Below are 54806 nucleotides of genomic sequence, written 5' to 3' on the forward strand. Positions count from 1 at the left end.
CCTGCCGAGCGTCATCGTCCAGGAAGGCGGCTATCTCTGCGACGCACTCGGCGACAATCTCACCGCCTTCCTCACCGGTTTCGGCGGAAAGGCGCGGTGACAATTCAAACCGGCTTTAGGATCGCTGCTGCCTGAGCATGGCGACGACCCGATGCACGCTCTCCAGCGTCTCGTCGATCTCGTCGGATGTGTTGTAGTGTGCGATGCCGATGCGCACGACGCCTTGCTCGGCCGGAATGCCCAGTTGGTGGACGATCTCCCAAGCGTAGTTATGGCCGGACCACAGGAAGATGTTTTCGGCGTTCATCTGCCGGACGATGGTTTCGGGAACGATGCCGTCAACAGTGAAGGAGACTGTCGGTACGCGATCTCCGAGCCGCTTCGGGTCGGTGATCCCGTGGATAGTCAGGCCTGAAATGTCGGCCAGGCCATCGATCAGCCTCTGCGCCAGCCGGTTTTCATAGGCAATGGAGGCTTCGAACGCCCTCGCGAGCTTCTGCCTTCTGGAGCCGCCCTGCCCCGCTGCTCCCCCCAGTTCGGCAAAATAATCGACCGCCGCCGTAAGACCGGCCATCAGCTCGATCTGCGGCGTGCCGAGTTCGAACCGCTCCGGCAGGCCATTGGACGAGCAGCGGCATTTGTAGGCCTTCAGGCCATCGATGATATCTAGCCGTCCCCACAATATGCCCATATGCGGGCCGAAGAACTTGTAAGCCGAGCAGATCAGGAAATCGCAGCCGAGTTCCTGCACGTCGATCAGGCCGTGCGGCGCGAACTGGACGGCGTCGACATAGACCAGCGCGCCGGCTTGTTTTGCGATGGCAGTCAGGGATTTAACCCGGTTAATCGAACCGGTCAGGTTGCTGGCATAGTTCAATGCAAGCAGCCGCGTCTTGTCGGATAGCAGATCATTCAGCGTCGCCTCCTCGACCTGCCAACTCCTTTCGTCGAAGGGCAGCCAGCGCACCACAAGGCCAAGATCCTCGGCCAGCTGCAGCCAGGGCGAGACATTGCCCTCATGGTCCATCCGGGTGAGGATGATCTCGTCGCCGGGCTTCATGGTGCGGCCGAGCGTGCGCGACATGTGATAGGTCAGCGTCGTCATGTTGGCGCCGATGATGATTTCCTCGCGGCTCTCCGCGCCAAGGAAATCGGCCATTGCCTGATGCGCGTCATCGACGACTTGTTGAGCGGCGGTCGTCGTTTCGAAATAGCCGCCGAGATTGGCGTTGGTGGTGAGCAGGCAGCGCGACACCGCGTCGGCGACAGCCTGCGGCACCTGCGTGCCCGCAGGGTTGTCGAGATAGATGCGGCGACGCCCTTTGTCGGTCAGGGAGAGAGCCGGGAATCTTGCTCGCACCGCCTCGATCGGAAAGTCCGCCATTGTCTCCACCCTTTTGTTATTCCTGCTTAATTCCGCACCTTGAACCAATCAAGGACAAGGATTACCGACCCGCTGATGGATCGCATCCACCGCCTTCTGCATCTCTTCGGTCCAGACGACATCCACCGAGGACAGCGCCATTTCCAGCTGCGAAATGGTCGTGGCGCCGACGATGTTCGAGGTGACGAACGGCCGACTCGACACATAGGCATTGGCAAACAGCGCCGGCTCCAACCCAAACGAGCGCGCCAACTCGTTGTATTCGAGTTGCACCTCCGCGGCATTGGGCGTCTCGTAGCGCTGGCCACGATTGAACAGCTGCGAGCGCGATCCTTGCGGGCGGGCGCCATGGTCGTATTTACCGGTGAGGTAGCCCTGTGCCAGCGGCGAATAGGCGAGCAACGAAACCCCTTCGCGTTCGCAGACCTCGGCGAGGTTCACCTCGAAGCTGCGGTTGACCAGATTGTAGGCGTTCTGGATCGAAGCGACGCGCGGACCAACGCCCTTGTCGGCCTCGGCAAGGAACCGCATCACGCCCCAGGAACTCTCGTTCGACAGGCCGAAATGGCGAATTTTTCCCGCCTTTACCAGTTCCTCGAAGACGGCAAGCGTCTCTTCTATCGGCGTTTCGCCCGCCGGCGCACCGATCGCATCGGGACGACGCGCTACGGCGCCGACGCGTGTCGGGTTGGCGCCCCACGGAATGTCCCTTTCCGGCCAATGAATTTGATAAAGGTCCAGATAATCGGTGCCGAGCTTGGCCAGCGATTTGTCGATGGCGTCAAGGATATCGGCGCGCACCAATTGCGACGGCCTGTCGCCGCGAAACCAGCTGTTGGCGGTGCGGCCGACGACCTTCGAGGCAAGGATCACCTTGTCGCGGTTGCCCTTGGCCTTCATCCAGCTGCCGATGATCTTTTCGGTCCGCCCTTGCGTCTCGGCCTTCGGCGGGATCGGATAGAGTTCAGCGGTGTCGATGAAATTGACGCCGCGCGAGAAGGCGAGGTCCATCTGGGCATGCCCCTCGGCTTCCGTGTTCTGCTGACCCCAGGTCATCGAACCCAGGCAAATCTGGGTAACAAGGAGATCGGTCCGACCGAGACGGCGTTTGTGCATGGAATTTCTGCTCCGAGGGAAAGCGTGCGCGGCAGCGCGGGAATGAGGTCAGCATCTATAGGGAAAGCGGCGGCGCTCTCCAAGCCTCGGCAGGCCGACTTTTGCGTGAGTTGGGGTTGTCTAGCGGCGAGCGCCGGCCACCGCGCGGCGCTTGGCTTCGTCGATCAGCATGTTGGCCACCTGCATGCGGATCATGGCGCGCTGGCGCAGATGCGGGGCGACACGGTCCGGATGGTTGGCGAAGGCGAAGCCGCGGCGAATACGGCCGAAATCGGCGATGCTCTTTGGCTGATCCAGTCCCAGTTCGACCGCGATCGATTCAAGATCGATCGGCGGCAATTTCTCCTCGGGCTTTGGTTCTTCGCCGGCCAGAGCGAGCTTGGCGTGTTCGAGCAAGGCAGCGAATTCGCTCGCCAGGTCGGTACCCGCCTCACGATATTCGGCCGCGGATACCTTGATACGGCCGGAATGCAGTTCATCGGCAACAGACAGATAGTCGAACGGAATGGATGGACGCACACTGGCCCCGCCGCCCTCCATGCCGTCACCCCCGATGCCGTCACCCTTGTCGGACGCAACGAAGAGGTCGTCGAGCAGCGAAGCGAAATCGCGCTTGGCGCTGGTAGCGATGTCAGCCTCCCACTTGCCCGACTGTCTGGGTTACAGACCATAGAACCGGCTCGTTAAAAATACATGCCACCGATCTTAAGGAATTTAGCCGTTGCGAGGATTGCCGCCCGAGCACCCAAAGCTGCTCCAACAAAAGCCGGACTGCACTTTCGTGCAGCCCGGAAATTCGCCAGGAGTGGCGAGGAAAAACTGGCCATGTGCCTGCGTTCAAGCCTACGGGTCCTGCGGCCCAAAAGTTTCACCGGGCCCAAAAAAAATTTATGCAAATCATTCCGACATGGCAGGCATGCAAATGCTGCACTGCACAATTGTCACGATTCATCTATATTGCTGCATGTGGAGGACCAACCAGGAGCCTGAGTCATGGGTTTCTTCACTGAAATGTTCGCCCGGCCGCGCCCGCAGGAACATCTGAGATATCGCGCGGCTCTCGCGCTGCTTCATTCGATGAGCAATGCCGACCGTGCCGACATCGGCGTCAAGCCCGCCGATTTTCCGCGCATCGCCCGCGAAATGTCCATTCGCTAAATGCATATTGCGAGATGTCCCGGATCGGCACGGGACATCTCAACGTCCAATTCCTCAGCGCGATCCGAGGAATGTCGACTTGCCCAGCGGCACGCCATTGTGGCGAAGAATGTCGTAAGCGGTGGTGAGGTGGAAGTAGAAGTTGGGCATGGCAACATGCAGCAGATACTGCATGCCGCCCAATGTGGTTTCGCGCCCGCCGAGCTTCAACTCGATCATCTTGTCGTCCGAACCATCAATATCGGCAGCCGAGAACGTTGCCAGAAGCGCGAGCGTCTTGGCGATCCGCGCCTCGAGATCGGCAAAACTTGCCTCATTGTCTTCATATTTCGGCACTTCGCGGCCGGCCAGCCGCGACGGCGCGCCCTTGGCATGATCGGTGGCGATCTGCACCTGCCGGGTCAGCGCGAACATGTCGGGCGCGAGGCGCGCCGTCAAAAACACCTGCGGGTCGATCTTGCGGTCAAGCGCATTCTGTTCGGCTGATGCCAGCACATTGGAAAGTGCTTTCAGCCGGGCTGAAAACACGGGCACGGATGCCTCATACATCGATATCGTCACGTCAAATCTCCCGTCCGGCCGAACGCCGGCGGTCGGCAGGTAGCGCCTTCGCGCTCGATTCTTCAAGCGCCGGCGCCGCAGCGTCACCACGCCGCCGCAATCGGCATGGTAGAATCTTCGTTATCGAGCGGAGATTCCCGATGAGACGCGCCCTTCTCGCAGCGACTGCCCTTCTCTCCCTTGCCACGACTGGCCAAACGGCCATGGCCGCCGATGATGCCGCCGAAGCGCCCTATGTCGATGACCGTTCGAGCGCCGAGGCGGTCATCCATTCGCTTTACAGCGCCATCAACCGGCACGAATTCGCCCGCGCATGGAGTTATTTCGGCGATACAAAACCGGCAAAGGATTTTGACAGCTTCATCAAGGGCTATGACGGCACCGCCAAGGTCGAGGTCGAGACCGGCGCGATCTCGGACGAAGGTGCCGCGGGCAGCATTTTCTACAACGTTCCCGTCGCTATCCGCGCCACCGACAAGACCGGCGGCGAAAAGGTTTTCGCCGGCTGCTACACGCTGCGCCAGGTCAATGCCCAGATCCAGGCCGCGCCGCCTTTCGACCCGATCCACATCGAAAAGGGCGCGCTGAAGCCCTCCACTGCCGATTTCGAGGAGGCGGTGCCGCCTAGCTGCGGCGACGGGCCGCCGCCACCGAAAAAGGACACCGCGCTTGAGCAGGCCAAGAAGGCTTTTCTGGCGACCTATGGCGACCAGTGCGACAAGGATCTCGTGGCCAATGAGCCGGAGGTCTTTTCGATCAAGTACAAGGACAAGGATGCTCAGCCCGGAGATCCCGACAAGGAGACGCGGCTGTTCCATTTTTCCTGCTCGGCCGCCGCCTACAATGAAAGCTCGGTCTACTACATGACCGACGAACTGTCGGCCGTGCAGCAATTGCAGTTCGCCGAACCCAAGATGGACATCCGCTACGAGAACAATGACAGCGATGGCAAACTGCTGGGCATGAGCATCGTCGGCTTCCAGACGAGCGGCTGGGCGGTCAATTCCGACTATGACCCGGATGCCCATACGATCACCACGTTCAACAAGTGGCGCGGTGTCGGCGATGCGTCGGACGCCGGCACCTATCTGTTCCGCAACGGGAATTTCTCGCTGGTCCAGTACGACGTCGACGCATCCTATGACGGCGAGGAGAACCCGCAGACGGTCGTCGACTACAACACCGCGCCGTAGAGCGCCGCTCCGCTTTAAGCCCGCGTCGATCAGTGCGCCTTCGACAGCATCCAGTTGAGCGTTTCGCGCCAGTCGACCATGCGGATCGGCGTGCCATGCGTGCCGGTCTCGAAGCGGACGAACCGGGTCGGATAGGCTTTCGACTTGGCGATGATGGAACGGAAGAAGGTCTCCTGGCTTGCCACGGGAAAGACCACGTCATGGCTGCCCTGGCCGAAGAAGACCGGCACGCGGCGCTTGAATGCAGGGCTGGCAAAAAAGCTGTCGTCCCACAGCGAGCCGAGCAGCAGCAGGCCGTCGATGCGCCGGCCGGTATCGTTGCGTCCGGCGAGCTTCCAGCACAGCGCACCGCCCATCGAGCCGCAAGCGACGAAGATCTTCGCGCCCGGCGACTGTTCGGCATAGTGATCGATCAGCGCCGCCACCTGTGCCGCGCCCTTGTCGCCGAAATCGGGAAAATCAGGACTGAGATAGAGGCCGCCATTGGCGGCCATCAGGTTCTTGAGGCGGTTGAAATTGCCGCCGAAGGTGAAGTCGTCGACGCCTTGCTTGCGGCTGCCGCCCTGCCCGTGAAGGTAAAGCACGATGATGCCGGCACCCTCCGTCTTGCCGACAGCGACATGCCTGACGTCGCCGGCATCGGTCTTCAAGAGCAGATCCTGCTGCGCCTTGCGCACGCCGGTGTCGGTATACTGCGCATGCACACGCTTTTCCGGCACCTCGTCGCGCTGGTTGATGTCGCGCATTTCGCGATAGTCGATGACCGTGTAGGCACCGTTGGTGTCGGAGGAAAGCGCGGCCGGATAGGCGAAGAGATCGTCCTTGAAGGGTTTTAGGGATAACGTGTCGGCGTTGGCGGCCGAAGAAAACAAGAAAAGCAAGGCAGCTAGGACAGCGCGGCACGCCCCCCTCTGGCCTGCCGGCCATCTCCCCCTCAAGGGGGGAGATCGGATGTCATCACGGCTTTCGCCAATCACCACCGCTGGAGAAAGAGTGTCGACGCGGAAGCTGCCAATCTCCCCCCTTGAGGGGGAGATGGCCGGCAGGCCAGAGGGGGGTGCGACGGTACGAATAGCCATCCCCAAGCCATGCTTAATTCAGTTCGGGTTTGTCAATCCTGCAGCACCCCGCCGGCGCCTTCCAGCGCTTCGCGGGTGTCGACATCGACCGCTGCCCCCTCGCCGATCTCGACATCGACGACGTCGAGCCCTTCGGCTTCGACCAGATGGCGTGCGCCGGTATCGCCTTCGAGATGGGCGATGGCGGGGAATAGCGAGCGCGGCAGAACCACCGGGTTGCCGCGTTTTCCAAGATGCGAGGCACGGACCACGGAATTGCCTCCGGCCCGGCGGAACGCATCGATCAGCCGGTCGAGATCGCCGGACGCGATACCCGGCATGTCTCCGAGAACGATNCGAGAACGATCATCACGCCGGCAGTGTCCTGCGGCAGATAGGCGATCCCGGCCTTCAGCGACGTGGACAGACCATCGGCAAAATCGGGATTGTCGGCGAAGGTGACGTCGAGACCCGACAATGCCGCGCGCACCCGTTCGCGCTGATGGCCGGTGACGACAATCGTGCCTGCAGCCTTCGAGGCGAGCGCGCGCTCGGTGGTGCGGCGCACCAGCGGCTTGCCGTCGAACAGCGCCAGCAGCTTGTTCGGCCCGCCCATGCGGCTCGACCGACCTGCCGCCAGGAGCACGGTCGCGACCTTGAGCTGGCTTTTGGCCGGCACCGGTTCGCGCGGCTGCGGCCGCGTCGGGATTTCCATCAGCAGCCCGCCGACGCCCATGCCTGCGATGTCGCGCGCGGTGACGTCGAGGCCGGCAACCAACCGATCGAGCACCCAGTCGAAGCCGTTTTCCTTGGGGCTGCGGGCGCAGCCGGGCGCACCGATGACGCGCTTGCCACCAAGCATGCCGAGCACCAGCAGATTGCCGGGATCGACCGGCATGCCCGCGCGGATCACGGTACCGCCGGCCCTTTCGATCGCCGCCGGAACGACATCGGCGAAATCGCTCATCGCGGAGGCGCCGAAGATCACCACCATGTCGTTGTCGCCCGCCAGCGCGGCCGCGGCCTCCGCCACGGGCGCGATCTCATGCGGCGTGCGGCGCTCCGCCGTCAACCGGCCACCCGAGCGCGCCAACCGCGCTTCGGTGACGCGCAGCGTCTTGTCGAGCACACCAGGCTTGGTGCCCGGCAAGACCGTCTGGATGACGGCGACGCGCACCGGCTGGTAGACATTGACGGCAAAGATCTCGCCGCCGGCGCAGAGTTTGGTCACGGTGTCGACCAAAATGGAGGCGACGGCGAAGGGGATGATCTTGACAGTCGCGACCATCTGCCCTTTCTCGACCGGTGCGTGCTGGGCCAGCGTGGCAATGGTGATGGCGGGATCGACGGCGTTGATGGCATCGATCATCGAGGCATTGACCGTGAAGATGCCGGCCGCCCTGGCGTGGAGATTGACGCGGCCCGTGGCGGCGGACCTTGCCTCGATGCCGCTGAATGTCATGCACTCGGCAATTCTTTGCGCCGCAGCGTCCTCGCCCAGATCGTCCGGGGCCAGCACGGCCGCGACGACCTGCGAAATCCCGGCTCCCTTGAGTATGGAGATGTCTTCGGCGGTCAGCCTGTGCGCCTTGCGAAACCGCCGTTCGCCGGCGGTGGTGGCATGCGCCAGCACCGCGCCTTCGGCCGCGTCGATCGGAATTGGACCGAATTTCACGCTGCCGCACCTTTTACATCGAGGCCGCGCGAGCGGAAGGCAAGGATGGTCTGCGCCAGAATGGCGACGGCGATCTCGGCGGGGCTCGCGGCACCGATATCGAGGCCGATCGGCGCATGGATGCGGGCGATCTGGTCGGCGCTCGCGCCCAGCGCCAGCAGGCGTTCGACGCGCTTGGCATGGGTCTTGCGGCTGCCAAGCGCCCCGACATAGAAGCATTTGGCGTCGAGTGCGGCCTTGAGCGCGAAATCGTCGATCTTGGGGTCATGGGTGACGGCGGCGAGCGCCGTATAGCTGTCGAGCGGCTGGCGCGTCAGCACATCCTCGGGCCATTCCGCATGCAAGGCGACATCGGGAAAGCGGTCAGGCGTGGCAAAGGCGGTGCGCGGATCGATAATCTCCAGGGGATAGCCGGCAATCCGTGCCATCGGGGCGAGCGCCTGGCTGATGTGGACGGCGCCAATGACCAGCAGGCGCGGCTGCGGCAGATGCGCGTTGAGAAAGAATGTCCGCCCCTCCGCCTCGACGGAACCGGAATTGCCCGATCGAAACGCCTTGGCGATCGCCGTTCCGAGATCGCCGGCGACGTGGTCGCCCTCTCGCACGATACGATCGCGGCCGTCACCAAGATCGGTGACGAGGATCGCCGCACGGCGGGCGCGGCGCTCGGCATTCAAGGTTTTTAGAGTATATGGATCCATCTGAGATCAGCCTAACCGCTCGACATACACCTTGATGCGGCCGCCACAGGACAGGCCGACCTGCCAGGCGGCCTCGTCGGCAACGCCGAATTCCAGCATCCTGGCCTTGCCGGAGCCTATGACGTCGATCGCCTCGGTCACCACGGCGCCCTCGACGCAGCCACCGGAAACCGAACCGTGGAAATTACCTTCCGCATCGATGACAAGGTGGCTGCCGATCGGTCTCGGTGCCGACCCCCAGGTCTCGACCACCGTCGCGATAGCGACATCCTTGCCGTCTTTCATCCAACCTTCGGCGATGATCAGCGGATCGCGGGCTTCATCGAGATAAAGACTGTCGCTCATGGTTGCTTCTCTCAGGGTCTGTTTTTCCAGGGAACAGGGAAAACATATGGTTATGCGGCATGCCTCTCGCCAACATCCATCCATCGCCGCGAATCGACCGACAGCGCCGATTTCTTGTCCAGCGAGGCGCAGAGGTCGGCGAGCGCCTCAAGATTGTGCACCGAACGGAATTCGTCGACATGCGGCAGCATCGCCTTGACGCCGCGGGCGCGCGCCTGAAAACCGTCAAAGCGCAGCAACGGGTTCAGCCAGATCAGCCGCCGGCAGGATTTGTGCAGGCGCTCCATCTCCTCCGAAAGCCCGGTGACATCGTCGCGCTCCAGCCCGTCGGTGATCAAAAGCACCACCGCGCCCTGCCCCAGCACGCGCCGCGACCAAGTCAGGTTGAACTCGGCCAGCGCGTCGCCGATGCGCGTGCCGCCCGACCAGTCCTTGACCGCCGCCGAACAGTCGGCAAGTGCCGCATCGGGATCGCGGTGGCGCATCTGCCTGGTCAGATTGGTCAGCCGCGTGCCGAAAACGAAAGTGTGCACGCGCCGGCGCTTTTCGGTCAACGCATGCAGGAAATGCAGGAAGATGCGGGTGTACTGGCTCATCGAGCCCGATATGTCGGCCAGCACCACCAGCGGCGGATGGACTTCACGGGCTGAGCGGAATTTCGGCAGGATCAGTTCGCCGCCGGTGCGCGCGGCCGAACGCATCATGGCGCGCGGGTCGATACGGCGGCCATACGCATCGGCCTTGAAGCGCCTGATACGCACCATGTCGACGGGCAGACGCAGCCCGGCGATCGCCTTCCTGGCGTCGGCGATCTCGGCGGCGTTCATCTGGGCGAAATCCTTGCCCCGCAAGACCTCGTTGCCGGAAAAAGTGAAGCGGGCATCGACCTCGATCTCAGGGATTTCCCGCGGAGGCTGGTTCTTCTGGTGGCCTTCGAACATAGCCTGGCTGACGCGGTTCTCGGCCGCGCGCGGCTTCTGCTTCTCCCTGGCGTCGGGCGCCACCGGCGAAAACATCGCCAGCATCTTCTCGATCAACTCGCGCGATTTCCAGAACAGCCGGAAAGCTTCGTCGAAGATGGCGTGATCCTCGTGCCGCGAGACCAGCACGGCGTGCAGCGTCCAGTAGAAATCATCGCGCGAACCGATGCCGGCGACGAGCACCGCCTCGATGGCATCCTTGACCGAGGCTGGCCCGACGCGCATGCCGGCCTTGCGCAAGGTGCGGGCGAAATAGACGATGTTGTCGGCGATCCGGCCATCCGCTGTCGCCTCTTTCGGTTCGGAGCGCGGCATCGCCTACTCCGCCGCCGAAAGCTCGGCCTTCACCTCGTTGAGGATGCGCCGGCCTTCACCCTGTTCGATGCGGGCAATGTCGTCCTGGTATTTCAGCAGCACGCCGATCGTGTCGGATACAGTCTCCGGATCGAGCGCGACCTTGTCGAGTTCGGTCAGCGCACCGGCCCAGTCGATGGTTTCGGCGACGCCAGGCACCTTGAACAGCTCGATCTGGCGCAGTTTCTGGATGAAGGAGACCACCTCGGCCGAGAGCCGCTGGTTGGCCTGCGGCACCTTGCGGTGCACGATCTCAAGCTCACGCTCGGCATTGGGATAGTCGACCCAGTGATAGAGGCAGCGCCGCTTCAGCGCGTCGTGGATCTCACGGGTGCGGTTTGTGGTGATGATCACGATCGGCGGCTCTTCCGCCTTGATCGTGCCGAGTTCTGGCACCGTCACCTGGAAGTCGGAGAGGATTTCGAGCAGGAAGGCCTCGAAGGCTTCGTCGGTGCGGTCGAGCTCGTCGATCAGGAAGACCGGGGCCGCACCCACCTTGCCGGTCAGCGCGTCGAGCACCGGGCGGCGGATCAGGTATTTTTCCGAGAACACGTTGCGTTCCATGGCGGAGCGCTCGACCTTCCCGGCCGCCTCCTCCATGCGGATCTCGATCATCTGAGCGGCGTAATTCCACTCGTAGACCGCCGAGGAGACATCTAGCCCCTCGTAGCACTGCAGGCGGATCAGCCGGCGGCCAAGCGCCTGCGCCAACACCTTGGCGATCTCGGTCTTGCCGACGCCGGCCTCGCCCTCGAGGAACAATGGCCGGTTCATGCGCAGCGACAGGAAAAGCACGGTCGCCAGCGACCGGTCCGCCACATAGTCCGCGCCAGTCAGGAGATCGAGCGTTTCGTCGATCGTCCGCGGCACGGCGCGCGGTTTCAGTTCGTTCATTCTTTCTCCGTGAACGCCGCTGCTCCGCTTTCCAGAACATGGTAGCCGCGGGCGTGGTAGATCAGCGGCCGCAAATTATCGCCCATGCGCAGACCTGTCACCTTGCCAAAAAGCACACGATGGGTGGCCAGGTCCTTGGTGTCGATCAGCTCACAGTCGAAAACGGCGAGCGCGCCTTTCAAGGTCGGCGCTCCGGTGGAAATCACATCCCATTCGCCGAGCGCGAAACGCTCCTCGACCGGCAGGCCGGTGATGCCTGAAAACCCGACCGACAGCGGCTCCTGGTGCGAAGCCAACGTGTTCAGGGCAAACCGGCCGTTCTTCACGAACGGCTCATTCTTGGGATTTTCACGGTTGAGGCAGACCAGAATGGTCGGCGGCGTGTCCGATACCGAGCAGGCCGCGATCACCGTCGCGCCGCGTTTGCCGGCAGGCCCGTCGGTGGTAACCACATGGACGTGACCGGCAAAATGGCTCATCGCGTCGCGATAGGCCTGAGGTCCAATGTCATTCTTCTTCAGCACCAGAATTTTCCACAGCCAGAAACCTCACCGCTATATATGGCTAGACATGACATGCCACAAGCGAAGTGCTTGGCCCATCTCGCCAAATTCGCGTGTTGCACCAAGGCCGGGCAGCCTTTAGGTCTTGGCGGGAGCTGGTGCCTGCGCGATGTCGCGGGCTTGGAGGAACACTTCGGCAGGATGCGATCCCGGGCAACAATATCCGCCGCGCTGGCCTGGCTGCTGCTGGCCGGCGCCGCCAACGCCCAGACGCTCACGATCGGCGTTGCCGCACCCTTGTCGGGACCATCGGCCATTCTCGGCAAGCAGGTCGAGGCCGGTGCCGGGCTCGCGGCGGAAGCAAACGATGTCGAACTCAAGACCGTGGATGACGCCTGTACCGCCGATGGCGGCGCGGCCGCGGCCAGGGACTTCGTGGCGGCCAAGGTCAATATCGTCGTCGGCTTCCTCTGCACCGACGCGATCGAGGCGGCGATGCCGATCCTGAAGGACGCCAACATTCCCGTGATCACCGTTGGCGTGCGAACCGAAAGCCTGACCGACCGCCGCGCCAAGACCGGTTGGCCGGTCTATCGCCTGGGGCCGCGCGGCGACGATGAGCGCAACGCCGTTGCCTCCAGCCTCACCCGCCTGTGGCAGAACGAGCTGTTCGCCATTATCGACGACGGCACCATCTATGGCCGCGAGATGGCCGAGACGTTTCGCGCCGCGGCGGAGCAAGCGGCGCTGAAACCCGTCTTCGTCGACACGTTCCGGCCGCAGCTCGACAACCAGATCGGCCTGATCGGCCGGCTGAAGAAGGCCGGCGCCACGCATGTCTTTGCCGGCGGCGATGGCGACGACGTCGCCATCATGGGCCGCGATGCCGCACAGCTCCAGGCGGGCATCGTCTTTGCCGGCGGTGAAAACCTGCGCACGCCGCCCGGCGAGGTACCCTATGCGATGGGCACGCTGATGATCGCGCCGCCCGAATGGGCCGATGTCGCCGATCCCAAAGTGCTTGAAAGCTTCGCCGCGCAAAAGATCGTGCCGGACGGCTACACGCTGCCGGCCTATGCGGCGATCGAAATCGCCAAGGCGGCATCGGCATTATCCTCGGGCACGCCGCTGACCGAGGTGCTGCCCGGGCATGATTTCACCACGGCGATCGGGCCGATCCGCTTCGACGCCAAGGGCGACCTCAGTCAGAGCCCCTATCGCGTGTTCCGCTTCGACGGCACGCGCTTCGTGCCCCTGGAAGGCAACTGATGTTGGAAAGCAACTGATGTTCCGGACCGGCCCGCGCAACCTGATCACCGATGTCGCCGGCCTGCGCGTCGGCAATGCGACCGACGCCCTGTTGAAGTCCGGGGTGACGACCGTCCTTTGCGACGAGCCGACGATCGCCGGCGTGCAGATCCTGGGCGGCGCGCCGGGTACCCGCGAGACGGACTTGCTCGAACCGCATAATTCGGTCGAGGCGGTGCATGCCGTGGTGCTGTCGGGCGGTTCGGCTTTCGGCCTCGACGCGGCGTCCGGCGTGCAGGCAGCATTGCGCGAGCGCGGTATCGGCTTCGAGGTGGGCGGCTTTCGCGTGCCGATCGTGCCGGCGGCGATCCTGTTCGACCTGCGCAATGGCGGCGACAAGGACTGGGGCCGTTATCCGCCCTACCGCGACCTCGGCTATGAGGCAGCGCAAACCGCGGCAATGGATTTCCAGCTCGGTACGGCCGGCGCCGGCACCGGCGCGCTGACCGCGGGGCTGAAGGGCGGCCTGGGTTCGGCCTCGACGCTGTTGGACAATGGCGTCACCATCGGTGCGCTGGCTGCCGTTAACCCGACCGGCTCGGTGACTGTTGGCCGCACGCGCTATTTCTGGGCGGCACCTTTCGAAATCGACGACGAATTCGGCGGGCTCGGCTATCCCTCGCCAATGCCGGACGATGCAAAGAGGATTTTGCTGAAATACCGCGACCAGCATGCCGAGCGGCAGATGGAGACCGGTGGCAACACGACCATCGCCGTCATCGCCACCGACGCGGTTCTGACCAAGGCTGCTGCAAAGCGCTTGGCGATATCGGCGCATGACGGCTTCGTGCGCGCCATTTGGCCGACGCACACGCCGGCCGATGGCGACCTGGTGTTCGCGCTGGCGACCGGCAAGAGCGGCATCCGGCTCGAAGCCGACGCGGCAATCGACCTCTATGCCGCTGCCGGCGCCACCATGGCGCGCGCCATCAGCCGCGGCGTGTTCGCCGCAACGCCTGCCGAAAACGACTTTTTCCCGGTCTGGTCGTCGCGCCCGGGCTGAACCGGTCGATCACACACGATCGGATCTTTCTTCCTCGAAGGTCACCGCGACATCGGAATTCGCCGACAGCCAAACCTTCTTGCCGTCGACTTCGGCAACCAAGGCCAGAGGGACGTAATGGTGATGGCCCTTGTGAGCACCCTCGCCGCTGTCGGCCTTGGTCAGCTTGATGCGCTGGCCGTCGACCTTGTCGACGGTGCCGATATGTACGCCATCGGCGCCAACGACTTCCATATGCTCACGAATTTTGCTGGTGTCGGTCATGGTGGTTCTCCATTGGGACTGCCGACAATAACAAACGACCGACCCATTGGATGCATCGGCTTTCAGGCAGCACGACGTTTTGATTCCATCATGCTAGGGGACTAGACGATCACGAACACCGGGGGTGAAAGACGATGCGGAACCTTTTGCTGTTTGTCGTTTGCCTGTTAGCACAGGTCACGACGCCGATCCTGGCCCGTGCCGGCGATGTCGCCGAGCTCGAAATCCTGGGATTCACCAAGGACGGCGGCGTGTTCGCTTTCGAGGAATATGGCGTCCAGGATGGGTCCGGGTTCCCCTACGCCAACCGCTATTACATCGACACCAATGACGACAGCTTTCTCAAGGGAACGCCGATCCGTGTGCGGCTTGACGACGAGACCGCCACGATCGAGGCGGCGCGCCTGCAAGCCCGGCAGAAAGGCGAGGCCATTATCAGCCAGGCCGAGTTGAGCGCCAACCGCGGCATCACCGCCGGTTTCAATCCGGTGACCGATCCGCACCGCATGGTGGTCAACCCACGCCCGATCTTCTCACCGGTCAACCAGCCGCTCGAATTCCGGCTGGACGAGCTGGGCATGAACAACACCGAAGGCTGCGAGAGCCAGGGCGAGATCAACGGCTTTCGGTTGCTGCGGGTCGAGGCGCGAGACGGCGGCACCACCAAGCTGCTGCACGAGGACAAGTCAGTCCCCAAAAGCCGCGGCTGCCCGAACGGCTACAGCATCGGTGCGGTCCAGACGTTCTCGATGGACAGCCTCAGCGCCTATGCGGTGGTGATCGCGGTGCGCCAATACGGTTTCGAGGGGCCGGACTATCGCTGGATTGCCGTGACGGGCCGCCTGTGACACCGCACGCCGCCAGCCCCGGCCCGAACTATTTCCGCCGCGCCTTGCCGGGGTGGCGGACGGCGTTTCTCGGCGCCTTTTTATGGGCCGTGGTGATGGGCGGCAGCGCGCTTCTCAATCTGCTGCTGGACGATTGGGAGACGCCGGAGAAGATACGCACCGTGTCGCTGCTCTTTGCGATGGGTGGAACCCTCGCCTTTCCGTTTGGCCTGTTTGCGGCGCAGCTGCTGTCTCTCGGAAGGCGCCGGGAAGTTGCCTTCGCGGCAGCGTTCGTTTGCCTCGCCGCCGCGACGATCGGCTTGACCGGCGGGCTCTATGCCCTGCAATACCGCTCCTACTATGCCGAGTGGCATGCGCCCGCCTTCACCCACACCTGGGCGCTCCAGCTCATCTTCACGACCTTGATCGCGTTCTACCAGTTCGTGGTGCTGGGGATCAGGCTTTACTTTCCGCTCGGTTTCATCGCCTTGTTCGCAGCGAGCGTCTGGTTTGCGCGGCGGCGGCGTTGAGCATTTTGTCCGCCTCTGTTAGGACGCGGGCAAACCTCTCTATATGTCAGGACTGACCGATGATCCCACGCTATTCCCGGCCGGAAATGGTCGCCATCTGGTCGCCCGAAACCCGGTTCCGCATCTGGTTCGAAATCGAGGCCCATGCCTGCGATGCGCTGGCCGAACTCGGCGTCATTCCGAAAGAGGCCGCGAAAACCATCTGGGAAAGAGGCGGTGCCGCGAAATTCGACGTCGAGAAGATCGACGAGATCGAGCGCGTCACCAAGCATGACGTCATCGCATTCCTGACCCATCTCGCCGAATTCATCGGGCCGGACGCCCGCTTCATCCACCAGGGCATGACGTCTTCGGATGTTCTCGACACCTGTTTTGCCGTGCAGTTGACCCGCGCCAGCGACATCCTGCTCGCCGATATCGACGGGCTGCTCGCGGCGCTCAAGCGCCGTGCCTTCGAGCATAAGGACACCGTCACCATCGGCCGCAGCCACGGCATCCATGCCGAGCCGACGACCTTCGGCATCAAGCTGGCGCAGGCCTATGCCGAATTCTCGCGCTGCCGCGAGCGGCTGGTGCATGCGCGGGAGGATATCGCCACCTGCGCCATTTCGGGTGCGGTCGGCACCTTCGCCAACATCGAACCCTATGTCGAAGAGCATGTGGCGGCAAAACTCGGCCTGAAGCCGGAGCCGGTGTCGACGCAGGTGATCCCGCGTGACCGCCACGCCATGTTCTTCGCCACGCTCGGCGTCATCGCCTCGTCGATCGAGCGGCTGGCGATCGAGGTCCGGCATCTGCAGCGCACCGAAGTGCTAGAGGCTGAAGAGTTTTTCTCGCCCGGCCAGAAAGGCTCGTCGGCCATGCCGCACAAGCGCAACCCGGTGCTGACGGAAAACCTCACCGGCCTTGCTCGCATGGTGCGCTCCATGGCATTGCCGGCGATGGAGAATGTCGCGCTCTGGCACGAGCGCGATATTTCGCATTCCTCGGTCGAGCGGATGATCGGTCCGGATGCCACGGTGACGCTCGATTTCGCGCTGTCGCGGCTGACCAGCGTCGTCGACAAGCTGGTTGTCTATCCGGAGAACATGCTGAAGAACATGAACAAGTTCCGCGGTCTGGTGCATTCCCAGCGCGTCATGCTTGCGTTGACGCAGGCCGGCCTGTCGCGTGAGGATTCCTACCGGCTGGTGCAGCGAAACGCCATGAAAGTGTGGGAACAAGGCGCTGATTTTCTTGAGGAACTTTTGTCCGACAAGGAAGTGACCGCAGCGCTGCCCGAGGCGGAGATCCGCGAGAAATTCGACCTGGGCTACCACACCAAGCATGTCGACACGATTTTCAGCCGGGTGTTCGGCGAGGCTTGAGCTTTCCTTCTCCCCGTTTACGGGGAGAAGGTGCCCGAAGGGCGGATGAGGCGCGGCGCGGACTTCGGCGGCTAAAGCTACCCATCGCTTTGTGCAGAAACGATAACCTCCCAACCTCGGCGCCGCCCCTCATTGCCCTGCCGGGCATTTCTCCCCGTAAACGGGGAGAAAGAAGCTGTTCGGACGTCAAATCAAGCCTTGCCAGGCACGGTCCTGATCACCGTGCCCCACGGATCCTCACGGGTCGTTTCACTGCTCACATTGTCCGAGCGCATATCGACCCAGGCGAGACCCGATCGCGACGCGTCGCGGCGGCCCGCACCGGAGCTCTGCCAGGCATTGGCGCCGATGTGGTGGTGGTAGCCGCCGGACGACAGGAACACTGCCTGGCCACCATATTTGGCCATCGTGTCGAAGCCGAATTCCTGGTTCCACCAGGCTTCAGCTTCTTCCGGCCTGCCGACGCGCAGGTGAACGTGGCCGACAATGCTGTTTTCCGGCGCACCTTGCCAGCCGGCATCGCCAGCCGGCACTTCGGCAACGACGGAGGGAATGTTCAGGCGCTCGGTCGCCATCGCGATCTTGTCGCCGTTCCATTTCCAGTCCTGCGGACGGCGGTCGGCATAGATCTCGATGCCGTTGCCTTCGGGATCGGTCAGGTACAGCGCTTCGCTGACCAGATGGTCGGAAGCACCTTCGATGGCGATCTTGTCCGATATGGCATGGTTGATCCAGCGGCCGAGATCGGCGCGGCTGGGCAGCAGGAAAGCCGTATGGAACAGGCCGGCGCTGCGCGGATCGTCCGGCTTGGCGGAAGCATCCGCTTCGAGGACCAGCAACGGACGGCTGCCGGCGCCGAGCGTGATCGCGCCATCGGCACGGCTCAACTCCTGCAGGCCGACGACCCTGCGGTAATAGGTTGCGAGGCCTTCGGCATCGCGCGCCTTCAGCCCGACGCGGGCTACGCTCACCGGCGTGGTGGCAGCAAATGGCAGTTCGCTCATCATTGTCTCCGTTGCGGCTACGCTCCACGGAACTCCAAAAGCCAAGAGCCCTGCGCCGCCGATCATCCTACGTCGTGTCAGCGCCAAAATCCCGGAGCTTCACGGCTGTTTCTTTCCCAATTACAAATCGTCGATCGCGATCGTTCACACAAGACAGCGAAAAGCGAACATCGTGTTCACCATTACGAGGGCGTCCATCAGCGGTTGCATGAGACAAGCGCTCTCGCTATCTCAGCGCCATGAAAGTCAAAGACGCAGATATTCTGATCGTTCCGGGCTACACCAATTCCGGTCCCGAGCATTGGCAGACCCGCTGGCAATCGAAATTGTCGACGGCGCGGCGGGTCGAGCAGGCGGAATGGTCTAAGCCGGTGCGCGAGGACTGGACGGCGAGCGTGGCCAAAGCGGTCAACGAAGCCGAGAGGCCGGTTGTCATCGTCGCCCATTCGCTGGGGGTCGCCGCGGCGGTGCAAGCCATTCCGCGGTTCCAGAAGCGGGTCGCCGGGGCCTTTTTCGTGGCGCCGCCCGATGTCGCCAATCCAAAGATCAAGCCAAGGCACCTGATGACCTTCGGTCCCTACCCGCGCGAACCGCTGCCTTTTCCTTCGATCGTGATCGCCAGCCACAACGACCCGTTCTGCGCCTTCGATGTCGCCGAGGACATTGCCGGCGCCTGGGGCTCGCTGTTCATCGATGCCGGCGAGACCGGGCATCTCAGCGAGGATTCGGGCTTCGGCCCTTGGCCCGAAGGTTCCATGACCTTCGCCAAGTTCCTGACGGACCTGTAATATATACGTTCAAGGCCTGAACACGAAGCTGTTCGGCAGGCCATCGCGCAAGGATGCTTCACTCGAATTGTTGAGAGGCCGCACTCGTTGTTCTGAATGGGAATTGTTTGCGTGCTTTCGCGCCATTGCCGGAGGGCGTGGTGCTGGCCAGCGGTTCCACCGCACTCGGTGCCGCCGCCGCCATACTGGGTTCGATCCTCGCGGCGTTACCACTCATGATCTTCAACAACTGGTGGGTCCGGGTGGTCGGCGCCTTGTTCAACAGGTTCAGGCGCGGCGCACCTATCGCAGCGGGGCCAGCGGCAGCCAAGGCCTGACCACGCGACGCTTGCGGCAGCCGGGTCGGGTTCAGGATCCGATCGAATCCTTGATGCTCTTGAGCAGGGTCTTTGCGCCCAGCGAAATCAGCGCATGCTCCGAGCCCGTGGCGAGCAGGCGATAACCCATCGACACGACACGACCGGCTATTGCCGGTTCGACGACATAGATAGCCGCATGCTTGCCGGCCTTGCGGGTGCGCTCGGCAACCGACGCCACCGTCTCCATCATGCTCTCCAGCGTGGAATTGACCGTAGCGCCGTTGGTCCAGGCGATCGAGAAATCCGAAGGACCGAGGAAAATGCCATCGATGCCCGGCGTGTCGAGAATGCCGTCGAGCGCGTCGAGCGCGGCGCGCGTCTCCACCATGGCGAAGGCCATGGTGCGTTGATTGGTGTCGCGCAGCCACTCGGCTTGGTCGCCCTTGCCATGGCGTGGAAAGGCGTAGGTGGGACCCCACGAACGCTCGCCGAGCGGCGGATATTTCATCGCCGCGGCGAACAGCCTTGCGTCGGCCACCGAGTTCACCATCGGGGCGATGACCGCCTCGGCGCCGAAATCGAGCGCACGGCTCGCCATATCGAAACGGCCGACCGGTATGCGCACCAGCGCGGGTTTGTTCGCAGCAAGCACCGGCATCAGACCGCGCAGGACGCTGTCCTCGTGATGGCCGCCATGCTGCATGTCCAGCGTCACGGCATCGAAGCCCTGCTTGGCGAGGATCTCGACGGTCAGTGCGTCGGGCACGCCCGACCATGCGGTGACCAGCGTTTCATCGGCGGCGAGACGGGACTTCAGGGACATGGACACTTTCCTTGTTAACGATCACAGTTTCAGCCGGAAACCATGGCAAAGGCAAAGAAAAACCGCCCGGCTGGACCGGGCGGTCGATTGGTCCAGTTATTCTTTTTGTCGCAGGCTCCGTCGCAAAACCGTGGGACACTTTTGCGAAAACCAGATTCGGCCGGATCAGGTGTTCTTGATCTGCTCGATCGCTTGCGCCATCAACTCGTCCATGGTGCGGCGGATCTGATGGTCGGACTGGTCGACGCCAGCGGCATCGAAATCCTTGCGGATCTTGCGGAACACGTCGTGGTCGCCGGCTTCCTCGATATCGGAAACCACCACTTCCTTGGCGTAGACATCGGCGTCAGCGCCCGATTTTCCGAGCTTTTCGGCGGCCCAAAGGCCGAGCGCCTTGTTGCGGCGGGCCGAGGCCTTGAACCGAAGCTCCTCGTCGAATGCGAATTTGCGTTCGAAGCCCTCTTCGCGGTCTTTCATGCTGCTCATGGCGTCCCTCCGGGTCAAATGCGATTCGTTTGCAAAAGGATATGTGTGTTGCCAAAGCACAAACCAAAAGGTCGCGGGCCGGTCAATACGCTTCGTCGCATGCTGCGCTGCGGCATTTCGGTCCCGAAAGCGGTTGATTGGAAGGATTTGCGGATTGAGCAAACGATGTGATTGGGATAGACCCGGCATTGAACCCAACCGTCGCCATACTAATTTAGGCAGACGGACAGGAACTGGTCGCTTGCCGCCTGCCCGCAAATCCAGAGAAAAATTCAGATGAAAAATCGCCGCCGCATTTATGAAGGCAAGGCCAAAATCCTCTATGAGGGACCCGAGCCGGGCACGCTGATCCAGTTCTTCAAGGACGATGCAACCGCGTTCAACAAGAAGAAGCACGAGGTCATCGACGGCAAGGGCGTGCTCAACAACCGCATTTCCGAATATATCTTCAATCACCTGAACCGCATGGGCATTCCGACCCACTTCATCCGCCGGCTCAACATGCGCGAGCAGCTGATCAAGGAAGTCGAGATCATTCCACTGGAAGTGGTGGTGCGCAATGTCGCCGCCGGCTCGCTGTCCAAGCGCCTCGGCATCGAGGAAGGCACCGTTCTGCCGCGCTCGATCATCGAATTCTATTACAAGGCCGACGCGCTCGACGACCCGATGGTGTCGGAAGAGCACATCACCGCATTCGGCTGGGCAAGCCCGCAGGAGATCGACGACGTCATGGCGCTGGCCATCCGCGTCAACGACTTCCTCTCGGGCCTGTTCATGGGTGTCGGCATCCAGCTCGTCGACTTCAAGATCGAGTGCGGTCGCCTGTTCGAGGGCGACATGATGCGCATCGTCGTCGCCGACGAGATTTCTCCGGACTCCTGCCGCCTGTGGGACGTGGCGACGCAGGACAAGCTCGACAAGGACCGTTTCCGCCGCGACATGGGCGGCCTGGTCGAAGCCTACCAGGAAGTCGCCCGCCGCCTCGGCATCATGAACGAGAACGAGCCGCCGCGCCCGACCGGCCCGGTGCTTGTCGCCTCGACCGACGGCCTCAAAGGCAAGCCGCACTAACCAAGAGTTCGAACAGGAGCATGTCCAGCGTGATCAAGGCCCGCATAACCGTTACCCTCAAGAATGGCGTGCTCGACCCACAAGGCAAGGCGATCGAACATGCACTGTCCGGACTGGGCTTTGATGGCGTCGGCGCGGTGCGGCAAGGCAAGGTGTTCGACGTCGAGCTGGCGGAAAGCGACAAGGCCAAGGCCGAGGCAGACCTGAAAGCCATGTGCGACAAGCTGCTGGCGAACACGGTGATTGAGAATTATAGTGTGACGCTTACCTAAGGTTGTGCCGGAGGCACGGATGCCTGAAGTCACGAATGAGTTGATGTACGAGCTTCTGAAGAAAATCCATTCACGAATGGATCGACTTGAGAATGGCCTAGGCGAAGTCAAGCACGAGATTGTCGCGATCAGGCTGCAGGCGTTGAGCACGCAAACGGACATTAACAATATCTACGCGATAACAGGTCGCATCGATCAACGTTTCGAACGGATTGAGCAGCGCCTCGAGTTGCGCGAACTCGCCGAAGCACAAAGGCCTTACGAACCGAAATGAAATCAGCCGTCGTCCTCCTTCCCGGCCTCAACCGCGACCGCGACATGATCGCGGCGCTGACCAAGATTTCGGGAAAACCGCCGGTTACGGTCTGGCAGACCGACACTGAAATCCCCGATGTCGACCTCATCGCCATCCCCGGCGGCTTCTCCTTCGGCGACTATCTGCGCTGCGGCGCGATCGCGGCGCGCATGCCAGTTATGCGGGCGGTCGCCGAAAAGGCGGCCAAGGGCGTGACGGTCATCGGCGTCTGCAACGGTTTCCAGATCCTAGTCGAGGCCGGCCTGCTGCCCGGCGCCTTGATGCGCAACACCTCGCTGAAATTCGTCTGCCGGCAGGTGAAACTCGAAATCACCAATGCCAACACCATGTTCACCAGCCGCTACAAACCGGGCCAGATCATCCGCTCGCCGGTAGCGCATCATGACGGCAACTATTTTGCAGATGCCGGCACACTTGCGCGCCTCGAAGGCGAAGGACAAGTCGTGTTCCGTTATGCCGAGGGCACCAACCCCAACGGTTCGATCAACGACATCGCCGGCATCATCAACGACCGGGGCAATGTGCTCGGCCTGATGCCGCATCCTGAAAACCTGATCGAAGCCGCCCATGGCGGCAGCGACGGCCGCGCGCTGTTCGAGAGCGCGCTCGGCATCGCCGCTTGACGATTTCAGCCGAGAATGTGCTAGACTTTACAAGGACATCAAGTCCATTGCTCTGGGGAGAGAGACGGTCATGAAACTCTATTCGCGGCCGTTGTCGCCCTACTCGTCGATCGTGCGGGCGCTCGCCTACGTCAAGGACGTGCCGATCAAGATCATCGCGCCGCCGCCGGGTTTTCCGATCCCTGAAGGATTTCGCGCCATCTCGCCGATGAACCGGATACCGGTGCTGATCACCGGCTCGGGTGAAACGATCGTCGAATCGGTGGTCATCGCCGAATATCTCGAGGAGCGCTTTCCGGAGCCGGCGCTGCTGCCACCCGATTCCAAGGACCGCGCACTGGTGCGCATGTTCGCGCGCATCACCGATCTCGACGTGCTGACGCCGATGATGAAGCTCTTCAAACTGCATTCCGTGCCGAAGCGCGACAATGCCGAGATCGACGCCCAATTCGCCCGCCTGCACCATGGGCTGGCGGTGATCGAGGCGCGCATGGCGCAAGGCCCCTTCGCGCTCGGCAACGACATCAGCTTCGCCGATGCCTGGCTGACCCCAACGCGGTTCATCTTCAACAATTTCCGCGCCATGACAGGCCGCAACGACCTGCTCGATGCCTATCCCAAATTCGATGCCTATGAGCAGATCGCCCTTCAGCATCCGGCATTGTCGCGGGTATGGGGCGAGATGACCGATGGCCTGGAGCTCTTTTTGTCCGAACTCGAGATGGGTGCCGCTTGATCAAAAACAGGACGATCGCCCTGGTTGCGGCGGCAGGCTTCGCCCTTGCTTCCTGCCAATCCACCCCCAAGAGCACGCCTGTTCCTTCCGGCAAGAGTGCCGCGTTGCTGGCCATGGAGCAAGTGGCGATAGCAGCCCACAAATGCTGGATCGCCAGCAAGGACCCGGCCTTCAAGCAATATCAGATGGCCAATGAACTGAATTCGTTCAGCGGCACGCCGCGTTTCCTTTTGGTGCCGGCCAAGCATTATGGCGGCAAGCCCTTGCTGGTCGTGCAGGCGCAAGGCAATTCGAGCCGCGTCGACGTCTTCGGACCGCTGATGAACGATCCGCTCGGCGCGCGCATCGGTTCGGACATTGCCCGCTGGCAGACAGGCAATACGGCCTGCGGGGCAACCGCCTGACCGTGGGCCGCTTTCTGCAGGTCGCCGGTCTGATCATCGGTCTGGCCGGACTTGTCCTGCAGTTCTGCATCACCGTTCCGGCGTCGATGGAAGCCGGCCGTGGCCTGCTCGGCTCGGTCGTCTTCTATCTAAGCTTCTTCACCATCCTGACCAACATCGGCGCGGTGCTGGTGCACGTCTCGCTGCTGTCGCCCACCGGCTACGCATGGCTGCCTGCCTTCGCCGGGCCACGGATGCGTGCGGGTGTCGCGGTTTCGATCGCCATGGTCATGATCGTCTATGCCACGGTGCTGGCACGCCTCTGGCAGCCGCAGGGCCTGTTCCTGCTCTGCGATGTCCTGCTGCACTATGTGACACCGGTGCTGTTCGTGCTGTGGTGGCTGATATCAGGCGCCGACGGCAGGACGCGTTGGAGCGACATCTCCTGGTGGGTGCTCTATCCCATCGTCTATCTGATTTATGCGCTGGCGCGGGCGCCGCTCGCCGGCGAGGTGCCCTATCCGTTCCTCGATGTCGCCAAGAACGGCTCGGGCAGCGTCGCCATGGCGTCGTTGGCCATCACCGGGCTGTTCCTGGCGATATGCGTCGTCGCCGTCCTGGCAGACCAGGGCATTGCCCGCCTGCAGACCAAAACCGTCCGCTAGGCAGGTCTATTCCCAGATCGGCCTGATGCCCTCGCGATGGGCGTCGCAGCGGGAGATGCCGATGTCCTTGAGCTGATCGTCGGTCATTTCCAGCAATGCCAGTCGGCTGCGCCGGCGATCCAGCAGATAGTCGATCCACCTCGCCAGCGACCTGGCCAGCCGCGCCAGACGGCTGACGAAGCCGCGCTGGGCGGACGGGCGCATAATCTGGCCCTCGGTTCTCGAATGACGTATTGTCGCGATTGTATCCATTTTCTTTCTGCCAAGAGTCTAAATTGCACCTTTTTTAGCGCATGGCTGATATGTATTGACTCATAATTCGGTGCAATATAGAAAATTGTCACCATGACAAATTGGCTTCCAGACCTGACCGCCGGCTCCGGCCCGCTATACCAACGGCTTGCGGATTCCATCGAAACGGACATCGACCGGGGCGTGATCGATGCTGGCGCAAAACTGCCGCCACAGCGCGACCTCGCCTATGACATCGGCACAACGGTCGGCACGGTCGGCCGGGCCTATCAATTGCTCCGCGAACGGGGGCTGGTGAGCGGCGAAGTCGGGCGCGGAACCTATGTGGTCCGCCAGCGCGCCGATGGCGAAAAACCGGACTTCCTGGCTCCAGACGTCGGTGGTGAAGGCACACGCACTATCGACGCGCCGCGCGGCGAACTGCGTTTCGACAGCATGGCGGCGCCCGACATCGGCCAGGGCGCTGATGTCGCCGATGTCCTGTCGCGCGTGGCGCAGGACCATCCCCATGAGATATCAAGCTACACGCGCGATTTTCCCGACCGCTGGTACGAGGCCGGCGCCCGCTGGCTGTCACGCAATTCTTTCCACCCAAATGCCGACGCCGTTGTCCCGACGCTCGGCACGCTTGCCGCAGTGATGTCAGCGATCGCCGCGCTGACCACCCCTGGCGATTATGTCGCCTTCGAGCACCTCACCTATTCGCAGATTTCCCGCAGCGCCAGCCTGATCGGCCGGCGGACGGCGTTGGTGGCATCGGACGACGAAGGCCTCGACCCCGATGATTTCGAGCGCGTCTGCGCGCAAAAACATCCCAAGATGATCTTCCTGATGCCGACGGTGCAGAACCCGACGCTGGCGACCTTGTCGGCGGCGCGTCGCGAGGCGATCGCGCGGGTCGCGCGCGAATACAATGTCATCCTGATCGAGGACGATCTTTATGGTCATCTGACCGACGATCCGACACCATTGCTCGCTGAATATGCCCCTGAACGGACCATTGTCGCCGGCGGCCTGTCGAAGTCGGTCGCGGCCGGCGTTCGCGGCGGCTGGCTCTCCTGTCCGCCCGCCTATCGCCACCGCATCCGTGTCGCCCACAAGATGATGACAGGCGGCATGCCCTTCCTGCTGGCGGAGGTGAATGCGCGGCTGGTGCTTTCCGGTCAGGCCAGCGATATCCGCAAGCGCAGCATCGCTGAAATTAGCGCCCGCATCGCGATCGTGCGCAAGACTTTGGCCGGCTTCGCGTTCAAGTCTCACGAGAAGGTGCCCTTTGTCTGGCTTACCCTGCCCGACCCGTGGCTTTCCGGCACCTTCAAGAATGCCTGCCTCGAGCACGGGGTGCTGATCAATGATGAGGACCAGTTCAAGGCCGGTCGCTCCGAGCAGGTTTTCCACGGCGTCCGCTTCGGCGTTTCACAGCCGAGACAGCACGGGGACGTCGCCGACGGCGTTGCGGTTATCCGGCGCCTCCTCGACGAGGGCCGCGCCGGCTACGACAGCTTCTCCTGAGCCATTCGCGATTCCACTGGCAGCTTACGAAACTGGGCCTCTCGGGAGCCTGATCTCGGATCAGCCCTCGGCCTTGAAGTTCTTGGCTTCCTTCTTGGCCTTCTCCTTGCCGTGCTTCTCGGCCAGTTCCTTGGCTTGCCGGGGCGAAACGTCGGTGGTCTCCGCGATATGGAGGGCCTCCTTGTCCGAGAGGCGATTGTCGTTCTTGGCTTGTTTGTCAGCCATGGTGCGGGTCTCCTCAGTGGTTGAGACCCTAACGACGGGACACCCTTACCGTTCCCAATGTTGCTTTCTGTCTTTTTCCTCGATCGACGGGTGTATCGGCCGCAAAGCTTGCGATAAGAGGGGACTCAAAATCCCCGCTCCCATGGACATCAATCGCCGCCCATGACCATTTCCAATTCCGTGCCGATCACCCCAGAACTCATTGCCGCGCATGGGCTGAAGCCCGACGAGTATCAGCGCATCCTCGATCTTGTCGGACGCGAGCCCAGCTTTACGGAGCTCGGCATCTTCTCGGCGATGTGGAACGAGCATTGTTCGTACAAATCCTCGAAGAAATGGCTGCGCACGCTGCCGACCACCGGGCCGCAGGTCATCCAGGGCCCAGGTGAAAATGCCGGCGTGGTCGACATTGGTGACGGCGACTGCGTCGTCTTCAAGATGGAGAGCCACAACCACCCCTCCTACATCGAACCCTACCAGGGTGCGGCGACCGGCGTCGGCGGCATCTTGCGCGACGTCTTCACCATGGGCGCGCGGCCGATCGCGGCAATGAACGCGCTGCGCTTCGGCGCGCCCGACCATCCCAAGACCAGGCACCTCGTCTCAGGCGTGGTTTCCGGCGTCGGCGGCTACGGCAACGCCTTCGGCGTGCCGACGGTCGGCGGCGAGGTCAATTTCGACGCCCGCTACAACGGCAACATCCTGGTCAACGCCTTTGCCGCGGGCCTGGCCAAGACCGATGCGATCTTCCTGTCGGAGGCCAAGGGCGTCGGCCTGCCGGTCGTCTATCTCGGCGCCAAAACCGGCCGCGACGGCGTCGGCGGTGCCACCATGGCCTCGGCCGAATTCGACGACAAGATCGACGAGAAGCGCCCGACCGTGCAGGTCGGCGATCCCTTCACCGAGAAATGCCTGCTGGAGGCTAGTCTTGAACTGATGGCCTCGGGGGCGGTTATCGCCATCCAGGACATGGGCGCGGCCGGCCTCACCTGCTCGGCGGTCGAGATGGGCGCCAAGGGCGACCTCGGCATCGAGCTCGATCTCGACAAGGTGCCGGTGCGCGAAGAGCGCATGAGCGCCTACGAGATGATGCTGTCGGAAAGCCAGGAGCGCATGCTGATGGTGCTGCGCCCCGAAAAGGAAAGGGAAGCCGAGGCGATCTTCCACAAATGGGGGCTCGACTTCGCCATCGTCGGCAAGACCACCGACGACCTGCGCTTCCGTGTGCTGCACCAGGGCGACCAGGTCGCCGACCTGCCGATCAAGGATCTCGGCGACAAGGCTCCGGAGTACGACCGGCCGTGGGTCGAGCCGAACAAGCCGGCGCCGCTTGCCGCCGACGACGTTCCGCAGGCCGATGTCGCCGATGCGCTGCTGAAGCTGCTCGGCGGACCGGATCTCTCCTCGCGCCGGTGGGTGTGGGAGCAATACGACACGCTGATCCAGGGCAACTCGCTGCAGCTTCCCGGCGGCGATGCCGGCGTGGTGCGCGTCGAGGGTCATCCGACCAAGGCACTCGCCTTCTCCTCCGACGTCACGCCGCGCTATTGCGAGGCCGACCCTTACGAAGGCGGCAAGCAGGCGGTGGCCGAATGCTGGCGCAACCTGACCGCCACGGGCGCCGTGCCGCTCGCCGCCACCGACAATCTCAATTTCGGCAATCCGGAACGGCCCGAGATCATGGGCCAACTGGTCGGCGCGGTGAAAGGCATCGGCGATGCCTGCCGCGCGCTCGGCTTCCCGATCGTGTCGGGCAATGTCTCGCTCTACAACGAGACCAACGGCCAAGGCATCCTGCCGACACCGACCATTGGCGGCGTCGGCCTGATCGCCGACTGGTCGAAAATGGTGCGAACCGGCTTTGCCGCCGAATCTGAGATGATCCTTCTGGTCGGCGCACCCGCCTCCTGGGGAACGCATCTTGGCCAATCGGTCTATCTCAGGGACATCCACGGCCGTTCCGACGGTCCGCCGCCGCCGGTCGACCTCGATCACGAGAAGCGCGTCGGCGACCATGTGCGCTCGCTGATCGCGTCCGGCATCGTCACCGCGGCGCATGACGTTTCCGATGGCGGCATCGCGGTCGCCTTGGCTGAGATGGCGATGGCGTCGGGCATCGGCGCGACCGTTCCCGGTCTCGTCGGCACCGATCCCATTCCGGTCTGGTTCGGCGAGGACCAGGGGCGCTATCTCCTGACGCTGTCGATCGATCCGCATGGCGATGAATGGGATGCGATCCGCAAGCAACAGGGCGAACTCGGCATCTTCGCGCCGTGGATCGGCTCGACCGGCGGCAAGACGCTGAAGCTCGGCGATGCCAGGGCGATCCCGGTCAGCGATTTGACCGCCGCTCACGAAGGCTGGTTCCCGCGCTTCATGGATCAGGCCAGTTGAGCAGACTGGCTGCCCGGGCGCTGCTCGCAGTCGTTTTCTGGCCGTCGCTGTTCTTCTTCTGGTTCCTCGGGCCGTTCGTCTTCTTCCTGCTGTCGACGACATCCAGCGAGGTTTGCCCCAGGCTGGAAACGCGCGCCGAGTTCCTCGCCGCGGCCAATGGCACGCTTCCGATGCTGGTGCTGCAGAACCTCATCTATGCGGTTCCGCTCATCTGCCTGGTGCTGTGGAGCCGGCTCTTGCCGGACCAGGCGCGGACCAGGCACGTCGTCACCTGCCTCAAGCTTTTCGCCGTAGCGGCCATCCTCGGGGCGCTGTGGGAGTACGGCTCTTCGCTGGTCTGCGATGGCTACGGCCAGCCGTTCTTCTCGCCCGCCTGGCGGATGACCAGCTATCTGCCGATTGCCAACCTGGCGGTCAACATCCCGCTCTATGTGCTGGTCTTCAGCCTCGGTCGCACCTTCTCGATGCGCGAAGACGACCCCGCAGCCGATGCGGTCCATCCGGATGAGAATGCGCCGTAGGCCGCAATCGCGACGGTGCTGGACGTAACGGCTTCAATCCCGGCCGGAAAGGCTCTAGGTTTATCCCGACTCTCATCGCACGGGCAGCCACGCCGCCGCCCGCCCGAAAACAGGAATTTCTTTCATGGCAATGGACGCCCACGACATCGAAAAACTGATCAAGGACGGCATTCCGGATGCAAAGGTGACGATCCGCGACCTCGCCGGCGACGGCGACCACTACGCGGCCGAGGTCGTGGCCGAAAGCTTTCGCGGGAAGAGCCGCGTCCAGCAGCACCAGATGGTCTATGACGCGCTGAAGGGCAATATGGGCGGCGTGCTGCACGCACTGGCGCTGCAGACCAGCGTTCCCGACTGAGGCACACAGCCTCAGACCCGCTTGGCCCAAAACGCCCCATCCTTTGCGCCATTTGGCCGATGGCTTGGCTAAACTCTTGTTTCGGGCAACCTATGGGTTTATTTGAAAGGCATGCTTCGAGCCTGACTCCCACAGGCGTGAAAGGATATTCCATGAGCGGTATCAACGACTACATCGACAATGAAGTGAAGGGCAACGACGTCGTCCTTTTCATGAAAGGCACGCCCGGTTTCCCGCAGTGCGGGTTTTCCGGCCAGGTCGTCCAGATCCTCGACTATATCGGCGCCGACTACAAAGGCGTGAACGTTCTGGACTCGGCGGAACTGCGCCAGGGCATCAAGGACTATTCCAACTGGCCGACGATCCCGCAGCTCTACGTCAAGGGCGAGTTCGTGGGCGGCTGCGACATCATCCGCGAGATGTTCCAGGCCGGCGAGTTGCAGACCTTCCTGGTCGAAAAAGGCGTGAGCGTCAAAGGCGCCGCCTGATTCCAGTTTTTGGGCATGTCGCTGTCGACATGCCTGACTTCTGTTTGTGGGCACCGGGGCGGCTCCACCTCGGCAATTTTTACATCCTGATGTCGGGCCCCTGATATCGGGACCAGGACGAGCCAATGCGCCGGCCCGCCGGCGCGTTTTCGTTTTTAGAGATCGGACTTGCCGTGGACCAGCAATCGATAGCGCCGCAGTCGGCGAGCAGACTGTCTATTCCGCGCTGGGAATTCATCGCGCTGTGCGCGGCGCTGATGGCGCTGAATTCGCTGGCCATCGACATCATGCTGCCGGCGCTGCAGCAGATCGGCGCCTCGCTCGGCGTCGAGAACGAAAACCACCGGCAATATGTCGTGGTCGCCTATATGCTCGGCTTCGGCGGCGGCCAACTTTTCTTCGGGCCGATCTCGGACCGGTTCGGGCGTCGCGCGCCATTGGTCGCCGGCTTGATCATCTACGTGGCGGCGGCGGGTGCGGCAGCCATCGCACCCAGCTTTGAAACACTTTTGCTATGCCGCGTCGTGCAAGGCGTCGGGGCCGCGGCTACCCGCGTTATCGCCGTCTCGATCGTGCGCGATACATTCGAAGGCCGACGCATGGCCGAGGTGATGTCGCTTATCTTCATGGTGTTCATGGCGATACCGGTCATTGCGCCGGGGATCGGCCAGTTCATCATGCTGTTTGCCACCTGGCATTGGATCTTCATCACCATGGCCGTCGGGGCGCTGCTGGTGTCGGCGTGGTCACTGCTGCGCCTGCCTGAAACGCTGCGTCCCGAACATCGCCGGCCGCTGACGGCATCATCCGTCCTTGGCGGTTTTCGCATCGTGCTCACCAATCGCGTCGCGCTCTGCTACGCCTTCGCCAGCACCTTCATCTTCGCAGCCATGTTCGGCTTCATCGCCTCGGCGCAGCAGATCTATGTCGACATATTCAACGTCGGCGAGATGTTCCCGCTCATCTTCGCCGGGGTTGCGGGCGTGCTCGCCTTCTCGAACTTCCTGAACTCGCGCCTCGTCGGTCGCATCGGCATGCGCCGTCTGTCGCAAAGCGCGCTGCTGCTGTTCTTGACCATCAGTCTTGCATGGCTGGTCGTGTCGCTGGAATTGAAGATGCCGCTGTGGCTGTTCGTCACCTTCTTTGCCGGCGCCATGCTGCCGTTCGGTGCGCTCGGCGCCAATTTCAATGCGTTGGCCATGGAGCCGCTCGGGCAACTGGCCGGCACGGCGTCATCGATCCTGGGTTTCATGCAGACTTTTCTCGGCGGCATTCTCGGCACGTTGATCGGCCAGGCCTTCAACGGCACGGTAACGCCGCTCGCCGCCGGCTTCTGCAGCGTTTCGGTCGCAGCGCTGCTGATGATCCTCATCGCCGAGCGCGGCAAGATGTTCCAGCCGCACAACCCGCCGGTTTCAGGGCACATCACCGACCTGCATTAGTCTGGTTTAGACGAGACGCTGACGCTGGTCGCCCTTTGTCATTGTCGTCGTATTCCGCTCAGCCGAGTTCCTGGGCGAGGCCGATGAGAAGCCCTCCAGGCCCGCGGATGTAGCAGAGCCGATACACGTCCTTATACTGGACGACTTCGCCTACGAGCCGCGCGCCTCGATTGCGGAGCCTTTCAAGCGTCTCGTCGATGTCATCCACGGTGAACATGACGCGGAGGTAGCCCAAGGCGTTGACCGGGGCGTTGCGGTGATCCGCGACGACAGGCGGCGCGAGGAAGCGGGAAAGTTCAAGCCGGCTGTGGCCGTCCGGCGTGCGCATCATGGCGATTTCGACATGCTGATCGCCCAGTCCAGTGACACGTCCGGCCCATTCTCCTTCGATCGTGGCCCGCCCTTCGAGCTCAAGGCCGAGCTCGCGAAAGAAATCGATCGTCTCTTCGAGGTCATCGACGACGATTCCTATGTTGTCCATCCGCTTGAGTGCCATGCGTCCAATCTACAAGGTGCCGTCCAGGCCGCAACTCATAAAACTGTCCCAAAACCGCTGCGCTTAGGAGGCACCTTCAAGAGTTGCCGTGAAGCGAGGGATCAGCATACGCCCGGCGATTGCCCCGCCCATGCTGTCCGAAAAGGGCAATGGCAAGGCATCATCGAGAGCCTTGAGGATGGAAGCCACGAAGGCACGGCTTAGCCGGGCATCAGTCCCGAGATCGGAATAGGTGGCGCGAGGCTTGCCGATCAGTGTGCCGTTTCGGCGAAGCGAGAACTGCAATGTCAGGGACATGCCGACGGTTCCAGCCGGCGGCTTCCAACACGCGAAGATGGCCTTGGACATTTCCTCGATGGTGTCGATGGGATCAGGGCTGCGACAACCGCGTTGCCGTGCCCAGGCCTCACTGGAGCCCGCAAACAAGGCGATGGCCGCGACTACCGCGCACCATATTCGCCGGATCTTTGGGTTCGCGGGTGGCCGCATCACTTCTTTGCCGGTAAAAGCCGGCGGCGCGAACGCCGCCCGCGGAAATTTGAGCTATTGCGACCACAGTTCGCGGCGCAATTCCTGCCAGCTTTCCCGGTCGGGCGCGACCAGCAGACCGCCGCCGACATGCGACGGCAGATAGGGCGTGCCGTCAAACCGCGCGGCATGGCCGCCCGCCTCGGCATGGATCAACACGCCGGCCAGATGATCCCAGGGCATCAGCTTGTTGTAGACGACGAAATGGCCGTGGCCGCTGGCCAGCAAGCGGTATTCGTGGGCGGCACAGCGGTAGTTGAACTGCGACAGCGTCTTGGTCTGGTTGCGGGCCAGCCGCGTGCGGTCGGGCTCGGCCATGTATTGCCAGGAGACCGCGCCGGTCATCTCAGAGATCGGCGCTCTCGCGGCAACCCGGACTTTCTCCAGCGTGCCATGCGCATGACGGATATGGCTGCCGGCACCTCTGGCGCCGATCAGCCAGTCCTTGCCGACCGGATCGTGGATGATGCCGGCGACCGTCTCGCCCTTGACCACGACGCCAAGCATGACGCCGAACAGCGGTACGCCGGAGGCGAAGTTGAAGGTGCCGTCGACCGGGTCGATGACGAAAGCAAGATCGGCGTCGCCCAGACCGTCGAGCAGCGCCGGATCGTCGGAACAGGCCTCCTCGCCGACAACCATGGCGCCGGGATAGCGTTGGCGCAGCCTGACGGTGATCAACCGTTCGGCATTGACGTCCGCTTCGGTCACCAGGTCGGCGGCGGAAGTCTTCTGCCTGACGTCGCCATCGCCCAGCCGGCGAAAGCGGGGCATGATTTCGGTGTCGGCTGCTTCAGCCAGCAGGCTGGCCAGCCAGTCGATCGCAGTATCGTCAAATGTCATCGGCTTGCCTGGGGGTTTCGTTGAGGGCAGCAAAATCGAACAGTTTCCGGTCCAGCAGATGCGACGGCCTGGTGTTGGAGAGCGCACGCAGCATGGTGTCCTTGCGGCCAGGCATGCGCTTTTCGATGTCGTCCAGCATCGCCTTCATGGCGTTGCGCTGGAGGCCCTCCTGGCTGCCGCAGAGGTCGCAGGGAATGATCGGGAACCGCATCGCGGCAGCGAATTTTTCGAGGTCGATCTCGGCGCAATAGCTCAACGGCCGCAACACCATGACGTCGCCGTCGTCGTTGAGCAGCTTTGGCGGCATGGCGGCGAGGCGGCCGCCGTGGAACAGGTTCATGAAGAAGGTCTCGAGAATATCCTCGCGGTGGTGGCCAAGCACCAAGGCAGAACACCCCTCCTCGCGCGCGATCCGGTAGAGATGGCCGCGGCGCAGCCGCGAGCACAGCGAGCAATAGGTACTGCCCTGCGGCAGCTTGTCGGTGACGACGGAATAGGTGTCCTGGTATTCGATCCGATGCGCGATGCCGTTGGCGTTGAGATAGTCCGGCAGGATGTGCTTGGGGAAATTCGGCTGGCCCTGGTCGAGATTGCAGGCAAGCAAATCGACCGGCAGCAGTCCGCGCCATTTGAGGTCCAGCAGCACGGCAAGCAGGCCGTAGGAATCCTTGCCGCCGGACAGCGCGACCAGCCAGCGCTCGCCAGGCCTGACCATCGAGAAATCCTCGATCGCCTGGCGGGTCAGCCGCAGCAGCCGCTTGCGCAGCTTGTTGAACTCGACCGAGGACGGCACATCGGCGAACAGCGGGTGGAAACCACCTTCGCCCTCGGCGATCGGTTCAAGCGTTTCGATGTCCGGCTGCATGTTCATGGCGCGACGGCCCCGTATGTAACTACCGACCGGATTAGCGCATCGGCAGGAAAACCGAAACGGCAAAGCGGATGCACGAAACAAAAAGGCCGCCTCGAGGGCGGCCTTTCCGATATCGCAAAAAAGCGTTCGCTTAGCGCGAATAGAATTCGACGACCAGGTTCGGTTCCATCTGCACGGCGAACGGAACGTCCGCCAGGCCGGGAATGCGCGAGAAGGTCGCGACCATCTTGTTGTGATCGGCTTCGATGTAGTCCGGAACGTCGCGCTCGGCGAGACCGACCGCCTCAAGGACGATCACCAGCTGCTTCGACTTTTCACGCACTTCGACGACGTCGCCCGGCTTGCAGCGGTACGAACCGATGTTGACGCGCTTGCCGTTGACGTTGACGTGGCCGTGGTTGACGAACTGACGGGCGGCGAAAATGGTCGGCACGAACTTGGCGCGGTAGACGACCGCGTCGAGACGCGACTCGAGCAGGCCGATCAGGTTCTCCGAGGTGTCGCCCTTGCGGCGGTCCGCCTCTTCATAGACCTTGCGGAACTGCTTTTCCGAAACGTCGCCATAGTGACCCTTCAGCTTCTGCTTGGCGCGCAGCTGCAGGCCGAAGTCGGAAAGCTTGCCCTTGCGGCGCTGCCCGTGCTGGCCGGGGCCGTATTCACGCTTGTTGACCGGGGACTTCGGGCGGCCCCAGATATTTTCGCCGAGACGGCGGTCGATCTTGTATTTCGCGGATTCGCGCTTGCTCATCGCATTCCCTTTTCAAAAACAACACACCCGGCACCTCATGGTCCGGGTGAAGGAAACGCGCCCTCCTCTGGCCTCCGTTTTCGAGACCTGACAGGGTTTTCCCACGCAACGCGGCGGAAAACCCACGGGACACGTCAGTTCAAACAAGACCAGAAACAACCAGGGTCGCCGACCTTGCGCATACAAAACAAACACCGGACATCGCTGCCCGGCGTTGGCGGCTGGTTAAACCGAGATTTAACCGGTGTCAAGCTTGTGAGTGGCGCAGCGTAGCGCAAGCCTATACCGTCCGGGACGTAGATGCGATGCCGGTTGTGGCGGGAGGTTTGCGCCAACGGCACCAGGAAGCGACTGGAGCTAGAGGAGTCCAATAAGCATGAAGAAGTTCTTCCTTACCTTGGCCGGTGCCGCGGTATTGGCCGGGTCGATGGCGGTTGCGCCGGAGCCGGCGATGGCCCGTCATTGGCACGGGCACAAGCAGGTGTGCCGCGTTGTCGTCAAGAAAAGGGTGGTGTGGCGGCATGGCCACCGCCGGGTGATCGTACAGAGGGTGAGGCGCTGCCACCGCTGGTAAGCTGGCCCAAGCAACAATCCAAGGCCAGCGAACCGTCGCTGGCCTTTTCAATGATCAGGCCGGCTCGAAGCGCTCAATCCTTGGATTTCTTCTCCGGCAGTCCCTTGCGCTTCGTCTCGGCGAATTCCTCAAGCTGCTTTTCGCTCATCGATTTATACATGCCCTTGGAAGCGCCCTGGAGCTCGCTCTTTTTCGTCTCTCCGCGCTTGGCCGACAGGGCGGCGCCGGCGGCTTTCTGCTGGGCTTTCGAGGTGGCTGGCATGGCCGTTACTCCTTTGCTGTCAGGAGAAACGCCCGCGCCTCGGCGGCGGTTCCGTCGCCAGCGGCTCAGTTCCCGCCTTCCCGTGTCCGGAGCGCCAGTGTAGGACGGCGGCATGAAATCACTGACCGATCCCTCACAAGCACTCTCCACGGGCTTGGCGAAAATCCGCACCGGATTCCACGTGCCGGATGGATTTCCGGCAGTCGTAATGGCCGCAGCGGAGGCGGCGGCCAAACGCGTGCCCAGCCAGCACAGCGATCGAACAGCGATCCCCTTCGTCACACTCGATCCGGCAAGCTCCACCGATCTTGATCAGGCGTTTTCAATCGAGGCGAGCGGCGGCGATCTTCTGCTGCATTATGCGATTGCCGATGTAGCCTGGTTCGTCGAGGACGGCGACGCGATCGATCTCGAGGCCTGGACGCGGGGCGAGACACTTTACCTCCCGGACGGCAAGGCCGGGCTCTACCCGCCGGCACTTGCCGAAGGTGCAGCGAGCCTGCTGCCGGATGGACCGCGCCCGGCGGTCGTCTTCACCGTTCGGGTCGCCGAGGATGGTCTGGTGAAATTGGACGGCGCGGAGCGGGCAATCATTCAAAGCCGCGCCAAGCTCGCCTATGACAGCGTGCAGGCCTCCGATCTCCCGGCCGGCTTCGCCGAAATGGCACAGCGCATGGCGATGAACGAGAAGCGGCGTGGCGCGTCCCGCGTCGACCCGCCCGAGCAGGAGGTCGAAAGGCTCGCCGACGGCACGTTCCGGCTTTCGTTCAGGCCGCTGCTGCAATCCGAGCAAGACAACGCCGCGCTTTCCCTGGCCGCCAACATGGCGATTGCCGACGCCATGCTTGCGCACCATACCGGGTTGTTCCGTGTGATGTCGGAGCCGGATGCTTCCAAGGTGCAAAGACTGCGCAACGCGGCACTGGCTCTGGGGCTGTCCTGGCCGCCCTCCACCAGCTTGCACGACTACCAGCGAACCCTTGACCCGGCCGATCCGCAACAGGCGGCGCTGATGCTGGAAATCCGCCATGCGAGCCCCGGCGCGTCTTACCAACCCTATCAGGAAGGTGTCGTCCCCTGGCACGAGGCGATGGCGGCGACCTATGCCCATGCAACCGCGCCGCTCAGGCGACTGGCCGATCGCTACGTCGTGCGCTGCGCGCTGGCAATCGCCAACGGCCAGCCCGCACCGCAGGCCGTCACCGATGCGTTCACCAGATTGCCGAAAGTGATGGGACGGGCGGGTGCCCGCGCTTCGCAGATCAACCATGCGGCCATCGACCTTGCCGAGGCGGTGATGCTCAGGGGACGCGAGGGGGAGACATTCAAGGCCGTCGTGACCGATGTCAACCACGGCGTGCGCGTCCAGCTTGCCGACATGCCTGTCGTTGCCAACCTGAACGCGGCCGGGCTCGGACAGGGTGACGGCCTAACGCTAAGGCTGGTCCTGGCCGATCCGGATCAACGCCGCATCGTGTTCGAACCTGCCTGAACGGCAGACGCTTCCGCCACCAGTCCAAAGCCCTGCATCAGCCGGCTGACGGCGAAATCCGCCTTGCCCGAGGTGAAGACGGCGATATCAGGCTCGCCTTGCGGGAGCGCCCCATCGACGGGCGGCAGCAGGGAAAGCGCCCGCCGCGCGATCGCTTCGGCCGGGTCGATCCAGTCGACCGGCCAGGGCGCCGTCTTGCGCATGCGGTTGACCAGAAATGGATAGTGGGTGCAGGCCAGCACGACGATGTCGGTCCTGCGCCCGTCTTGTTCCATGAAACAGGGGGTGATCTCGGCGCGCACGGCCTCCTCGTCGACGAAGCCCTCGCGCATATAGGCTTCGGCAAGCCCCGCCAGCCTGTCGCTGCCGACCAGACGGACATGGCATTTCTGCCCCCATTTGCTGATCAGGTCGCGCGTGTATTGCCGCTTGACCGTACCCGGCGTGGCCAGCACAGAGACCAGGCCCGAGCGCGTGCGCTCCGCCGCCGGCTTGACCGCAGGCACCGTGCCGACAAAGGGGTGGCCGGGAAATCTGTCGCGCAGCGCATCGATGACCAGCGTCGAGGCGGTGTTGCAGGCGATGACCGAAATGACCGGCGAAAACCGGTCGAGCAGCCTGGCGAACAGTTCCAATATATGCGTGCGCAGCGCCGGTTCTTCCCAGGCGCCGAAAGGAAAGGCCGCATCGTCGGCGACATAGACGAAACGGCGGTCCGGCATCAGCACGCGCGCCTCGCGCAACACGGTTAGGCCACCGACGCCGGAATCGAACATTAGGATCGGCTGGTCAGTCATTGTCGGTTCCCTTGCCGCCGAGCGGCGGCGTGTCTTCATCGTCGCCGGCCGGCCGGTGAGCCTGGCGATCGGCCTCTGCCTTGGCGGCGCGCGCGGCTGCCGGAAGCCGCCGTGGATCGTCGCCCGGCGAACCATCGCCGCGCGGCATTGCCGGTGAGAACCTGTCGAGCGACGAGATAATGCCGCGCAGCACTTTCAGCTCCGGCTCGGCAAAGCCGGCGCGCGTCAGCACGGCGCGCAGATTGTCGACCATCTTCGGCTTCTTCGGCGCCGGCCGGAAATAGCCGCGTGCCTCGAGCGCGCCTTCGAGATAGGCGAACAGGCCGTGCAGCTCTTCCTTGCTGGCCGGCTTCATGTCCGGACCGGAGAAATTCGTCCTGGTCTCGTCCTCAAGGCCCGACTTCATCCACTCATAGGACATCAGAAGTGCGGCCTGGGCGATGTTGAGCGAGGAGAAGTCGGGATCGACCGGGAAGGTGACGATCTCGTCGGCGAGGCCGACCTCGTCATTGTAGAGACCGAAGCGCTCCCGGCCGAACAGGATGCCGGTGCGCTGACCCATTCCGTGACGGGCCCGCAGCACCCTGCCCGCTTCGACCGGGCCGCGCACGGTCTTGAAGCCATCGCGTTGCCTTGCCGTGGTGGCGAAAACGAAATTCAGGTCGGCAAGGGCCGAGGCGAGATCGTCGAACACCTTGACCGCATCGATGACGTGATCGGCACGGCTGGCGGCCGCGCGTGCCTTCTCGCTCGGCCAGCCGTCGCGCGGGTTGACCAGGCGCAGCTCGGAGAGGCCGAAATTGGCCATGGCGCGAGCGACCATGCCGATGTTCTCACCAAGCTGCGGCTCGACGAGGATGATGGCCGGACCGGCTGCTGAAGCTTTGTCGGGATCTTTGGTGATGGGCATGATTGTCAATGAACTGCTGTTTGCGGCATTTCAGCGTCCCCTGCCATATTCGGCCGCGAAAATGAAGCATTCGCAAATGATCGCGGCGGCAGCCCCGCATTCGTGACCGATCGCCGTTTGCGCGGCCAAAAGCGCTTTGATATACGGGCGGCATCCCCCGGCCGAACGCCACACGGGCAAGGCCTTCCCATATCCCAGCAACGAGGCATTCTTTCCATGGCGAAGATCAAGGTGGCGAACCCGGTCGTCGAACTCGACGGCGACGAGATGACCCGCATCATCTGGCAGTTCATCAAGGACAAGCTGATCCACCCTTATCTTGACCTCAAGCTTGAATATTACGACCTCGGCGTCGAGCATCGCGACGCCACCAACGACCAGGTGACGATCGATTCGGCCAACGCCATCAAGAAATACGGTGTCGGCGTGAAATGCGCGACGATCACCCCCGACGAGCAGCGCGTCGAGGAATTCAAGCTGAAGAAGATGTGGAAGTCGCCGAACGGCACCATCCGCAATATCCTCGGCGGCACGATCTTCCGCGAGCCGATCATCATGAAGAACGTACCGCGCCTGGTGCCCGGCTGGACCAAGCCGATCATCGTCGGCCGTCACGCCTTCGGCGACCAGTACCGCGCCACCGATTTTCGCTTCCCCGGCAAGGGCAAGCTGACCATCAAGTTCGTCGGCGAGGATGGCCAGGTGATCGAGCACGATGTGTACGATGCGCCCGGCGCCGGTGTCGCCATGGCCATGTACAATCTCGACGAATCCATCCGCGAGTTCGCCCGCGCCTCGCTGAACTACGGCCTGCTGCGCAACTATCCGGTCTACCTGTCGACCAAGAACACCATCCTCAAGGCCTATGACGGCCGTTTCAAGGACATTTTCCAGGAAGTCTACGAGGCCGAATTCGAGGCCGAGTTCAAGTCGAAGAAGCTGTGGTACGAACACCGCCTGATCGACGACATGGTGGCCTCCGCCCTGAAATGGTCGGGCGGCTATGTCTGGGCCTGCAAGAACTACGATGGCGACGTCCAGTCCGACACGGTGGCGCAAGGCTTCGGGTCGCTCGGCCTGATGACCTCGGTGCTGATGACGCCGGACGGCAAGACGGTGGAAGCCGAAGCCGCGCACGGCACCGTCACCCGCCACTATCGCCAGCACCAGAAGGGCGAGGAAACCTCGACCAACTCGATCGCCTCGATCTTCGCCTGGACGCGTGGCCTCGCCCACCGTGCCAAGCTCGACGACAATGCCGAATTGAAGCGGTTTGCCGACACGCTGGAGAAGGTCTGCATCCAGACCGTCGAGTCCGGTTTCATGACCAAGGACCTGTCGCTCTTGATCGGCCCCGACCAGCCATGGCTCTCGACCACCGGCTTCCTCGACAAGATCGACGAGAATTTGCAGAAGGCAATGGCGTAAATACCGGCAGTCTGGATGCGAAGGCTCCGAAAGGGGCTTTCGCTTTTTAGACCACCGAGAGCGAAAGCATGATCAAGCCAATCCTGTACGGCGCGGATTACAGCGTCTATGTGCGCATCGCCCGGATGGCGCTGCAGGAGAAAGGCGTCGACCACGAACTCGTGCCGGTCGATATCTTCGCCGCCGAGGGCATCCCAGCCTGGTATCTCGAGCACCATCCTTTCGGCCGCATCCCGGCTTTCGAGCATGACGGGTTTCGGCTGTTCGAAACAAATGCAATCGCGCGCTATGTCGACGAGGCCTTCGATGGACCGGCGCTGCAGCCTGCCGACGCGCGCGGCCGTGCCAGGATGGGCCAGATCATCGGCATGCTCGACGCCTATGGCTACCGGTCAATGGTCTGGGATGTCGCCGTCGAGCGGCTGGAGAAGGAAACGGCGGATGAGGCATTGATCGCCGGCGGGCTGCGGCAGGCGGAGACGGTGCTCAACGTGCTGACCTCGCTGACGACGGAGGGACCATGGTTGCTCGGCGAGCGGCTGACACTGGCCGACCTGCATGCGGCGCCGATCATTGCCTATTTCGTCAAGGTCAGCGAGGGGCAACAGCTGCTGGCGCGGTTCGCGGATATCCGGGACTGGTATGCGCGCATTGCGGCGTGGCCGAGCTTCGTTCGGACTGAAAAAGTCGGCTGACAAGTGTTGAGACGTCTGCGGGACAGTGCCCCCCTCTGTCCTGCCGGACATCTCCCCCACTTGGGGGGAGATTGGCAGCGTCCGCCGGGCGCCTATTCCGGCGCGGTTGTTTCCACGTGGGAGATTGGCGAAAGCCGGTGCGACGTCCGATCTCCCCACTCGTGGGGGAGATGTCCGGCAGGACAGAGGGGGGCACTGTCCCTCCGACCGTTGCTATAACAGTCCACTCGCCTACACCGCCTCGAGCGCCGCCCTTACCGCCGCAATCGCATCGCCGNCCGCCGCAATCGCATCGCCGGCCTTGGAAGCATCCGGGCCTCCGGCTTGCGCCATGTCCGGCCGTCCGCCACCGCCCTGCCCGCCCAGCGCGGCCGAGGCGACGCGGACCAGGTCGACGGCGCTGAAGCGGCCGACGAGGTCGTCGGTGACCGCGACGACGACGCTGGCCTTGTTGTCCTCGCCGGCGCCGACGAAGACGACGACGCCGGAGCCGAGCGACGTCTTGCCGGCATCGGCCAGCGGCTTCAGGTCCTTCGGTGACACACCGGAGACCGTCTTGCCGAGGAAGCCGACACCCNGCCGGCATCGGCCAGCGGCTTCAGGTCCTTCGGTGACACACCGGAGACCGTCTTGCCGAGGAAGCCGACACCCGCGACCGTCTCGTTTTCCGAAGGCGCGCCGGCCGCGGCACCGCCGCCCAGAGCCAGCTTCTTGCGCGCCTCGGTCAATTCCTTCTCGAGCTTCTTGCGCTCTTCGAGCAGCGTCTCGACGCGCGCAGGCACATCGGCCGGCGAAATCTTCAACACGGCTGCCGTCGCCTTCAAACGCCTGTCTTGCTCGTCGAGATGTTTGCGCGCGGCTTCGCCCGTCAATGCCTCGATGCGGCGCACGCCGGCGGCGACGGCGCTGTCCGACACGACACGCACCAAGCCGATATCGCCGGTCGCCCGGACATGGGTGCCGCCGCAGAGTTCGACCGAATAGGGCCGGTTGGCCTTGGCGCCATGCACACCGGTGCCCATCGAGACGACGCGCACCTCGTCACCGTATTTCTCGCCGAACAGCGCCATGGCGCCCTCGGCGATGGCGTCGTCGACGGACATCAGGCGCGTGGTCACCGGGCCGTTCTGGACGACGATCTCATTGGCCATCCGCTCGACCTCTTCGAGGTCCTCCGGTGAAATCGGCTTGTTGTGCGAGATGTCGAAACGCAGGCGCTCGGGCGCGACCAGCGAGCCCTTCTGCGCGACATGGGTGCCCAGCACCTCGCGCAGCGCCTCGTGGATCAGATGCGTGGCCGAATGGTTGGCGCGCAGCCTGGTGCGCCGCGCATGGTCGACCTTGAGCTCGACGGCAGCGCCTACCTTGACGGTGCCGCTTGCCACCTTGCCGAGATGCACGAACAGCCCGTCGGCCTTTTTCTGCGTGTCGGAGATCTCGATCGAAAACCCTTCGCCCGAGATGATGCCGGTGTCGCCCACCTGACCGCCGGACTCGCCATAGAACGGCGTCTGGTTGACGACCACCGCAACGGCGTCGCCCTTGCCGGCGCTGTCGACGGTCTTGCCGTCCTTGACCAGCGCCTGGACGAGGCCTTCCGCCTGCTCGGTCTCGTAGCCGAGGAACTCGGTGGCGCCGGTCTTTTCACGCACGGAGAACCATACCGTCTCGGTGGCGGCCTCGCCGGATCCGGTCCAATGCTTGCGCGCCTCGGCCTTCTGCTGCTCCATCGCATTGGTGAAGCCGGCAAGGTCGACCGAGATGTTGCGTTGGCGCAGCGCGTCCTGCGTCAGGTCCAGCGGGAAGCCGTAGGTGTCGTAGAGCTTGAAGGCCGTCTCGCCGTCCAGCATGTCGCCGGCATGCAAAGTTTCCGTCGCCTCCGAGAGCAGGCCGAGGCCGCGCACCAGCGTCTTGCGGAAGCGCGTCTCCTCGAGCTTCAGCGTCTCGGTGATCAACTGTTCGCCGCGCAGCAGTTCGGGATAGGCCTGACCCATCTCGCGCACCAGCGCCGGCACCAGCTTCCACATCAGCGGCTCGTTCGCGCCGAGCAACTGCGCGTGGCGCATGGCGCGGCGCATGATGCGGCGCAACACATAGCCGCGGCCTTCGTTCGATGGCAGCACGCCGTCGGCGACCAGGAAGGAGGACGAGCGCAGGTGATCGGCGATGACGCGGTAGGAGGCCACGGTTTCCGCGTCGGGAGCGCGCCCGAGCGCGGAGGACGCCACGTCGATCAGGTGCCGGAACAGGTCGGTCTCAAAGACGCTTTCCACCCCCTGCAGGATGGACGCCATGCGCTCCAGGCCCATGCCGGTGTCGATCGACGGGCGCGGCAGGTCGATCCGCTCCTCCTTCGTCACCTGTTCATATTGCATGAAAACCAGGTTCCAGAATTCGAGGAACCGGTCGCCATCTTCTTCGGGGCTGCCGGGAGGACCGCCCCAGATATGCTCGCCGCGATCGATGAAGATTTCCGAGCACGGGCCGCATGGACCGGTGTCGCCCATCGCCCAGAAATTGTCCGAGGTCGGGATGCGGATGATGCGGTCGTCCGAAAAACCGGCGATCTTCTTCCAGAAGCCGGCGGCCTCATCGTCGGTGTGATAGACGGTGACCAGCAGCTTGTCCTTCTTCAGCCCGAACTCCTTGGTGATCAGGTTCCAGGCAAGTTCGATGGCGCGTTCCTTGAAATAATCGCCGAACGAGAAATTACCGAGCATCTCGAAGAAGGTCAGGTGGCGCGCGGTATAGCCGACATTGTCGAGGTCGTTGTGCTTGCCGCCGGCGCGAACGCTCTTCTGAGCAGTCGTGGCGCGCGAATAGGGCCGCTTCTCCAGGCCGGTGAAGACGTTCTTGAACTGCACCATGCCGGCATTGGTGAACATCAATGTCGGGTCGTTGCGCGGCACGAGCGGGCTCGAGGCGACGACCTCGTGGCCCTCCCTGCGGAAATAGTCGAGGAATGTCGACCGGATTTCGTTCACGCCACTCATGACTGCTGCCTTTTTTCGCGAAAACCGCCGGCAACCCGGCGGAAATGGGCTCTGCTTTTTGCAGAGATAGATTGGGCCTTTTAGCGGGCACGCTTCACCCTGTCCAGAAACACGGAATTGGGTCCAATCCACCAGCTTGCCGGCAGCCCAAAAACAAAAACCGCCGGCTCGAAGGCCGGCGGTTTTGGACGCGGTACTAAAGAACTCGATTACATAAGCATTGGATCATAGGCAGGAATTATGGCCGAACTCCGGCCATTAGCCTACATCGCGCCGGCTTCATCCTCGAAACCGTCGTCGCCATTGCCCTCAGAGCCACCATTTTCGAGGAATTTCTCGGCGATCAGCCCGGCATTCTGCCGCAGCGCCAGTTCGATCTCACGCGCCGTATCGGGATTGTCGCGCAGGAACAGTTTTGCATTTTCGCGGCCCTGGCCGAGACGCTGCGAATTGTAAGAGAACCAGGCGCCCGATTTCTCGACCACGCCGGCCTTGACGCCGAGATCGACCAGTTCGCCGGTCTTGGACACGCCTTCACCGTACATGATGTCGAACTCGACCACCTTGAAGGGCGGCGCCAGCTTGTTCTTGACCACCTTGACGCGGGTCTGGTTGCCGACGACCTCGTCACGGTCCTTGACCGAACCGATGCGGCGGATGTCGAGGCGCACCGAGGCGTAGAACTTCAGCGCATTGCCGCCAGTGGTGGTTTCGGGCGAACCGAACATGACGCCGATCTTCATGCGGATCTGGTTGATGAAGATGACCATGGTGTTGGAGCGCGAGATCGAGGCGGTGAGCTTGCGCAGCGCCTGGCTCATCAGACGCGCCTGCAGACCGGGCAGCGAATCGCCCATCTCGCCCTCGATTTCGGCGCGTGGCGTCAGCGCCGCGACCGAATCGACCACCAGCACGTCGATGGCGCCGGAACGCACCAGCGTGTCGCAGATTTCCAGCGCCTGCTCGCCAGTGTCGGGCTGCGAGATCAGGAGGTTTTCGAGATCGACGCCAAGCTTGCGGGCGTAGACCGGATCGAGCGCATGCTCGGCATCGACGAAGGCGCAGATGCCGCCCTTCTTCTGGGCTTCGGCCACCGTGTGCAGCGCCAGCGTCGTCTTGCCCGAGCTTTCCGGCCCGTAGATCTCGATGATGCGGCCGCGCGGCAGGCCACCGACGCCAAGCGCGATGTCGAGGCCGAGCGAGCCCGTTGGCACCGTCTCGATCTCGACGACCTGCTCGTTCGCGCCGAGCCGCATGATCGAGCCCTTGCCGAAAGCCCGCTCGATTTGCGACAGCGCCGCATCCAGAGCCTTTGATTTGTCCACTGCCTTATCCTCTACAAGCCGCAAAGAATTCTGAGCCATGATACATCACCCCTTGGTCGTCAATGAAGGCCGGACAATCCGTAATCCCTACCATTTTGTACCTTTTTTGTTCTCGTTTGGCAAGAGGGATCAAACATCTGAAAAACAAGTGATATCCGGATTTGTTCTTTTTTCGTACCAAGAGATCGAACAGCAATGCACCTCGCATTGGGCCAGACAGCTCGATTGTTTCGGTTCGCCGAATCGCTGCCTTGCGTGCGAAACTCCATCCGCAGCCTAACGCTTGTGCGGCAGGAATGACAAAGGGCATATCGCCGGCATGGTGAAATCCGCAAAGATACTGGCCGTGGGCGGCGCCCACATAGACCGGCGTGGCCAGGTGTCCGGCGCCTATGTGCCCGCCGCGTCCAATCCCGGCACGATGCGCGAGGATGTCGGCGGCGGCGTCTTCAATGCATTGCGCAGCACGGTGCGGCGCGGCGTGTCGGCTTCGCTGATGTCGATGCGCGGCGGCGATACGGCGGGCGACACCGTTTCGCGCGCCATAGCGGAAGCTGGCATCGCCGATCTCTCGGCGGTGTTCCTCGACCGAACCACGCCGAGCTATACGGCGCTGATCGACCGCGAGGGCGAACTGATCGTCGGCTTTGCCGACATGGCTCTCTACGACATGGCGTTCCCCAAGCAGATCAGGCGTTCCAAGGTGCGGGAGGTGGTCGCGGCCGCCGATGCCATCTTGTGCGACGCCAATTTGCCGTCCTCGGCGCTGGAGCGGCTCGTCGCACTCGCTTCGGGCAAGCCGGTGTACGCGATTGCCATTTCGCCGGCCAAGGTGGTGCGGCTGATGCCGGTGCTCGGCGCGCTGGCGCTGGTCTTCATGAACCGGAGCGAGGCCATCGTGCTGGCGGGCGTCAACGCAAATGCCGCGAGTCCGGCTGTCGTCGACGGGCTGCGCTGCAGCGGTCTCAGAAGCGGTGTGGTCACCGCAGGTGGCGGCGCGGTGCTGGGTTTCGACCAAGCAGGCGCCTTTTCGATCTTGCCGCCTGCCCCGAGAAAAATCGCCGATGTCACCGGAGCCGGCGACGCATTGGCAGGTGCAACGATCGCGGCCTTGCTGCGCGGTCTGCCTTTTCGCGAGGCCTTGCGCGACGGCGTCGCGGCGGCGACGTTGGCCATCGAAAGCGCCGATGCCGTTCCCGATTTCAGCGAGGCATCCTTCGTGCAAGCCCTGGCCCTTGTGCCGGATGCGCAGGAAATGGCATGAGACCGGCAAATTCATGGTCCGCAGCGCCGGCCAGCGTCGAGATAGACGCGGGCGCTCCAGCTTGGAGATCCACATGAACCCGGAAACCGCCCACCCGTTCATCGACGTCCATGCGCCGGTGGCGCGGGCCCTCGCCGCCGGCCAGCCGGTGGTGGCGCTGGAAAGCACCATCATCACCCATGGCATGCCCTACCCCGACAATGGCGCCATGGCGGCGGATGTGGAAAAGATCATCAGCGACGGCGGCGCCGTGCCGGCGACGATCGCCGTGGTCGGCGGCCGCATCAAGATCGGCCTGGCAGATGGAGAGCGGGAATCGCTGGCCATGACGGGTGACGCCATGAAGCTGTCGCGCGCCGATCTCGGCTTTGCCGTCGCCCAGGGGCGCACCGGCGGCACCACGGTCGCCGCCACCATGATCGCGGCGCACATGGTCGGGATAAAGGTATTCGCCACCGGCGGCATCGGCGGCGTGCACAAGGGGGCGGAAAAGAGTTTCGATATCTCGGCCGACCTCGACGAACTGGCGCGCACGCCGGTCATCGTCGTCTCGGCCGGCGCCAAGGCGATCCTCGACATCGAAAAGACGCTGGAGGTGTTGGAGACGCGCGGCGTGCCTGTCGTCGGCGCTGGCTGCGAGACGATGCCGGCCTTCTGGTCACGGCAGTCGCCGTTCCGCGCGCCGCTGACCCTGCACAAGCCGGAAGAGATCGCGCATTTCTTCCGGACCAGGGCTGCGCTGGGCTTGAATGGCGGCATGCTGATCGCCAATCCGGTGCCGGAAAGCCACGAAATCCCGGCTGAAGAGATGGCTGGCTACATCGAGGCGGCTCAGAAGGCGGCAGAGGCGCTCAATGTGACGGGCAAGGCGGTGACGCCGTTCCTGCTGTCGAAAATCCTCGAACTGACCGGTGGGAGGAGCCTGAAGACCAACATCGCGCTGGTCGAAAACAATGCGCGGCTGGCGGCGCGGATTGCGAAGGCGCTGTAGCGCAGCCAACGTCGGCGGGGCAGCACCCCCCTCTGTCCTGCCGGACATCAGAGGGGGGTGCTGCCCCGCCGACATCCGCAAGTTGGCATCACTTCCCAGCCCGCCGCCCCGCCTCATACGCACGGCGCGCCCACACCGTCATCTCGTCGGGATCATCGAAAGCACTGTCTGGAACGCTCCAATAGGGCATGGCGACCAGCTTGCCGTGGCGCGAGCCGGTGTAGGTCCATTGCTTGCAGCCGGCGGCTTCGAAGTCGGGGGCGCTTTGCTCGTCGGCCTTCAGCAGCAATTCGCCGCGCAGCACGATGGCGACGATGACGCCGTCGAAATAGATGCCCTTGCCGCCGAACAGCTTGCGGATGCTGACCGGTCCGAGGCCCTCGAAGAGTTCGGCGATGCGTTCATTGTCCATGCCGCGATCATGTCATCGACGTCAGGCCCTGTCATCGCCGCAACCAAAATCATGCTGACAGGTTGAAAGAGGATCGATCGGAGTTTCCCGCCATGCCTGTCCTGCTCAAAGGCTCGTGCCGCTGCAATGCCGTCCGCTTCGAGGTGGAAAGCCACACGCCGGTGCCGTTCATGCTGTGCTACTGCTCGATCTGCCGCAAGCAGCAGGGCGGTGGCGGTTTCGCCATCAATCTCGGCGCCGACAACGAGACCTTGAACATCAGGGGCAAGCGAAGCCTTGGCGTCTACCGCGCCGAGATCGAGGACGACGAGCATCCGCATTGCGAAATCTCGACCGGCGAGCGCAATTTCTGCAAGAAATGTGGATCAGCGCTCTGGCTCTACGACCCGACCTGGCCGGAGCTGGTGCATCCCTTCGCCTCGGCAATCGACAGCGACCTGCCGAGACCGCCTGAAAAGGTACACCTGATGCTGAAATACAAGGCGAACTGGGTCGAGCCGGATGTCGGCAAAGGCGACAAGACGTTCGATGTCTATCCCGAGGAATCGATCGCCGACTGGCACAAGCGGACGGGGATGTGGGTGAAGTAGTGTTCTTCGCTTCGTTTACGAGGAGGAGATGCCGGCAGGCAGATGAGGGGCGGCACTAACTCCGGAGAGGCTGGCGCGGCCCCTCATCCGGCCCTTCGGGCCACCTTCTCCCCGTGAACGGGGCGAAGGAAGATCAGGCCGAAGCGCGTGCCTCTGCCAGCGCCTTCAGGTCGGCCGGCTTCAGCTCGACGGATTCGCCGCAGCCGCAGGCCGAACTCTGGTTCGGGTTGTGGAAGGTGAAGCCGGTGCGCAGCGTCGTCTGCTCGAAATCCATCTCGGTGCCGAACAGGAAAAGCGCAGCCTCCGGTGCCACATAGACATGGGCACCGTCGCGCTCGATGTGGTCGTCCTTGGTGTTGGGCTCGGTCACCAGGTCGACCGTGTATTCCATGCCGGCGCAGCCGCCCTTCTTGATGCCGAGGCGGATGCCATGCGCGTTCTCACGCGTGGCCACGATCTCGCGCACCCGGTCGGCGGCCTTTTCGGTCATCGTGATGACGGCAAAGCGTCCCATTCTTTTTCCTTCTCCATTCCATGCAGGTTCAAGGCCTGCCGAATGATTCCTCACCTAAAATGGTGAAGTTTTACCACTGGCGCAAGTGCGCCAGGCTCGATGCTAGAGCAGTTCACCTTTTTCAGGGAAACGGTGAACTGCTCTAACTCCTTGTTTGACGCAATTCCGGACGGAAAACCGTTTCACACTTTTCCTGGGATTGCTCTAATACCAGCCCACCGCCACCTGCGCCTCTTCCGACATGCGGTCGGGCGACCAGGGCGGGTCGAAGGTCATGTTGACCTCGACGCCGGAAACGCCTTCGACGGCGCCAACGGCATTTTCGACCCAGCCCGGCATTTCGCCTGCCACCGGGCAGCCGGGGGCGGTCAGCGTCATGTCGATCTTGACCGAGCGGTCGTCCTCGATGTCGATCTTGTAGACAAGGCCGAGCTCGTAGATGTCGGCGGGGATTTCCGGGTCGTAGACCGTCTTCAGCGCAGAGACGATGTCGTCGGTCAACCGCGCCAGTTCGTCGGCGGGAATGGCGGACGCCGAAACCACGGCGTTGGCGGCGGTTTCCGCGGTGGTCTCGGCAGTGGTGCTCGCGTCATCCATCATCGTCACCCGAAGAATTTGCGCGCTTTTTCAAGCGCCTCGGCGAAAGCGTCGACTTCGGCCCTGGTATTATACATGCCGAACGATGCCCTGCATGTGGAGGTTACGCCGAAGCGTTTCAACAGCGGCTGGGCGCAATGGGTGCCGGCGCGGACCGCCACACCTTGCCTGTCTATCACCATCGACACGTCATGGGCATGAATACCCTGCAGTTCGAAGGAGATGATCGCGCCCTTGCCTGGAGCGTCGCCGAAAATGCGCAGCGAGTTGATGGCGCGCAGCCGTTCATGAGCATAGATCTTGAGGCCTTCCTCATGCGCGGCAATGCGCTCGCGGCCGACTTTTTCCATATACTCCAGCGCGGCACCGAGCCCGATCGCCTGGACGATCGGCGGCGTGCCGGCCTCAAAGCGATGCGGCGGCTCGTTGTAGGTGACGACGTCTTCCGTCACCTCCTCGATCATTTCGCCGCCGCCCATGAAGGGGCGCATGCCCTGGAGAATATCCTTCTTGCCATAGAGCACGCCGATGCCCGATGGGCCGTAGACCTTGTGGCCGGTGAAGACGAAGAAGTCGCAGTCGAGATCCTGGACGTCGATGGGCATATGAACAGCGCTCTGGCTGCCATCGACGAGCACCGGAATGCCCCGCGCGTGCGCGATGCGCACGATTTCCTTGATCGGGGTCACCGTGCCCAGCGCGTTCGACATCTGCGTGATGGCGACCAGTTTGGTGCGATCGGTCAGGCGCTTCTCGAATTCCTCGATGTGGAAGACGCCGAGATCGTCGACCGGCACCCAGACCAGCTTGGCGCCCTGCCGCTCACGGATGAAATGCCAGGGCACGATGTTGGAGTGATGCTCCATGATCGACAGCACGATCTCGTCGCCCTCACCGATGTTGGGCATGCCATAGCCATAGGCGACCGTGTTGATCGCCGAGGTCGTGTTCGAGGTGAAGACGATGTTGTCGGTACTTGGCGCGTTGAGAAAGCGACGCACCGTTTCCCGCGCCTTTTCATAGGCGTCGGTCGCCGCATTGGACAGGAAATGCAGGCCGCGATGGACGTTGGCATATTCCTGGGAATAGGCATGCTGGATCGTATCCAGCACCACCTGCGGCTTCTGCGCCGAGGCGCCATTGTCGAGATAGACCAGCGGCTTGCCATAGACTTCCCGCGACAGGATCGGGAAGTCGCGGCGGATCGCCTCGACGTCGTAAGGGATATTTTCGACTTTCTGGTCCATTTCAAAGTCCTTGCCGTCCTAGGCCGCGTTCCTCGCAACACCCGTCATCCGACCGAGCTTCGCTCGGCCACCTTCTCCCACAAGGGGAGAAGGAAGAGCGCCCAACCTTCTCCCCTTGTGGGAGAAGGTGGATCGGCGCATAGCGCCGAGACGGATGAGGGGTGGCTTTGCCGGGCCCCATCCAATAATTACCCGTGCGCCACGAACCACCCGTCGAGCCGCGCTTCGAGCGCGTCGACGATCGCTTCGTCATCCAGTTCCTCGATCACCTCGGCGACGAACGCCTTGACCAGAAGGCCCCGGGCGCTCTTCTCGTCGACACCGCGCGCCATNCGCGCGCCATCAGGTAGAACAGATGGTCGTGGTCGATCTCGGTGACCGTCGCGCCGTGGCCGCAGACGACGTCGTCGGCGAAGATTTCGAGCTCAGGCTTGGTCGAGAACTCGCCATCGTCCGACAACAGCAGCGTGTTGCAGGCCATCTTGGCGTTGGTCTTCTGGGCATACTGATGGACGTTGATGCGGCCCTGGAAGACGCCGCGCGCCTTGCCCGTCACCACGTTGCGGACGATCTCGGTCGAGGTCGTGTGCGGCACGGCGTGATCGAGCACCATGGTCACGTCGGTGTGGGTGTCGCCAGCCAGCAGATTGATGCCGCGCAGCTTGAAATCGGCGCCTTCGCCGGTTGTCCTGACCACGATCTCCTGGCGCACCAGCCTGCCGCCGGCATTCATGACGAACAGGGTCAGTTTCGCGTCCTTGCCGATATGGGCCTTGAACTGCGCCAGATGCGTCGCCGTCTCCGGCTGTTCCTGGACGATCAGCCATGTCACCTCGGCGCCCTCGCCGAGCACGAGCTGGCTGACCGAACTGGTCAACGCCGCACCCTCGCCGGCCTGGCGTTCAACGATGACCGCTTTGGCGCCGGCACCGACACGCACCGGCAGGCGTACATGGGTCTGCCCGCCGGCCTGCAAATTCTGCAATTCGATCGGCTTTTCCAGTTCGGCACCGTCGGCGATATCGACAAAATAGCCATCGGCGACGAAAGCCGTGTTCAGCGCCCCAATGGCATCGTCGCTGCCATAGGGATCGAGGCCCGGCGCGATGCTGCCGTCGGTCAGCTTTTCCGACAGGCGCTCAACGGCGACGCCGTCCACAGCCGGCGTCCTCGCATCGGACTTGCCGTTCAGGATCGCCAACACGGCCGAGCCTTCGACGATCGGCGCGACGGCCTTGGGGGCGGCAGCCGGATCGAAGTCCGGCACCGCGTTCAGCAGCCGGCGAAGGTCCGTATAGTGCCAGGATTCGACGCGCCGCGTCGGCAGGCCGTGCTTGATCGCTTCAATGGCGTCGTCGCGCTTCAGCATCACCGCGCCATCGCCCGGCAGCAGCGACAGGCGGTCGCCGAAGGCGTCGATCAACGCTGTCTCGGCCGGTGTCCGCTGCGGTTGTGTGTGCATATTCATCAGTTTGACCTTGCCTTCTGGCATCTCACGCAGCTTGCCCGATCACGCCGGCATAGCCGTTGGCTTCCAGATCGAGCGCCAGCGACTTGTCGCCGGACTTGATGACCTGGCCCTTGTAGAGCACATGCACGCTATCGGGCACGATGTGTTCGAGCAGGCGCTGGTAGTGGGTGATGACCAGGAACGCCCGGTCCGGCGCGCGGAGCGCGTTGACGCCGTCGGAAACGATCTTCAGCGCATCGATGTCGAGGCCGGAATCGGTCTCGTCAAGCACGCAGAGCTTCGGCTCCAGGAGCTTCATCTGCAGGATCTCGGCACGCTTCTTCTCGCCGCCGGAGAAGCCGACATTGAGCGGACGCTTCAGCATCGCCATGTCCATGTTGAGCGAGGCCGCGGCTTCTTTCACCCGCTTCAGGAATTCCGGGATTTTCAGCGGTTCCTCGCCACGCGCCTTGCGCTGCTCGTTCATCGCCACCTTCAGGAATTCCATGGTCGCCACGCCCGGTATTTCCATCGGGTATTGGAAGGCCAGGAAGATGCCCGACGTGGCGCGCTCGGCCGGATCCATTTCGAGGATCGACTGGCCGTTGTAGAGGATGTCGCCCTCGGTCACCTCATAGTCCTCGCGGCCGGCGAGGATGTAGGACAGCGTCGATTTGCCCGAGCCATTCGGTCCCATGATCGCGGCGACCTCGCCGGCTTTCACCGTCAGGTTCAGGCCGCGGATGATCTCGGTGCCATCATCAACGATGCGGGCGTGCAGGTTCTTGATCTCAAGCATTCTTTTGTTTCCTGAATATTGTCCGGTCAGCCGACCGAGCCCTCGAGCGAGATGCCGATCAGCTTCTGCGCCTCGACCGCGAATTCCATCGGCAGCTGCTGGATGACGTCCTTGACGAAGCCGTTGACGATCAGCGCGATCGCCTCTTCCTCGGGAATGCCGCGCTGCATGACGTAGAATTTCTGGTCCTCGGAAATCTTCGAGGTCGTTGCCTCGTGCTCGAACTGCGCCGTCGAGTTCTTGGCTTCCATGTAGGGCACGGTGTGCGCGCCGCACTGGTCGCCGATCAGCAGCGAGTCGCAGTTGGTGAAGTTGCGGGCATTGGTCGCCTTGCGGTGCGCCGAAACCTGGCCGCGATAGGTATTCTGCGAGAAGCCGGCGGCGATGCCCTTGGAGATGATCCGGCTCGACGTGTTCTTGCCGAGATGGATCATCTTGGTGCCGCTATCGACCTGCTGGTAGCCGTTCGACACGGCGATCGAATAGAACTCGCCCTGGGAATCGTCGCCGCGCAGGATGCAGCTCGGATATTTCCAGGTGATGGCCGAGCCGGTCTCGACCTGCGTCCACGAAATCTTCGAGCGGTCGCCACGGCAATCGCCGCGCTTGGTGACGAAATTGTAGATGCCGCCCTTGCCCTCGGCGTCGCCGGGGTACCAGTTCTGCACCGTCGAATATTTGATCTCGGCATCGTCGAGCGCGACCAGTTCGACGACGGCGGCGTGAAGCTGGTTCTCATCGCGTTGCGGCGCCGTGCAGCCTTCGAGATAGGAGACGTAAGCCCCCTCCTCGGCGATGATCAGCGTGCGCTCGAACTGGCCGGTGTTCTTCTCGTTCATGCGGAAATAGGTCGACAGCTCCATCGGACAGCGCACGCCCTTGGGCACGAAGACGAACGAGCCGTCGGTGAAGACAGCCGAATTCAGCGTGGCATAGAAATTGTCCGACGTCGGCACGACCGAGCCCAGATATTTCTTTACCAGTTCCGGATGCTCGCGGATGGCCTCCGAGATCGAGCAGAAGATGACGCCGGCCTGCGCCAGTTCCTTCTTGAAGGTGGTGACCACCGAGACGGAATCGAACACCGCGTCGACGGCG

Annotated in this window: 61 protein-coding genes and 3 pseudogenes (2 of these 64 only partly in view); 30 read left to right on the forward strand and 34 right to left on the reverse strand. The window is 63.0% G+C overall.

Features of this window, described 5'->3' with window-relative positions; all coding sequences use genetic code 11:
* Positions 1–100: the 3' end of a histone deacetylase family protein gene (locus X741_RS162680; RefSeq protein WP_023776252.1), read on the forward strand. It extends 929 nt beyond the left edge of the window; the window shows 100 of its 1029 coding nt (coding positions 930–1029); the start codon falls outside the window, past its left edge; the stop codon is at positions 98–100.
* Positions 101–115: 15 nt separating this feature from the next.
* Here the strand turns inward: X741_RS162680 and X741_RS162675 are convergent, their stop codons facing one another.
* From X741_RS162675 to X741_RS162665, 3 genes are all read right to left on the reverse strand, one after another.
* Entirely contained in the window at positions 116–1384 is a 1269-nt protein-coding gene (locus X741_RS162675; protein WP_023776253.1) for a cysteine desulfurase-like protein, read from the reverse strand.
* 48 nt (positions 1385–1432) lie between these two features.
* Entirely contained in the window at positions 1433–2500 is a 1068-nt protein-coding gene (locus tag X741_RS162670; protein ID WP_023776254.1) for an aldo/keto reductase, read from the reverse strand.
* Positions 2501–2620: 120 nt separating this feature from the next.
* Complete coding sequence (locus X741_RS162665) at positions 2621–3097, reverse strand: hypothetical protein (protein WP_023776255.1); 477 nt, start codon at positions 3095–3097, stop codon at positions 2621–2623.
* Positions 3098–3493: 396 nt separating this feature from the next.
* Between X741_RS162665 and X741_RS1000000167900 the strand changes: the two genes are divergently transcribed.
* Positions 3494–3658, forward strand: coding sequence for a hypothetical protein (locus X741_RS1000000167900; RefSeq protein WP_013895844.1), 165 nt, complete (start codon positions 3494–3496; stop codon positions 3656–3658).
* A 54-nt stretch (positions 3659–3712) separates the two neighbouring features.
* Here X741_RS1000000167900 and X741_RS162660 read toward each other — a convergent pair whose 3' ends face one another.
* A complete protein-coding gene (locus tag X741_RS162660; RefSeq protein WP_023764198.1) occupies positions 3713–4219 on the reverse strand; it encodes a DUF1993 family protein in 507 nt (168 codons plus the stop codon).
* A gap of 140 nt (positions 4220–4359) precedes the next feature.
* On the opposite strand from X741_RS162660, the gene X741_RS162655 reads away from it, so the two are divergent.
* A complete protein-coding gene (locus X741_RS162655; RefSeq protein WP_023776256.1) occupies positions 4360–5412 on the forward strand; it encodes a DUF1176 domain-containing protein in 1053 nt (350 codons plus the stop codon).
* A gap of 29 nt (positions 5413–5441) precedes the next feature.
* Here the strand turns inward: X741_RS162655 and X741_RS162650 are convergent, their stop codons facing one another.
* From X741_RS162650 to X741_RS162625, 7 genes and pseudogenes are all read right to left on the reverse strand, one after another.
* Positions 5442–6293: an alpha/beta fold hydrolase gene (locus X741_RS162650; protein WP_031249721.1), complete on the reverse strand. Its 852-nt coding sequence runs from the start codon at positions 6291–6293 to the stop codon at positions 5442–5444.
* Positions 6294–6523: 230 nt separating this feature from the next.
* Positions 6524–8145, reverse strand: a pseudogene (locus X741_RS01000000166170) (molybdopterin-binding/glycosyltransferase family 2 protein).
* Positions 8142–8846, reverse strand: coding sequence for an XdhC family protein (locus X741_RS162645; RefSeq protein ID WP_023776258.1), 705 nt, complete (start codon positions 8844–8846; stop codon positions 8142–8144). Before X741_RS162645 ends, X741_RS01000000166170 begins: the two are co-directional and overlap by 4 nt.
* 6 nt (positions 8847–8852) lie before the next feature.
* Positions 8853–9191, reverse strand: a complete 339-nt coding sequence (locus tag X741_RS162640) for an XdhC family protein (protein ID WP_023776259.1) — start codon at positions 9189–9191, stop codon at positions 8853–8855.
* Positions 9192–9241: 50 nt separating this feature from the next.
* Positions 9242–10486: a VWA domain-containing protein gene (locus X741_RS162635; protein ID WP_023776260.1), complete on the reverse strand. Its 1245-nt coding sequence runs from the start codon at positions 10484–10486 to the stop codon at positions 9242–9244.
* A gap of 3 nt (positions 10487–10489) precedes the next feature.
* Complete coding sequence (locus X741_RS162630; RefSeq protein ID WP_023776261.1) at positions 10490–11419, reverse strand: MoxR family ATPase; 930 nt, start codon at positions 11417–11419, stop codon at positions 10490–10492.
* The gene (locus tag X741_RS162625; RefSeq protein WP_013532115.1) at positions 11416–11943 is read right to left on the reverse strand and encodes a flavin reductase; all 528 of its coding nucleotides are present in this window, start codon (positions 11941–11943) and stop codon (positions 11416–11418) included. Before X741_RS162625 ends, X741_RS162630 begins: the two co-directional genes overlap by 4 nt.
* A 180-nt stretch (positions 11944–12123) precedes the next feature.
* On the opposite strand from X741_RS162625, the gene X741_RS162620 reads away from it, so the two are divergent.
* Both X741_RS162620 and X741_RS162615 read left to right on the forward strand, forming a co-directional pair.
* Complete coding sequence (locus tag X741_RS162620; protein WP_023776262.1) at positions 12124–13191, forward strand: ABC transporter substrate-binding protein; 1068 nt, start codon at positions 12124–12126, stop codon at positions 13189–13191.
* A gap of 16 nt (positions 13192–13207) precedes the next feature.
* On the forward strand, positions 13208–14233 hold the full coding sequence (locus tag X741_RS162615) for a P1 family peptidase (protein WP_023776263.1): 1026 nt from the start codon (positions 13208–13210) through the stop codon (positions 14231–14233).
* Between the two features lie 9 nt (positions 14234–14242).
* Here the strand turns inward: X741_RS162615 and X741_RS162610 are convergent, their stop codons facing one another.
* The gene (locus X741_RS162610) at positions 14243–14497 is read right to left on the reverse strand and encodes a DUF2171 domain-containing protein (RefSeq protein ID WP_013895855.1); all 255 of its coding nucleotides are present in this window, start codon (positions 14495–14497) and stop codon (positions 14243–14245) included.
* Positions 14498–14631: 134 nt separating this feature from the next.
* Between X741_RS162610 and X741_RS162605 the strand changes: the two genes are divergently transcribed.
* From X741_RS162605 to purB, 3 genes are read left to right on the forward strand one after another with little or no spacing between them, the layout of a single operon-like run.
* Positions 14632–15345: a DUF2259 domain-containing protein gene (locus tag X741_RS162605; RefSeq protein ID WP_023776264.1), complete on the forward strand. Its 714-nt coding sequence runs from the start codon at positions 14632–14634 to the stop codon at positions 15343–15345.
* Positions 15342–15854 (forward strand): hypothetical protein, encoded by a 513-nt coding sequence (locus X741_RS162600; RefSeq protein WP_031249725.1) that lies wholly within the window; start codon positions 15342–15344, stop codon positions 15852–15854. Before X741_RS162605 ends, X741_RS162600 begins: the two co-directional genes overlap by 4 nt.
* Positions 15855–15913: 59 nt before the next feature.
* Positions 15914–17221, forward strand: a complete 1308-nt coding sequence (gene purB / locus X741_RS162595) for an adenylosuccinate lyase (RefSeq protein ID WP_023776266.1) — start codon at positions 15914–15916, stop codon at positions 17219–17221.
* A 191-nt stretch (positions 17222–17412) separates the two neighbouring features.
* On the opposite strand, the gene X741_RS162590 is transcribed toward purB, so the two are convergent.
* Positions 17413–18225, reverse strand: coding sequence for a VOC family protein (locus tag X741_RS162590; RefSeq protein WP_023776267.1), 813 nt, complete (start codon positions 18223–18225; stop codon positions 17413–17415).
* 239 nt (positions 18226–18464) lie between these two features.
* Between X741_RS162590 and X741_RS162585 the strand changes: the two genes are divergently transcribed.
* Together X741_RS162585 and X741_RS162580 are read left to right on the forward strand one after the other, a co-directional pair.
* Positions 18465–19013, forward strand: coding sequence for an alpha/beta hydrolase (locus X741_RS162585; protein WP_023776268.1), 549 nt, complete (start codon positions 18465–18467; stop codon positions 19011–19013).
* A gap of 107 nt (positions 19014–19120) precedes the next feature.
* Complete coding sequence (locus X741_RS162580; RefSeq protein WP_031249726.1) at positions 19121–19330, forward strand: hypothetical protein; 210 nt, start codon at positions 19121–19123, stop codon at positions 19328–19330.
* 31 nt (positions 19331–19361) lie between these two features.
* Here X741_RS162580 and X741_RS162575 read toward each other — a convergent pair whose 3' ends face one another.
* Positions 19362–20135 carry an HpcH/HpaI aldolase/citrate lyase family protein gene (locus tag X741_RS162575; RefSeq protein ID WP_023776270.1) on the reverse strand — a complete coding sequence of 258 codons (774 nt, stop codon included), beginning with the start codon at positions 20133–20135 and terminating at the stop codon, positions 19362–19364.
* 165 nt (positions 20136–20300) lie between these two features.
* A complete protein-coding gene (locus tag X741_RS162570; protein ID WP_013895863.1) occupies positions 20301–20621 on the reverse strand; it encodes a DUF1476 domain-containing protein in 321 nt (106 codons plus the stop codon).
* Between the two features lie 276 nt (positions 20622–20897).
* Between X741_RS162570 and purC the strand changes: the two genes are divergently transcribed.
* The 7 genes from purC to X741_RS162535 all read left to right on the forward strand — a co-directional run bounded on the left by purC (position 20898) and on the right by X741_RS162535 (position 24687).
* A complete protein-coding gene (gene purC / locus X741_RS162565; protein ID WP_013532127.1) occupies positions 20898–21692 on the forward strand; it encodes a phosphoribosylaminoimidazolesuccinocarboxamide synthase in 795 nt (264 codons plus the stop codon).
* 29 nt (positions 21693–21721) lie between these two features.
* A complete protein-coding gene (gene purS / locus X741_RS162560; protein WP_013895864.1) occupies positions 21722–21964 on the forward strand; it encodes a phosphoribosylformylglycinamidine synthase subunit PurS in 243 nt (80 codons plus the stop codon).
* A gap of 19 nt (positions 21965–21983) precedes the next feature.
* The gene (locus X741_RS162555) at positions 21984–22238 is read left to right on the forward strand and encodes a hypothetical protein (RefSeq protein ID WP_023776271.1); all 255 of its coding nucleotides are present in this window, start codon (positions 21984–21986) and stop codon (positions 22236–22238) included.
* Entirely contained in the window at positions 22235–22903 is a 669-nt protein-coding gene (gene purQ, locus X741_RS162550; RefSeq protein WP_023776272.1) for a phosphoribosylformylglycinamidine synthase subunit PurQ, read from the forward strand. The genes X741_RS162555 and purQ overlap by 4 nt, the downstream gene beginning before the upstream one ends.
* A 70-nt stretch (positions 22904–22973) precedes the next feature.
* Complete coding sequence (locus tag X741_RS162545; RefSeq protein ID WP_023776273.1) at positions 22974–23639, forward strand: glutathione S-transferase family protein; 666 nt, start codon at positions 22974–22976, stop codon at positions 23637–23639.
* Positions 23636–24043 carry a hypothetical protein gene (locus X741_RS162540; protein WP_023776274.1) on the forward strand — a complete coding sequence of 136 codons (408 nt, stop codon included), beginning with the start codon at positions 23636–23638 and terminating at the stop codon, positions 24041–24043. The genes X741_RS162545 and X741_RS162540 overlap by 4 nt, the downstream gene beginning before the upstream one ends.
* A 2-nt stretch (positions 24044–24045) precedes the next feature.
* Positions 24046–24687 (forward strand): Pr6Pr family membrane protein, encoded by a 642-nt coding sequence (locus X741_RS162535; RefSeq protein WP_023776275.1) that lies wholly within the window; start codon positions 24046–24048, stop codon positions 24685–24687.
* Between the two features lie 6 nt (positions 24688–24693).
* Here X741_RS162535 and X741_RS162530 read toward each other — a convergent pair whose 3' ends face one another.
* Positions 24694–24939, reverse strand: a complete 246-nt coding sequence (locus X741_RS162530; protein WP_023776276.1) for a DUF1127 domain-containing protein — start codon at positions 24937–24939, stop codon at positions 24694–24696.
* Positions 24940–25032: 93 nt separating this feature from the next.
* Between X741_RS162530 and X741_RS162525 the strand changes: the two genes are divergently transcribed.
* Positions 25033–26451, forward strand: coding sequence for a PLP-dependent aminotransferase family protein (locus tag X741_RS162525; RefSeq protein WP_023776277.1), 1419 nt, complete (start codon positions 25033–25035; stop codon positions 26449–26451).
* A gap of 60 nt (positions 26452–26511) precedes the next feature.
* Here X741_RS162525 and X741_RS1000000170265 read toward each other — a convergent pair whose 3' ends face one another.
* Positions 26512–26676, reverse strand: a complete 165-nt coding sequence (locus X741_RS1000000170265) for a hypothetical protein (RefSeq protein ID WP_023764173.1) — start codon at positions 26674–26676, stop codon at positions 26512–26514.
* A 162-nt stretch (positions 26677–26838) separates the two neighbouring features.
* On the opposite strand from X741_RS1000000170265, the gene purL reads away from it, so the two are divergent.
* The 5 genes from purL (at position 26839) to X741_RS162500 (ending at position 31879) form a co-directional block, all read left to right on the forward strand.
* The gene (purL, locus tag X741_RS162520; RefSeq protein WP_023776278.1) at positions 26839–29070 is read left to right on the forward strand and encodes a phosphoribosylformylglycinamidine synthase subunit PurL; all 2232 of its coding nucleotides are present in this window, start codon (positions 26839–26841) and stop codon (positions 29068–29070) included.
* A complete protein-coding gene (locus X741_RS162515) occupies positions 29067–29591 on the forward strand; it encodes a hypothetical protein (protein WP_023776279.1) in 525 nt (174 codons plus the stop codon). Before purL ends, X741_RS162515 begins: the two co-directional genes overlap by 4 nt.
* A gap of 124 nt (positions 29592–29715) precedes the next feature.
* Positions 29716–29949 carry a BolA family transcriptional regulator gene (locus X741_RS162510; protein WP_010909092.1) on the forward strand — a complete coding sequence of 78 codons (234 nt, stop codon included), beginning with the start codon at positions 29716–29718 and terminating at the stop codon, positions 29947–29949.
* Positions 29950–30101: 152 nt separating this feature from the next.
* Positions 30102–30437, forward strand: a complete 336-nt coding sequence (grxD, locus tag X741_RS162505; RefSeq protein WP_013895877.1) for a Grx4 family monothiol glutaredoxin — start codon at positions 30102–30104, stop codon at positions 30435–30437.
* Between the two features lie 218 nt (positions 30438–30655).
* A complete protein-coding gene (locus X741_RS162500; RefSeq protein ID WP_031249728.1) occupies positions 30656–31879 on the forward strand; it encodes a multidrug effflux MFS transporter in 1224 nt (407 codons plus the stop codon).
* 58 nt (positions 31880–31937) lie between these two features.
* On the opposite strand, the gene X741_RS162495 is transcribed toward X741_RS162500, so the two are convergent.
* The 5 genes from X741_RS162495 to rpsD form a co-directional block, all read right to left on the reverse strand.
* Positions 31938–32375 carry a VOC family protein gene (locus X741_RS162495; RefSeq protein ID WP_023764169.1) on the reverse strand — a complete coding sequence of 146 codons (438 nt, stop codon included), beginning with the start codon at positions 32373–32375 and terminating at the stop codon, positions 31938–31940.
* A gap of 63 nt (positions 32376–32438) precedes the next feature.
* Positions 32439–32672, reverse strand: coding sequence for a hypothetical protein (locus X741_RS1000000170725; protein ID WP_245272641.1), 234 nt, complete (start codon positions 32670–32672; stop codon positions 32439–32441).
* A 246-nt stretch (positions 32673–32918) separates the two neighbouring features.
* Positions 32919–33746, reverse strand: a complete 828-nt coding sequence (locus X741_RS162485; RefSeq protein WP_023776282.1) for an inositol monophosphatase family protein — start codon at positions 33744–33746, stop codon at positions 32919–32921.
* Positions 33736–34617: a tRNA 2-thiocytidine(32) synthetase TtcA gene (ttcA, locus tag X741_RS162480; protein ID WP_023776283.1), complete on the reverse strand. Its 882-nt coding sequence runs from the start codon at positions 34615–34617 to the stop codon at positions 33736–33738. Before ttcA ends, X741_RS162485 begins: the two co-directional genes overlap by 11 nt.
* Before the next feature lie 133 nt (positions 34618–34750).
* A complete protein-coding gene (gene rpsD / locus X741_RS162475; protein WP_023759539.1) occupies positions 34751–35368 on the reverse strand; it encodes a 30S ribosomal protein S4 in 618 nt (205 codons plus the stop codon).
* A gap of 376 nt (positions 35369–35744) precedes the next feature.
* On the opposite strand from rpsD, the gene X741_RS162470 reads away from it, so the two are divergent.
* Entirely contained in the window at positions 35745–35942 is a 198-nt protein-coding gene (locus tag X741_RS162470) for a hypothetical protein (RefSeq protein ID WP_023776284.1), read from the forward strand.
* Between the two features lie 73 nt (positions 35943–36015).
* Here X741_RS162470 and X741_RS162465 read toward each other — a convergent pair whose 3' ends face one another.
* The gene (locus X741_RS162465; protein WP_013895885.1) at positions 36016–36204 is read right to left on the reverse strand and encodes a DUF3008 family protein; all 189 of its coding nucleotides are present in this window, start codon (positions 36202–36204) and stop codon (positions 36016–36018) included.
* A 112-nt stretch (positions 36205–36316) separates the two neighbouring features.
* On the opposite strand from X741_RS162465, the gene X741_RS162460 reads away from it, so the two are divergent.
* On the forward strand, positions 36317–37696 hold the full coding sequence (locus tag X741_RS162460) for an RNB domain-containing ribonuclease (protein ID WP_023776285.1): 1380 nt from the start codon (positions 36317–36319) through the stop codon (positions 37694–37696).
* Here X741_RS162460 and murI read toward each other — a convergent pair.
* Together murI and X741_RS162450 are read right to left on the reverse strand one after the other, a co-directional pair.
* The gene (murI, locus tag X741_RS162455; protein ID WP_023776286.1) at positions 37666–38493 is read right to left on the reverse strand and encodes a glutamate racemase; all 828 of its coding nucleotides are present in this window, start codon (positions 38491–38493) and stop codon (positions 37666–37668) included. The two genes, X741_RS162460 and murI, sit on opposite strands and share 31 nt — an antisense overlap.
* The gene (locus X741_RS162450; protein ID WP_023776287.1) at positions 38486–39403 is read right to left on the reverse strand and encodes an RNA methyltransferase; all 918 of its coding nucleotides are present in this window, start codon (positions 39401–39403) and stop codon (positions 38486–38488) included. Before X741_RS162450 ends, murI begins: the two co-directional genes overlap by 8 nt.
* Positions 39404–39619: 216 nt before the next feature.
* Between X741_RS162450 and X741_RS162445 the strand changes: the two genes are divergently transcribed.
* Both X741_RS162445 and X741_RS162440 read left to right on the forward strand, forming a co-directional pair.
* Complete coding sequence (locus tag X741_RS162445) at positions 39620–40831, forward strand: NADP-dependent isocitrate dehydrogenase (RefSeq protein WP_013895889.1); 1212 nt, start codon at positions 39620–39622, stop codon at positions 40829–40831.
* A gap of 68 nt (positions 40832–40899) precedes the next feature.
* Entirely contained in the window at positions 40900–41526 is a 627-nt protein-coding gene (locus X741_RS162440; protein WP_023776289.1) for a glutathione S-transferase family protein, read from the forward strand.
* A 231-nt stretch (positions 41527–41757) separates the two neighbouring features.
* Here the strand turns inward: X741_RS162440 and alaS are convergent.
* Positions 41758–44519, reverse strand: a pseudogene (gene alaS, locus X741_RS01000000166175) (alanine--tRNA ligase).
* Between the two features lie 263 nt (positions 44520–44782).
* Positions 44783–45883: a recombinase RecA gene (gene recA, locus X741_RS162435; RefSeq protein WP_013895892.1), complete on the reverse strand. Its 1101-nt coding sequence runs from the start codon at positions 45881–45883 to the stop codon at positions 44783–44785.
* A 280-nt stretch (positions 45884–46163) separates the two neighbouring features.
* On the opposite strand from recA, the gene X741_RS162430 reads away from it, so the two are divergent.
* Together X741_RS162430 and X741_RS162425 are read left to right on the forward strand one after the other, a co-directional pair.
* Positions 46164–47108: a carbohydrate kinase family protein gene (locus tag X741_RS162430; protein WP_023776290.1), complete on the forward strand. Its 945-nt coding sequence runs from the start codon at positions 46164–46166 to the stop codon at positions 47106–47108.
* A 73-nt stretch (positions 47109–47181) separates the two neighbouring features.
* A complete protein-coding gene (locus tag X741_RS162425; protein WP_023776291.1) occupies positions 47182–48099 on the forward strand; it encodes a pseudouridine-5'-phosphate glycosidase in 918 nt (305 codons plus the stop codon).
* Positions 48100–48187: 88 nt separating this feature from the next.
* Here X741_RS162425 and X741_RS162420 read toward each other — a convergent pair whose 3' ends face one another.
* Complete coding sequence (locus X741_RS162420; RefSeq protein ID WP_023776292.1) at positions 48188–48511, reverse strand: TfoX/Sxy family protein; 324 nt, start codon at positions 48509–48511, stop codon at positions 48188–48190.
* Positions 48512–48603: 92 nt separating this feature from the next.
* Between X741_RS162420 and X741_RS162415 the strand changes: the two genes are divergently transcribed.
* Positions 48604–49101 (forward strand): GFA family protein, encoded by a 498-nt coding sequence (locus tag X741_RS162415; RefSeq protein ID WP_023776293.1) that lies wholly within the window; start codon positions 48604–48606, stop codon positions 49099–49101.
* A 133-nt stretch (positions 49102–49234) separates the two neighbouring features.
* Here the strand turns inward: X741_RS162415 and sufA are convergent, their stop codons facing one another.
* The 6 genes and pseudogenes from sufA to sufB form a co-directional block, all read right to left on the reverse strand.
* Positions 49235–49615 carry a Fe-S cluster assembly scaffold SufA gene (sufA, locus tag X741_RS162410; protein ID WP_013895897.1) on the reverse strand — a complete coding sequence of 127 codons (381 nt, stop codon included), beginning with the start codon at positions 49613–49615 and terminating at the stop codon, positions 49235–49237.
* 204 nt (positions 49616–49819) lie between these two features.
* Positions 49820–50212 (reverse strand): SUF system Fe-S cluster assembly protein, encoded by a 393-nt coding sequence (locus X741_RS162405; RefSeq protein ID WP_023776294.1) that lies wholly within the window; start codon positions 50210–50212, stop codon positions 49820–49822.
* 5 nt (positions 50213–50217) lie between these two features.
* Positions 50218–51459 (reverse strand): cysteine desulfurase, encoded by a 1242-nt coding sequence (locus X741_RS162400; RefSeq protein WP_023776295.1) that lies wholly within the window; start codon positions 51457–51459, stop codon positions 50218–50220.
* A gap of 188 nt (positions 51460–51647) precedes the next feature.
* Positions 51648–52927 (reverse strand): annotated as a pseudogene (sufD, locus tag X741_RS01000000166180) (Fe-S cluster assembly protein SufD).
* 25 nt (positions 52928–52952) lie between these two features.
* Complete coding sequence (sufC, locus tag X741_RS162395) at positions 52953–53708, reverse strand: Fe-S cluster assembly ATPase SufC (RefSeq protein WP_023764151.1); 756 nt, start codon at positions 53706–53708, stop codon at positions 52953–52955.
* Positions 53709–53734: 26 nt separating this feature from the next.
* Positions 53735–54806: the 3' portion of a Fe-S cluster assembly protein SufB gene (gene sufB / locus X741_RS162390; protein ID WP_023776296.1), read on the reverse strand. The gene runs 446 nt beyond the window's last position; the window shows 1072 of its 1518 coding nt (coding positions 447–1518); its start codon lies off the right edge, out of view; it ends in the stop codon at positions 53735–53737.

Source organism: Mesorhizobium sp. LNHC221B00, from assembly GCF_000502935.1.
GTDB lineage: Bacteria > Pseudomonadota > Alphaproteobacteria > Rhizobiales > Rhizobiaceae > Mesorhizobium > Mesorhizobium opportunistum.

Excerpts from the sequence above, each read along its gene's own strand:
- X741_RS162675 (WP_023776253.1), bottom strand. The coding sequence starts at position 1,384 with ATGGCGGACTTTCCGATCGAGGCGGTGCGAGCAAGATTCCCGGCTCTC.
- X741_RS162670 (WP_023776254.1), bottom strand. The coding sequence starts at position 2,500 with ATGCACAAACGCCGTCTCGGTCGGACCGATCTCCTTGTTACCCAGATT.
- X741_RS1000000167900 (WP_013895844.1), top strand. The coding sequence starts at position 3,494 with ATGGGTTTCTTCACTGAAATGTTCGCCCGGCCGCGCCCGCAGGAACAT.
- X741_RS162655 (WP_023776256.1), top strand. The coding sequence starts at position 4,360 with ATGAGACGCGCCCTTCTCGCAGCGACTGCCCTTCTCTCCCTTGCCACG.
- X741_RS162645 (WP_023776258.1), bottom strand. The coding sequence starts at position 8,846 with ATGGATCCATATACTCTAAAAACCTTGAATGCCGAGCGCCGCGCCCGC.
- X741_RS162640 (WP_023776259.1), bottom strand. The coding sequence starts at position 9,191 with ATGAGCGACAGTCTTTATCTCGATGAAGCCCGCGATCCGCTGATCATC.
- X741_RS162635 (WP_023776260.1), bottom strand. The coding sequence starts at position 10,486 with ATGCCGCGCTCCGAACCGAAAGAGGCGACAGCGGATGGCCGGATCGCC.
- X741_RS162630 (WP_023776261.1), bottom strand. The coding sequence starts at position 11,419 with ATGAACGAACTGAAACCGCGCGCCGTGCCGCGGACGATCGACGAAACG.
- X741_RS162620 (WP_023776262.1), top strand. The coding sequence starts at position 12,124 with ATGCGATCCCGGGCAACAATATCCGCCGCGCTGGCCTGGCTGCTGCTG.
- X741_RS162615 (WP_023776263.1), top strand. The coding sequence starts at position 13,208 with ATGTTCCGGACCGGCCCGCGCAACCTGATCACCGATGTCGCCGGCCTG.
- X741_RS162610 (WP_013895855.1), bottom strand. The coding sequence starts at position 14,497 with ATGACCGACACCAGCAAAATTCGTGAGCATATGGAAGTCGTTGGCGCC.
- X741_RS162605 (WP_023776264.1), top strand. The coding sequence starts at position 14,632 with ATGCGGAACCTTTTGCTGTTTGTCGTTTGCCTGTTAGCACAGGTCACG.
- purB (WP_023776266.1), top strand. The coding sequence starts at position 15,914 with ATGATCCCACGCTATTCCCGGCCGGAAATGGTCGCCATCTGGTCGCCC.
- X741_RS162590 (WP_023776267.1), bottom strand. The coding sequence starts at position 18,225 with ATGAGCGAACTGCCATTTGCTGCCACCACGCCGGTGAGCGTAGCCCGC.
- X741_RS162585 (WP_023776268.1), top strand. The coding sequence starts at position 18,465 with ATGAAAGTCAAAGACGCAGATATTCTGATCGTTCCGGGCTACACCAAT.
- X741_RS162575 (WP_023776270.1), bottom strand. The coding sequence starts at position 20,135 with ATGTCCCTGAAGTCCCGTCTCGCCGCCGATGAAACGCTGGTCACCGCA.
- X741_RS162570 (WP_013895863.1), bottom strand. The coding sequence starts at position 20,621 with ATGAGCAGCATGAAAGACCGCGAAGAGGGCTTCGAACGCAAATTCGCA.
- purC (WP_013532127.1), top strand. The coding sequence starts at position 20,898 with ATGAAAAATCGCCGCCGCATTTATGAAGGCAAGGCCAAAATCCTCTAT.
- X741_RS162555 (WP_023776271.1), top strand. The coding sequence starts at position 21,984 with ATGCCTGAAGTCACGAATGAGTTGATGTACGAGCTTCTGAAGAAAATC.
- purQ (WP_023776272.1), top strand. The coding sequence starts at position 22,235 with ATGAAATCAGCCGTCGTCCTCCTTCCCGGCCTCAACCGCGACCGCGAC.
- X741_RS162545 (WP_023776273.1), top strand. The coding sequence starts at position 22,974 with ATGAAACTCTATTCGCGGCCGTTGTCGCCCTACTCGTCGATCGTGCGG.
- X741_RS162530 (WP_023776276.1), bottom strand. The coding sequence starts at position 24,939 with ATGGATACAATCGCGACAATACGTCATTCGAGAACCGAGGGCCAGATT.
- X741_RS162525 (WP_023776277.1), top strand. The coding sequence starts at position 25,033 with ATGACAAATTGGCTTCCAGACCTGACCGCCGGCTCCGGCCCGCTATAC.
- X741_RS1000000170265 (WP_023764173.1), bottom strand. The coding sequence starts at position 26,676 with ATGGCTGACAAACAAGCCAAGAACGACAATCGCCTCTCGGACAAGGAG.
- purL (WP_023776278.1), top strand. The coding sequence starts at position 26,839 with ATGACCATTTCCAATTCCGTGCCGATCACCCCAGAACTCATTGCCGCG.
- X741_RS162510 (WP_010909092.1), top strand. The coding sequence starts at position 29,716 with ATGGCAATGGACGCCCACGACATCGAAAAACTGATCAAGGACGGCATT.
- grxD (WP_013895877.1), top strand. The coding sequence starts at position 30,102 with ATGAGCGGTATCAACGACTACATCGACAATGAAGTGAAGGGCAACGAC.
- X741_RS162495 (WP_023764169.1), bottom strand. The coding sequence starts at position 32,375 with ATGGCACTCAAGCGGATGGACAACATAGGAATCGTCGTCGATGACCTC.
- X741_RS1000000170725 (WP_245272641.1), bottom strand. The coding sequence starts at position 32,672 with ATGTCCCTGACATTGCAGTTCTCGCTTCGCCGAAACGGCACACTGATC.
- X741_RS162485 (WP_023776282.1), bottom strand. The coding sequence starts at position 33,746 with ATGACATTTGACGATACTGCGATCGACTGGCTGGCCAGCCTGCTGGCT.
- ttcA (WP_023776283.1), bottom strand. The coding sequence starts at position 34,617 with ATGAACATGCAGCCGGACATCGAAACGCTTGAACCGATCGCCGAGGGC.
- rpsD (WP_023759539.1), bottom strand. The coding sequence starts at position 35,368 with ATGAGCAAGCGCGAATCCGCGAAATACAAGATCGACCGCCGTCTCGGC.
- X741_RS162470 (WP_023776284.1), top strand. The coding sequence starts at position 35,745 with ATGAAGAAGTTCTTCCTTACCTTGGCCGGTGCCGCGGTATTGGCCGGG.
- X741_RS162465 (WP_013895885.1), bottom strand. The coding sequence starts at position 36,204 with ATGCCAGCCACCTCGAAAGCCCAGCAGAAAGCCGCCGGCGCCGCCCTG.
- X741_RS162460 (WP_023776285.1), top strand. The coding sequence starts at position 36,317 with ATGAAATCACTGACCGATCCCTCACAAGCACTCTCCACGGGCTTGGCG.
- murI (WP_023776286.1), bottom strand. The coding sequence starts at position 38,493 with ATGACTGACCAGCCGATCCTAATGTTCGATTCCGGCGTCGGTGGCCTA.
- X741_RS162450 (WP_023776287.1), bottom strand. The coding sequence starts at position 39,403 with ATGCCCATCACCAAAGATCCCGACAAAGCTTCAGCAGCCGGTCCGGCC.
- X741_RS162445 (WP_013895889.1), top strand. The coding sequence starts at position 39,620 with ATGGCGAAGATCAAGGTGGCGAACCCGGTCGTCGAACTCGACGGCGAC.
- X741_RS162440 (WP_023776289.1), top strand. The coding sequence starts at position 40,900 with ATGATCAAGCCAATCCTGTACGGCGCGGATTACAGCGTCTATGTGCGC.
- recA (WP_013895892.1), bottom strand. The coding sequence starts at position 45,883 with ATGGCTCAGAATTCTTTGCGGCTTGTAGAGGATAAGGCAGTGGACAAA.
- X741_RS162430 (WP_023776290.1), top strand. The coding sequence starts at position 46,164 with ATGGTGAAATCCGCAAAGATACTGGCCGTGGGCGGCGCCCACATAGAC.
- X741_RS162425 (WP_023776291.1), top strand. The coding sequence starts at position 47,182 with ATGAACCCGGAAACCGCCCACCCGTTCATCGACGTCCATGCGCCGGTG.
- X741_RS162420 (WP_023776292.1), bottom strand. The coding sequence starts at position 48,511 with ATGGACAATGAACGCATCGCCGAACTCTTCGAGGGCCTCGGACCGGTC.
- X741_RS162415 (WP_023776293.1), top strand. The coding sequence starts at position 48,604 with ATGCCTGTCCTGCTCAAAGGCTCGTGCCGCTGCAATGCCGTCCGCTTC.
- sufA (WP_013895897.1), bottom strand. The coding sequence starts at position 49,615 with ATGGGACGCTTTGCCGTCATCACGATGACCGAAAAGGCCGCCGACCGG.
- X741_RS162405 (WP_023776294.1), bottom strand. The coding sequence starts at position 50,212 with ATGGATGACGCGAGCACCACTGCCGAGACCACCGCGGAAACCGCCGCC.
- X741_RS162400 (WP_023776295.1), bottom strand. The coding sequence starts at position 51,459 with ATGGACCAGAAAGTCGAAAATATCCCTTACGACGTCGAGGCGATCCGC.
- sufC (WP_023764151.1), bottom strand. The coding sequence starts at position 53,708 with ATGCTTGAGATCAAGAACCTGCACGCCCGCATCGTTGATGATGGCACC.